This is a genomic window from Streptomyces sp. NPDC094032 (genome assembly GCF_040303965.1).
In the GTDB taxonomy this organism is placed as follows: Bacteria; Actinomycetota; Actinomycetes; order Streptomycetales; family Streptomycetaceae; genus Streptomyces.
Map to the genome: position 1 here is coordinate 114068 of NZ_JBEOUE010000004.1, position 57671 is coordinate 171738.

45 protein-coding genes (2 of these 45 running past the window's edge) are annotated in these 57671 nt (G+C 73.6%); 18 read left to right on the top strand and 27 right to left on the bottom strand.

Annotated elements, in window-relative coordinates; translation table 11 throughout:
- The 4 genes in view from ettA to ABTZ54_RS08700 are tightly spaced (at most 8 nt apart) and all read left to right on the top strand, a layout consistent with a single transcriptional unit that may run on beyond the window.
- On the top strand, positions 1-401 hold the 3' end of the coding sequence (gene ettA / locus ABTZ54_RS08685; RefSeq protein WP_351658760.1) for an energy-dependent translational throttle protein EttA. The gene continues 1264 nt to the left of window position 1, outside the view; 401 of the gene's 1665 nt are visible here — the last part of the coding sequence; the start codon falls outside the window, past its left edge; it ends in the stop codon at positions 399-401.
- Between the two features lie 8 nt (positions 402-409).
- Positions 410-835 carry an acyl-CoA thioesterase gene (locus ABTZ54_RS08690; RefSeq protein ID WP_351658761.1) on the top strand — a complete coding sequence of 142 codons (426 nt, stop codon included), beginning with the start codon at positions 410-412 and terminating at the stop codon, positions 833-835.
- Positions 832-1512: a DUF8010 domain-containing protein gene (locus tag ABTZ54_RS08695; protein WP_351658763.1), complete on the top strand. Its 681-nt coding sequence runs from the start codon at positions 832-834 to the stop codon at positions 1510-1512. The genes ABTZ54_RS08690 and ABTZ54_RS08695 overlap by 4 nt, the downstream gene beginning before the upstream one ends.
- On the top strand, positions 1509-2078 hold the full coding sequence (locus tag ABTZ54_RS08700) for a GNAT family N-acetyltransferase (RefSeq protein WP_351658764.1): 570 nt from the start codon (positions 1509-1511) through the stop codon (positions 2076-2078). Before ABTZ54_RS08695 ends, ABTZ54_RS08700 begins: the two co-directional genes overlap by 4 nt.
- Here ABTZ54_RS08700 and ABTZ54_RS08705 read toward each other — a convergent pair.
- The 5 genes from ABTZ54_RS08705 to ABTZ54_RS08725 form a co-directional block, all read right to left on the bottom strand.
- Positions 2050-2670 (bottom strand): hypothetical protein, encoded by a 621-nt coding sequence (locus ABTZ54_RS08705; protein WP_351658766.1) that lies wholly within the window; start codon positions 2668-2670, stop codon positions 2050-2052. The genes ABTZ54_RS08700 and ABTZ54_RS08705 overlap by 29 nt on opposite strands.
- Before the next feature lie 55 nt (positions 2671-2725).
- On the bottom strand, positions 2726-3673 hold the full coding sequence (locus ABTZ54_RS08710; RefSeq protein WP_351658768.1) for an ABC transporter ATP-binding protein: 948 nt from the start codon (positions 3671-3673) through the stop codon (positions 2726-2728).
- Positions 3670-6489: an FtsX-like permease family protein gene (locus tag ABTZ54_RS08715; protein ID WP_351658770.1), complete on the bottom strand. Its 2820-nt coding sequence runs from the start codon at positions 6487-6489 to the stop codon at positions 3670-3672. Before ABTZ54_RS08715 ends, ABTZ54_RS08710 begins: the two co-directional genes overlap by 4 nt.
- Positions 6489-9806, bottom strand: a complete 3318-nt coding sequence (locus ABTZ54_RS08720) for an ABC transporter permease (protein WP_351658772.1) — start codon at positions 9804-9806, stop codon at positions 6489-6491. Before ABTZ54_RS08720 ends, ABTZ54_RS08715 begins: the two co-directional genes overlap by 1 nt.
- Positions 9807-9946: 140 nt before the next feature.
- Positions 9947-10351 (bottom strand): globin, encoded by a 405-nt coding sequence (locus ABTZ54_RS08725; RefSeq protein ID WP_351658774.1) that lies wholly within the window; start codon positions 10349-10351, stop codon positions 9947-9949.
- 109 nt (positions 10352-10460) lie between these two features.
- Between ABTZ54_RS08725 and ABTZ54_RS08730 the strand changes: the two genes are divergently transcribed.
- Positions 10461-11426 carry a methyltransferase domain-containing protein gene (locus ABTZ54_RS08730; protein WP_351658776.1) on the top strand — a complete coding sequence of 322 codons (966 nt, stop codon included), beginning with the start codon at positions 10461-10463 and terminating at the stop codon, positions 11424-11426.
- 16 nt (positions 11427-11442) lie between these two features.
- Here the strand turns inward: ABTZ54_RS08730 and ABTZ54_RS08735 are convergent, their stop codons facing one another.
- From ABTZ54_RS08735 to ABTZ54_RS08800, 14 genes are all read right to left on the bottom strand, one after another.
- The gene (locus ABTZ54_RS08735) at positions 11443-12612 is read right to left on the bottom strand and encodes an FHA domain-containing protein (protein ID WP_351659168.1); all 1170 of its coding nucleotides are present in this window, start codon (positions 12610-12612) and stop codon (positions 11443-11445) included.
- Positions 12613-12646: 34 nt separating this feature from the next.
- Positions 12647-13972, bottom strand: a complete 1326-nt coding sequence (locus ABTZ54_RS08740; RefSeq protein WP_351658778.1) for a vWA domain-containing protein — start codon at positions 13970-13972, stop codon at positions 12647-12649.
- A 106-nt stretch (positions 13973-14078) separates the two neighbouring features.
- Complete coding sequence (locus tag ABTZ54_RS08745) at positions 14079-15377, bottom strand: PP2C family protein-serine/threonine phosphatase (RefSeq protein ID WP_351658780.1); 1299 nt, start codon at positions 15375-15377, stop codon at positions 14079-14081.
- A 2-nt stretch (positions 15378-15379) separates the two neighbouring features.
- Complete coding sequence (locus tag ABTZ54_RS08750; RefSeq protein ID WP_351659171.1) at positions 15380-17788, bottom strand: serine/threonine-protein kinase; 2409 nt, start codon at positions 17786-17788, stop codon at positions 15380-15382.
- A 59-nt stretch (positions 17789-17847) separates the two neighbouring features.
- Complete coding sequence (locus ABTZ54_RS08755; RefSeq protein ID WP_351658781.1) at positions 17848-19125, bottom strand: coiled-coil domain-containing protein; 1278 nt, start codon at positions 19123-19125, stop codon at positions 17848-17850.
- Positions 19126-19140: 15 nt separating this feature from the next.
- Positions 19141-20145 (bottom strand): glutamate ABC transporter substrate-binding protein, encoded by a 1005-nt coding sequence (locus tag ABTZ54_RS08760; protein ID WP_502997212.1) that lies wholly within the window; start codon positions 20143-20145, stop codon positions 19141-19143.
- Positions 20146-20288: 143 nt separating this feature from the next.
- Positions 20289-21725, bottom strand: coding sequence for a GlnX family signal transduction membrane protein (locus ABTZ54_RS08765; protein ID WP_502997206.1), 1437 nt, complete (start codon positions 21723-21725; stop codon positions 20289-20291).
- A 293-nt stretch (positions 21726-22018) separates the two neighbouring features.
- Positions 22019-22978, bottom strand: a complete 960-nt coding sequence (locus ABTZ54_RS08770; protein WP_351659177.1) for an N-acetylglucosamine kinase — start codon at positions 22976-22978, stop codon at positions 22019-22021.
- A gap of 5 nt (positions 22979-22983) precedes the next feature.
- Positions 22984-24249, bottom strand: a complete 1266-nt coding sequence (locus tag ABTZ54_RS08775; RefSeq protein ID WP_351658784.1) for a 6-phospho-beta-glucosidase — start codon at positions 24247-24249, stop codon at positions 22984-22986.
- Positions 24250-24256: 7 nt separating this feature from the next.
- Positions 24257-25159, bottom strand: a complete 903-nt coding sequence (locus tag ABTZ54_RS08780; RefSeq protein ID WP_351658786.1) for a carbohydrate ABC transporter permease — start codon at positions 25157-25159, stop codon at positions 24257-24259.
- 3 nt (positions 25160-25162) lie between these two features.
- Positions 25163-26104, bottom strand: coding sequence for a carbohydrate ABC transporter permease (locus tag ABTZ54_RS08785; RefSeq protein ID WP_351658788.1), 942 nt, complete (start codon positions 26102-26104; stop codon positions 25163-25165).
- A 7-nt stretch (positions 26105-26111) separates the two neighbouring features.
- Positions 26112-27455, bottom strand: a complete 1344-nt coding sequence (locus tag ABTZ54_RS08790) for an ABC transporter substrate-binding protein (RefSeq protein ID WP_351658789.1) — start codon at positions 27453-27455, stop codon at positions 26112-26114.
- A gap of 61 nt (positions 27456-27516) precedes the next feature.
- Positions 27517-28737, bottom strand: a complete 1221-nt coding sequence (locus ABTZ54_RS08795) for an ROK family transcriptional regulator (protein ID WP_351658791.1) — start codon at positions 28735-28737, stop codon at positions 27517-27519.
- Positions 28738-28927: 190 nt separating this feature from the next.
- Entirely contained in the window at positions 28928-29992 is a 1065-nt protein-coding gene (locus ABTZ54_RS08800; protein ID WP_502997213.1) for a mechanosensitive ion channel family protein, read from the bottom strand.
- A 259-nt stretch (positions 29993-30251) separates the two neighbouring features.
- Here ABTZ54_RS08800 and ABTZ54_RS08805 point away from each other — a divergent pair, with 259 nt between their 5' ends.
- Positions 30252-30815 carry an HNH endonuclease gene (locus ABTZ54_RS08805; RefSeq protein ID WP_132914145.1) on the top strand — a complete coding sequence of 188 codons (564 nt, stop codon included), beginning with the start codon at positions 30252-30254 and terminating at the stop codon, positions 30813-30815.
- Between the two features lie 24 nt (positions 30816-30839).
- Here ABTZ54_RS08805 and ABTZ54_RS08810 read toward each other — a convergent pair whose 3' ends face one another.
- Positions 30840-33926 (bottom strand): glycoside hydrolase family 84 protein, encoded by a 3087-nt coding sequence (locus tag ABTZ54_RS08810; protein WP_351658795.1) that lies wholly within the window; start codon positions 33924-33926, stop codon positions 30840-30842.
- 223 nt (positions 33927-34149) lie between these two features.
- Between ABTZ54_RS08810 and ABTZ54_RS08815 the strand changes: the two genes are divergently transcribed.
- From ABTZ54_RS08815 to ABTZ54_RS08825, 3 genes are read left to right on the top strand one after another with little or no spacing between them, the layout of a single operon-like run.
- Positions 34150-34359, top strand: coding sequence for a hypothetical protein (locus ABTZ54_RS08815; RefSeq protein WP_502997216.1), 210 nt, complete (start codon positions 34150-34152; stop codon positions 34357-34359).
- Between the two features lies 1 nt (position 34360).
- The gene (malQ, locus tag ABTZ54_RS08820) at positions 34361-36469 is read left to right on the top strand and encodes a 4-alpha-glucanotransferase (RefSeq protein WP_351658797.1); all 2109 of its coding nucleotides are present in this window, start codon (positions 34361-34363) and stop codon (positions 36467-36469) included.
- A 20-nt stretch (positions 36470-36489) separates the two neighbouring features.
- Positions 36490-36717 carry a hypothetical protein gene (locus tag ABTZ54_RS08825; RefSeq protein WP_351658799.1) on the top strand — a complete coding sequence of 76 codons (228 nt, stop codon included), beginning with the start codon at positions 36490-36492 and terminating at the stop codon, positions 36715-36717.
- 65 nt (positions 36718-36782) lie between these two features.
- Here ABTZ54_RS08825 and ABTZ54_RS08830 read toward each other — a convergent pair whose 3' ends face one another.
- A complete protein-coding gene (locus tag ABTZ54_RS08830; RefSeq protein ID WP_351658801.1) occupies positions 36783-37304 on the bottom strand; it encodes a MarR family winged helix-turn-helix transcriptional regulator in 522 nt (173 codons plus the stop codon).
- Positions 37305-37430: 126 nt separating this feature from the next.
- On the opposite strand from ABTZ54_RS08830, the gene ABTZ54_RS08835 reads away from it, so the two are divergent.
- Genes ABTZ54_RS08835 through ABTZ54_RS08850 form a run of 4 tightly spaced genes read left to right on the top strand, consistent with a single transcriptional unit; the run spans position 37431 to position 42012 of the window.
- Positions 37431-38399, top strand: coding sequence for an EamA family transporter (locus tag ABTZ54_RS08835; RefSeq protein WP_351658803.1), 969 nt, complete (start codon positions 37431-37433; stop codon positions 38397-38399).
- A gap of 5 nt (positions 38400-38404) precedes the next feature.
- The gene (locus tag ABTZ54_RS08840; RefSeq protein ID WP_351658805.1) at positions 38405-39334 is read left to right on the top strand and encodes a DMT family transporter; all 930 of its coding nucleotides are present in this window, start codon (positions 38405-38407) and stop codon (positions 39332-39334) included.
- A gap of 9 nt (positions 39335-39343) precedes the next feature.
- Positions 39344-40264 (top strand): LysR family transcriptional regulator, encoded by a 921-nt coding sequence (locus ABTZ54_RS08845; RefSeq protein WP_351658807.1) that lies wholly within the window; start codon positions 39344-39346, stop codon positions 40262-40264.
- Between the two features lie 56 nt (positions 40265-40320).
- Complete coding sequence (locus ABTZ54_RS08850) at positions 40321-42012, top strand: FG-GAP-like repeat-containing protein (protein WP_351658809.1); 1692 nt, start codon at positions 40321-40323, stop codon at positions 42010-42012.
- A gap of 94 nt (positions 42013-42106) precedes the next feature.
- Here ABTZ54_RS08850 and pepN (ABTZ54_RS08855) read toward each other — a convergent pair whose 3' ends face one another.
- From pepN (ABTZ54_RS08855) to ABTZ54_RS08870, 4 genes are all read right to left on the bottom strand, one after another.
- The gene (gene pepN / locus ABTZ54_RS08855) at positions 42107-44683 is read right to left on the bottom strand and encodes an aminopeptidase N (protein ID WP_351658811.1); all 2577 of its coding nucleotides are present in this window, start codon (positions 44681-44683) and stop codon (positions 42107-42109) included.
- Positions 44684-44824: 141 nt separating this feature from the next.
- Complete coding sequence (locus ABTZ54_RS08860) at positions 44825-45841, bottom strand: aspartate-semialdehyde dehydrogenase (protein ID WP_351658813.1); 1017 nt, start codon at positions 45839-45841, stop codon at positions 44825-44827.
- A 181-nt stretch (positions 45842-46022) separates the two neighbouring features.
- On the bottom strand, positions 46023-49343 hold the full coding sequence (locus ABTZ54_RS08865; protein WP_351658815.1) for a S8 family serine peptidase: 3321 nt from the start codon (positions 49341-49343) through the stop codon (positions 46023-46025).
- A gap of 199 nt (positions 49344-49542) precedes the next feature.
- Positions 49543-50085 carry a CGNR zinc finger domain-containing protein gene (locus tag ABTZ54_RS08870; protein ID WP_351658817.1) on the bottom strand — a complete coding sequence of 181 codons (543 nt, stop codon included), beginning with the start codon at positions 50083-50085 and terminating at the stop codon, positions 49543-49545.
- Positions 50086-50252: 167 nt separating this feature from the next.
- On the opposite strand from ABTZ54_RS08870, the gene ABTZ54_RS08875 reads away from it, so the two are divergent.
- The 4 genes from ABTZ54_RS08875 to ABTZ54_RS08890 all read left to right on the top strand — a co-directional run bounded on the left by ABTZ54_RS08875 (position 50253) and on the right by ABTZ54_RS08890 (position 53377).
- Positions 50253-51143 (top strand): pyridoxamine 5'-phosphate oxidase family protein, encoded by an 891-nt coding sequence (locus ABTZ54_RS08875; protein ID WP_351658819.1) that lies wholly within the window; start codon positions 50253-50255, stop codon positions 51141-51143.
- Positions 51140-51649 (top strand): HPP family protein, encoded by a 510-nt coding sequence (locus tag ABTZ54_RS08880; RefSeq protein ID WP_351658821.1) that lies wholly within the window; start codon positions 51140-51142, stop codon positions 51647-51649. Before ABTZ54_RS08875 ends, ABTZ54_RS08880 begins: the two co-directional genes overlap by 4 nt.
- Positions 51650-51668: 19 nt before the next feature.
- The gene (locus ABTZ54_RS08885; protein ID WP_351658823.1) at positions 51669-52136 is read left to right on the top strand and encodes an NUDIX hydrolase; all 468 of its coding nucleotides are present in this window, start codon (positions 51669-51671) and stop codon (positions 52134-52136) included.
- 107 nt (positions 52137-52243) lie between these two features.
- A complete protein-coding gene (locus tag ABTZ54_RS08890) occupies positions 52244-53377 on the top strand; it encodes a serine hydrolase domain-containing protein (RefSeq protein WP_351658825.1) in 1134 nt (377 codons plus the stop codon).
- Positions 53378-53424: 47 nt separating this feature from the next.
- Here the strand turns inward: ABTZ54_RS08890 and ABTZ54_RS08895 are convergent, their stop codons facing one another.
- Together ABTZ54_RS08895 and pepN (ABTZ54_RS08900) are read right to left on the bottom strand one after the other, a co-directional pair.
- Complete coding sequence (locus tag ABTZ54_RS08895; protein ID WP_351658827.1) at positions 53425-54255, bottom strand: hypothetical protein; 831 nt, start codon at positions 54253-54255, stop codon at positions 53425-53427.
- Between the two features lie 209 nt (positions 54256-54464).
- A complete protein-coding gene (pepN, locus tag ABTZ54_RS08900; protein ID WP_351658829.1) occupies positions 54465-57026 on the bottom strand; it encodes an aminopeptidase N in 2562 nt (853 codons plus the stop codon).
- A 133-nt stretch (positions 57027-57159) separates the two neighbouring features.
- Between pepN (ABTZ54_RS08900) and ABTZ54_RS08905 the strand changes: the two genes are divergently transcribed.
- On the top strand, positions 57160-57671 hold the 5' portion of the coding sequence (locus tag ABTZ54_RS08905) for a mycothiol-dependent nitroreductase Rv2466c family protein (protein WP_351658830.1). The gene runs 124 nt beyond the window's last position; the window shows 512 of its 636 coding nt (coding positions 1-512); the start codon lies at positions 57160-57162; its stop codon lies off the right edge, out of view.

Consider the following 57671-nt stretch of genomic DNA (forward strand, 5'->3'; position numbering starts at 1 on the left):
CCCGCGCGTACGTCTCCGCGTTCGGCTTCAAGGGTCCGGACCAGCAGAAGCCGGCCGGTGTGCTCTCCGGTGGTGAGCGCAACCGCCTGAACCTCGCGCTCACCCTCAAGCAGGGCGGCAACCTGCTGCTCCTCGACGAGCCCACCAACGACCTCGACGTCGAGACCCTGTCCTCGCTGGAGAACGCGCTCCTGGAGTTCCCGGGTGCCGCGGTGGTCGTCTCCCACGACCGCTGGTTCCTGGACCGGGTCGCCACGCACATCCTCGCGTACGAGGGTGAGTCCAAGTGGTTCTGGTTCGAGGGCAACTTCGAGTCGTACGAGAAGAACAAGGTCGAGCGGCTCGGCCCGGACGCCACCCGTCCGCACCGCGCCACCTACAAGAAGCTCACCCGGGGCTGACCGACGCCATGGCGAGACACCTCTACTCCTGCCCCCTGCGCTGGTCGGACATGGACGCCTTCGGGCACGTCAACAACGTCGTCTTCCTGCGGTATCTGGAAGAGGCGCGGATCGACTTCATGTTCCGCCTGGCGCCGGGGAACGGGAGCCCGTCCTTCTCCGGCGGGTCCGTCGTGGCCCGGCACGAGATCGACTACCTCCGGCCGCTCGTCCACCGGCACGAGCCGGTGACCGTCGAGTCCTGGGTCACGAAGATAGGCGCGGCGTCGCTGACGATCGCGTACGAGATCAAGGACCCGGACGTCACGTACGTACGGGCCTCGACGGTCGTCGTGCCCTTCGACCTGAAGGAGCAGCGACCGCGCCGGATCACCGAGGAGGAGCGTTCGTTCCTCCAGGAGTACGTCGACGACGGGATGACGTCCGCCGCATGACCGTGATCGCGCCTCTGCACTTCGCCGACGCCCGGGAGGCGGCGGGCCTCGCCGCCTTCCTGCGCCGGCTGCTGCACTACGACCGCGCCGCCGCCGTCCGCCTCCAGGCCGGCGCCGGCGCGCTCGCCGTGTTCGGGCGGCCGCCGTCGTTCGAGGTGCTCGCGATCCGTACGGCGCGCCTGGTCGACGCCGTCGATCTGGACGTGACCGTCTCCGCGGGTGAACTCCTCGAAGGCATCGAGGAGTCGGCGGGCAAGGCGGTCGTCCCCGACGCCGTCACCGGCCCGCCGTGGGCCGGCGTCCTGCCGCCCCGCGCCGGCTGGGAGCCGGTTGCCGGGGTGCCGTCCGTCGGCGAACTGCGGGGCGCGGTCGCGGCGGCCGTCGCCGAGTTCCGCTCCCGCGACGAGGCCCTCGACGCGGAGCGGCGCACCCGGGCCGAGCGCGACCGCATCGGCCGTGAGATCTGGTCCCGCACGCTGGCCCCGACCGGGCTCCCGCTGCGAGCCGTCCACGCGGCCCAGTCCCTGGGCTTCCTGCCCGACCTCCCCGACCGGGAACTCCCGGTCGCCCTGCTGGCCGCAGGCCCCTGGCTGCGGCTGCGCACCCCGTACGGCTCGGTCGCCCTGCGGAGCGTGCCGATGTCTCTGAGCGTCACGCCGGGGGCCGGGGGCCGGTGACGTCCGAGCTCGCCGGGCTCCCTGAGCGCTCTGAGCTCCCCGGGCTCTCCGAGCTCGCTGGGCTCCCTGAGTCCCCCGAGCGCCCTGAGAGCCCTGAGCTCTCCGGGCTCCCCGCGCTTCCCAAGCTCCCCGACCTCCCCGAGCGCCCTGAGCTTGAGCACCCCGCCCTCCCCGCCCTCCTCATCGACGCCGACCTCACCTCCCCCGAGCTCGACGCGCTCTTCCACGCCTCCTGGCCCGGTCACCGGGACACCGACTTCGGGCCCGTGTTCGCCCGGCGGCTGCTGCATGTCACCGCGCGTCGCGCGGGGCGGCTCGTCGGGTATGTGAACGTCGTCGGGGACGGCGGCGCGCATGCCTTCCTGCTCGACACCACCGTCCATCCCGACGAGCGCCGCAAGGGGCTGGGGGTGGCTCTCGTACGGGCCGCCGCCGACGCCGCTCGGGCGCGCGGCGCGCACTGGCTGCACGTGGACTTCGAGCCGCGCCTCGCCCGCTTCTACGAGGAGTGCGGCTTCCGGCCCACCGCCGCAAGTCTCATGGCGCTGACCGGCCCCGACGCCTGAGCAGCGGCTCCTCCCGGCCCTCCGCCGCGAGGGCCGTGCACGACAGGGCCGCGCTCAGCAGCAGCAGGACCGACGGGACCACCAGTGAGCCGTGTGCCACGTTCTCGCTCTCCAGGACCGGGTCCATCCGGTGCGCGGGGTCGTAGGCGATCCGTACCGTCTTGCCCGGTTCCGCGATCCTGCGTTCGGCCGTGAAATCCGACGGATAGCCGCCCGGGCAGCTCAGCGGATGGTGGTACAGCGTCTTGTCGCCGGGGGCGCCCTCGCCGAAGGTCGGGTGGAAGGTCACCGTGGTCTTGCCGGACACCAGGCACTCGACGACCTCGGAGCGGATCCGGGAGTCCCGCGCCTCCACCCACACCGACCCCAGGCCCGCCAGGAGCAGCAGCGCCGCGACGAGGCTGCCGCCCTCGCGGAAGAGGGCGTTGTGGGCGAACAGCGCGACGACGGCCAGGCCGAGTCCGGCGAGGAGCGCGAGGAGGGTCGGCAGGCGGACCGGGCTGTGCATGCTCCAGCCGGCCCACAGGTGCAGCAGGACGCCCGCGGCCGCCGGTACGAGCACGGCACCCGCGTAGGACAGGGCCTTCGCCATGTGTCACCCCCCGAGAGGGGGACGCGTGGCGCGGCGGCCCGGTTTCCCCGGACCGTCAGCGGTCCACGTCGTCCGGCCACACCCCGATGTGGTCCTGCTCCAGCTCCAGCGCCACCCGGTGCTCCATGCCCAGCGCCTCGGTGTACTCCGCGGGCAGCTGGAGCCGCCCGGCCCGGTCGAGCATCGCGTACTCGCGGGCCACCAGCGACTCCTGGCCCTCGGCGTCGATCTCCGTGTGCCGCAGCACCTCGGAGGAGGTGCGGCCGTCGCGGATGGCGACCGTACGGCGCACCTCGGTGGCCACCGCCTGGTCGTGGGTGACGATCACGATGGTGGTGCCCAGCTCCTCGTTGGCCCGCCGGAAGGCGGCGAAGACCTGCTCGCCGGTGGCCGAGTCCAGCTCACCGGTCGGCTCGTCGGCGAGCAGCACCGACGGGTCGTTGGCGAGGGCGACCGCGATGGCCACCCGCTGCTGCTGCCCGCCGGACAGCTGGTGCGGGCGCCGGTCGCGGATCTCCGAGATGCCGAGCATCGCGAGGAGTTCCTCCGCGCGCTCCGCCTTCCGCTTCGAGCGGCCCGCCAACTGCATGGGCAGGGAGATGTTCTGAGCGGCCGTCAGGTAGGGGAGGAGGTTGCGGGAGGTCTGCTGCCAGACGAAGCCGACGACCTCTCGGCGGTAGCGCAGCCGGGCCTTGCCGTCCATGGCGAGCAGATCGCAGCCCGCGACCTTCGCCGCGCCCGCGGTGGGCACGTCGAGGCCGGCCAGGATGTTCATCAGGGTCGACTTGCCCGAGCCGGAGGCCCCGACGAGGGCCATCAGCTCGCCCTCCTTCACCAGCAGGTCGAGGCCCTGGAGGGCCTGCACCTCCACTCCGTCGGTGGTGAAGATGCGGACCAGCCGGTCGCAGGCGATCAGCGCGTCATGACCGTACGAGGGCCGGTCGCGGTGCGCCGTGGCCCGCCGCTCCAGCTCCTCAAGCGAGGTCTCGGATGCCGTCGTCATCGTGCGTCTCCTGCCCTGAGTTCCTTGATCGAGCCCCTGCGCGAGGCCCACCAGGCCTGTACCGCCGCCGCCGCGCCCGCGAGCAGCACCACACCGGCCGCCGGGAGCCCGAGCGACCAGGCGTCGGCCCGCAGCGTCGCGCCGAGCGCCAGCGTCTCCGCCGGGGCGTCGGCCAGCGCGAGCCGGGCCAGGTCGATGCCCGGCCCGAGCAGCAGGACCGTCGCCCAGCCCACCAGGACGCCGCCGGCCGCGGCCAGCAGCGCCTGCGGGAGGGCCTCCAGGATCAGCAGGCGCCGGGCCTGGCCCCGGGTCAGGCCCATCGTGCGGAGCCTGGCCAGCAGCATGGTGCGCTCGGGGGCGACCTGGAGCAGCGACAGCAGCACGGCGAGGACCGCGTAACCGGCGCCCGCGCCGACGGCGGCGAGGTAGAGGCGCTCGGCGCCGGTCTGCATGGGCGAGTCGACGTACCGGGAGCGCTCCTCCGCGCTCAGCGCCACGTGCAGCTTCTGGCCCTTGGCGGCGAGCGAGCTCCGCAGCGCCTTGCCGTCGAGCGAGCCGCCGGTGACGAGCAGCGTGGTCGGGGCCCGGTTGACCAGGTCCGCCGCGTTGACGATCAGGAAGTCCTTGTCGGGCAGCGCGGGCGTGATGGTGCGCACGGCGACCACCTTCACCTGGAAGCGGCCGGCGGCGGCGAGCAGTTCGATGGGCCGGTCGCCGAGTCGCTCGGCGACCTCGGGCGAGGCGATGGCCGGGATGACCCGGGAGGTGTCGCCGACGCTGCCGGGACCGCCCTTGCCGGTGGACTTCAGCAGGCTCTCGGGGAAGGGGCCGAAGCCGGTACGGGCCGCGAGCCGGGCGTACGAGGAGGGCTCGACGCCGACCAGCGGGGAGCTCATGGCCTGGTCGTTGGTGCCCTTGTGGGACGGCAGCTCCAGGCCGTACTCGATCTGCACCGGCGCCACCTCGCGGACCCCGGGGAAGCCCCGTACGGTGTCGGCGAGTCCGGCGGGCAGCGGCGTCCAGCCCACGTCGTGGGTGATCCGGGCGTCGGCGCCGGTCGCCAGGTACGCGGCCCGGTCCCGGGCATCGGCGACGCCGGCGAGCACGGAGCCGCCGAACGCGGCCGTGGTCAGCGCCATCAGGAGGGCGAGCAGCGGGAGGGTGCCGGCGGCGGAGGCGCGGCCCGCGCGGGCGAGCGACAGGAAGCCGACGGCGCCCCGCAGCCGGCGGGCGGGCCGGGCGGCCCAGCGCAGCGGCACCGGGTAGACCCGGATGAGGACGAAGGCGGCGATCACGCTGACGAGCACGGGCGCGCAGCTGACCAGGTAGTCGCCGGTGCCGGTGCCGGTGCCCCGCTGGCGCAGCGCGGTGACCGCGCCCACCGCGAGGACCAGCAGGGTGAGTTCGGCGATGGTGCGGCGGCGGGAGGGGCGTGCGGAGACGACGTCCTCGCGCCCGCCGTGCAGCACGGGGCGGCGGTGCAGGACCATCGCGCGCACCGGCAGCACCAGGGAGGCGATCAGGGCGGCGGCCCCGGCGGCGATGGCGGCGGGCCCCATCCGGGCGCCGCCCGCGTCGCCGACGAGGGGGACGGCGAGCAGCAGGCCGAGCGCGGCGGCGGGCAGGCAGACGGCGGTGGTCTCGCCGAGCAGCCGCAGGCCGATGCCGGGCAGGGAGGCGCCGCGGGCGCGCAGCAGGGACAGTTCGGCGTACCGGCGGGCGGTGAACAGGCCGCCGGTCATGGCGAGGACGACGGCGGCGACGGCGGCGACGCCGACGGCGGCGACGGTCACGACGGAGGCGATGGCGTCGCGCATCCCGGCGTACTCGCCGAGGACCTCGTCGAGCGTGGTGTCGAACTGCCCGTTCGGGCCGAGGGCGGACCGCAGGGCGACGAGGTCGGGCCCGGCGGAGGCGGAGTCGAGCGCGGCGCGCAGGGTGTCGCTGTCCTGGGCGGTGAGGTGGCCGACGGACGGCGCGTAGCGCCAGTACTGCTCGGGCTCGCCGAGGGTGCGGGGCAGCGAGGGCCCGCTCTCGGGCGCCAGCAGCAGGGTGCCCACCCAGTACCACTTGACTTCCAGGCCGCTGCGGGCGGTGAAGAGCGGGGTGTGGGTGACCGGGTCGACGTTCCAGTACGGGCCGGAGGGCTCGCGCGGCTCGATGACGCCGGTGACCGTGATGGGGGTGGGGCTGCCGTTGCTGCCCGGCACGTGCACGACGGAACCGGGCTTCAGCCGCAGCTCCTTGGCGGTCTTCGCGGTGACCGCCGCCTCCATCGCTCCGTCCGGCCCCACCTTGGGCGCGCGGCCGGCCACCAGGGTGGAGTGGGCGGGCACGTCGGAGAGCGCGTCGAGGACGAACTCGGGCAGCAGCCCGTCGGGCTGCGGAAGCCAGCGGTCCAGGCCCTGGACCCGCTTGGTGGTGCGCGCGCCGTAGGCGGAGTTCGCCAGGTCGGGGCGGAGCGGCTTGGGCAGCAGCGGGGTGAGCTGGTCGCGGGTGGCCTTGAGCCGGTCGGGGCGGTACGCGGAGGGCTGCTGCTCCGGGGGCAGGCTGCTCGCGACGGAGTTGGTGAGCTTGACGACGGTGCGGTGCGCCGGGGCCGATTCGACCGCGTGCCGCATCCCCTCGGTCTCGTAGGTGTCGACCGCGCGGGGCAGCGCTGCCGCGAGGAAGGCGGTGACCAGGACGAGCAGTCCGTAGGCGAGGGCCGTGCCCGGGGCGGTCCGCAGCCGGGTGCGGACCCAGGGGGCCACGGCGCGGGCGGGCTTGCGGGGCATGACGTCCGCCTTTTCGCGGGTGGGTGCGGTGGTGGCCATCAGTGGTTCCCCTCGGTCCGCAGGGTCACGGCCGGGTCGGTGCGGCGCAGGGCGATGGCGGCGACCACGGCCAGCGGCAGCACGGCCACTCCGGCGAGCAGCAGCGCCACGTGGGTCACCGGGAGTTCGACCAGGACCGCCGGTACGGGGCGTTCCGCCTGGCCGGTGAGGACGATCAGGGGGACCACGGCCCGGGTGAGGACCGTGCCCAGGGCGACGCCGACGAGCAGGCCGATGCCGACGAGCAGGCCCTGTTCGGCGGCGACCAGCCGGGCGAGCTGGCGGCGGGGCGCGCCGAGCGCCCGCAGCAGGCCGAACTCGGCCTGCCGTTCCCGCAGGGAGCCGGCCGAGCCGACCGCGAAGCCGACCGCGGCGAGCGCCGCCGCGGCCACCGCCACGGCCATCAGGGCCGAGTTGGGGCCCGCGCCGAGCGGGTCGCCCAGCAGGTCGGCCGCGGCCTCGTCCCGTACGAGGACCAGCGAGGGGTCGGCGTCGGGGCGGGAGCGCAGCGTCTCGGCGACGTCGGCGGTCCGGCCGGGCAGGGTGGTCAGCCACCACTCGGTGGGCGGCAGGGTCGCGGCGGGCGTGAGGGAGAGCGCCCGGTTCGCGGTGGACAGGTCGACCAGGACCGCGCCGCCGTCCTCGGGGGTGGCGGCGGGGGCGGTCGCGGAGACCGCCCGGGCGCCGGGGCCGGTGGTCGGCAGCTCGCGGACGACGTCGACGATGGTCACGTTCACGGTGGAGCCGCTGAAGGTGACGTCGAGGCGGTCGCCCCGCTTGGCCTTGGCGGCGGTGAGGAAGGCGTCGGTGACGATCGCCGGGACGGTCTTGGGGGGTGCGGGGCGCGGCGCGGAGAACGTGAGGGTGAACGCCTTCGTGCCGTAGCCGTCGCCCTCGCCCGCCCCGTCGACGTGGAAGGCGACGGTGAGCAGCGCGTCCGCGGCGGGCCGGCCGCTCATCGGCACCGACTTCGTCTCGCCGTTGCCGAGCTCGGCCGCGTACTCGCCGGCCCAGCTGGTGAGCGCGGAGCCGGTGGCGATCGGCTGCTCGGTGCCGTCGGCCCGCTCGGCCGTCAGCCGCTCGACGGCGAACTGGTGGGAGCCGCCGCCCTCGCCCCACAGGGACCCTCCGCCGATCTCCAGGGAGGCCAGGCCGAAGTTCTCGGCGGCGCCGAGCTCGGCCAGGGGCAGGGTGAGCCGGTGGCTGCGCCCGTCGCCCGGCAGCATGCCGATCAGCCGCCGGTACGGGACGCCGTAGCGGTCCTCCAGGACGGCGGTGACCCGGCTGGGGGGCCCGCCGGGCGGTCCCGCGTCCCGGAGGTGGACGCCCAGGGCGCGGGCGCCCGCGGGCAGCGCGACCCCGGGCCGGGCTCCGGCCTTGGGCATGAGCGGGGCGAGCCGCTCGGCGGCGGGGCCGTCGCTGAGGTCGGCGCGGAACAGCATGCCGTCGGCGGCCTGCCGGGTGTCCACGGCGAGCACGGTGGCGAGGTGTCCGGCGATGTCGGTGCCGCCGCGGTGCACGGAGGCCGCCTTGCGGACACCGGGCACGGCGGCGATCCGCTGGGTCTGCGCCGGGTCGCCGGGGCCCGCGCTGAGCACCCGTACGGTCGCGCCCGTGCGGAAGTCGGCCTGGTCGCGCTGCGAGCGGTCCCAGGAGGCGCTCTGGCCGATGGCCAGCATGCCCATCGCGACGGCGAGCACCAGCAGCAGCACCGGGCCCGCGCCGCGCAGCGGGCGGCGGCTGAGCTGCCAGCCGGCGAGCGCGGCGGGCAGGCCGCGGCCACCGGCCGCGCGCCGTTCGGCCAGCTTGGCGGCGGGCGGCAGCAGCCGCAGGGTCAGGACGGTGCCGGCGAGCAGGGCGAGGGCGGGCGCGGCGACGAGCAGCGGGTCGATGCCGAGGCCGCCGGCGCGGTCGCCGGTGAGCGCGCCCCCGGTGCCCTCGCCGGTCTGCCGGTCGAGCTGCCAGTAGGCGACGCCCGCGATGAGCAGCAGGCCGAGGTCGGCCCCGGCGCGGACGGAGCCGGGCAGGGCGGCGGCGCGGCCCTTGCGCAGCGAGACGGCGGCGCCGTCGCCGGCGGCGAGCGCGGGCGCCACGACGGCGGCGGCGCAGCACAGGGCGACGAGGGCGGCGACCAGCCAGACCATGGGCGGGGCGGTGGCGTCGAGCCGGACGCCGAGCGCGTCGAGCGCGGACCGGTCGGCGAAGAGCCGGGTGAGCGGTCCGGAGAGCAGCGGGGCGACGACGGCGGCGGGGAGGGCCAGGAGCAGCGCCTCGACGGTGGCGAGCGCGGCGATCCGGCGCCGGGAGCCGCCGCGGGCGCGCAGCAGGTCGGTCTCGCCGGAGCGTTCGGTGCTCAGCAGCCGGGCGATCAGGAGGAGCGCGTAGGCGGCGAGCAGCACGAGCTGGACGGCGACGATGCTGAGGGTGGAGCGGGAGACGAGCAGGGCGCGGTCGGTCTGCTCCAGGACCCGGGACAGCGAGGTGTAGGCGTTGACGGTGGTGCCGAAGGGGGCGGGGTCGGCGATCATCCGGTCGGGGACCGTGGACGCGGCGGCGCGCAGCGAGTCCATCCGGTCGGTGGTGATGCCGGTGAAGTCGCCCGACGCCAGCCAGGAGGTGCCGCCGGTGGTGAGCCGCCCGGAGTCGAGGGTGGCCGGGTCGGCGACGAGGGGGCCGTACGTGGTGAAGACGACGGTCTTGACGCCGCGCCCGGCGGCCGGGTCGAGCTGCCAGTACAGGTCGGCGGTGTCGACGGGCCGGTAGAGGCCGGTGATCCGGGCCTTGAGGGGCTTGTCGCCGAGCCGGTCGGTGAGGTCGAGGACGGTCCCGGGGCCGATCTTGAGGATCTTGGCGGCCTCTTCGGGGAGGGCGGCCTCGACGGCGTCCCGGGCGCCGGTGGTCTTCGGCCAGGCGCCGCTGACCAGGGAGATCCTGGAGCGGTCGAGCGCGGCGAAGTGGGTGAGGTCCGGGTCGCCGGAGCGGGCGGCGGGGGCCTGGAGGGAGCGGGGCAGCGCGTACGGCCCGGAGCGCTCCAGCTTCCGTACGGTGACGGGGAGCCCGTCGAAGGTGGCGCGGGCCCCGGCGTGGACGGCCGCGTCGGCGCTCGCCCGCTTGTCGGCGGGGACCTGGCCGGTGACGACCAGCGCGGCGGCGGGGGCGGAGCGGCCCTGGAGGGTGCCCTGGAGCGCGGCGTCGCCGATGGAGCCGGAGAAGGCGGCGAGGGTGGCCAGGACCGAGGTCGTGAGCAGGACCCCGAGCAGGGCCGCCGCGAGCAGCAGCCGGTGTGCCCTGACGCGCAGAAGTACGAAGCCCGTCACCCATCCCCCTGAAAACACCGTGATCGTTCAGTTTCGAACGTTCATCGGATGCTTTCAGAGGGATATCGATCTGGAAACCGCTTGCGAAGGGACCTTGATCCGATCGTGACCGTTATTCGGGCCTCCGTCACCGGAATGTGTCACTCCGCGGTGTTGACCATCGAAGCGGCCGCGTAGGTCATGTACTTCCACAGCTGCGCCTCGTGCTCCGGCGCGAGCTCCAGCTCGTCCACCGCGTCCCGCATGTGCCGCAGCCACGCGTCGTGCGCCGCCCGGTCCACTGTGAACGGGGCGTGCCGCATCCGCAGCCGGGGGTGGCCGCGGTGGTCGCTGTAGGTGCGGGGGCCGCCCCAGTACTGCATGAGGAAGAGCACCAGCCGCTCCTCCGCGGGACCGAGGTCCTCCTCCGGGTACATCGGCCGCAGCAGCGGGTCCTCCGCGACCCCCTGGTAGAAGCGGCGGACCAGGCGCCGGAAGGTCTCCTCGCCACCCACCTGCTCGTAGAAGGTCTGCTCCTGAAGCGTGCCGCGCGGAATCTCGTTCACCGTTCCATCGTCTCAGATGGCCCGACGGAGGACCGGAGACTTAGGACCCGCCCGCCTCCCGACCGGCGACAGGTGGCCGGAACCACGCGCCGCGCAGCACAGTGGACCCATGCCCGAGATGTACGCCGAGGAGGCCGCACGGGCGCGGCGGGCGCTCGTCCGCGAGATCGAGGCGCGCGGCGACCTGCGCGACCCCGCCTGGCGGGCCGCGTTCGAGCGGGTCCCGCGCCACCTCTTCGTGCCCTTCTACTACGTGCCCGGCGCCGGCGGCTACGAGCGCCTCTGGTCCGGCGACCCCGACCCCGCCCGCCGCACCCGCTGGCTGCGCGGCGCCTACCGGGACGCCGCCCTCGCCACCCGGGTCAGGGACGGGGAGCTGGTCTCCTCCGCGAGCCAGCCCTCCCTCATGGCGCGGATGCTCGAAGCGCTCGACGTCCGGGCCGGCCACGACGTCCTGGAGATCGGCGCGGGCACCGGCTACCACGCCGCCCTGCTCTGCGACCGCCTCGGCGACCGGCACGTCACCACCGTCGACCTGGACGAGGAGATCGCCGAGTCCGCCCGCGCCCATCTCGCCGCCACCGGCCACCGGCCCGCCGTGCTCACCGGCGACGGCGCCCGCGGCTGCCCCGAGCGCGCCCCCTACGACCGGATCGTGGCCACCTGCGCGGTGCCCTCCGTCCCGTACTCCTGGCTCGACCAGTGCCGGCCGGACGCGCTCGTCCTCACCCCGCTGTCCACCGGGCTCCTCCTGCTGCGGGTGACCGACCCCGGGCACGCGGAAGGGCGCTTCCTGCCCACCGCCGCGTACTTCGTCGCCCTGCGCGGCGGCAGCGCCCGCGCCCCGGGCCCGCGGGTCGGCGGGGTGCCCCGGCGGCTGTACGAGGACGAGGGCTTCCGCTTCCTGGCGACCCTGGCCGCCGGGGGCCTGGACATACGCGAAGCGCTCTCGCTCTGGCAGCGCGAACGGCGGCCGGAGCGGGAGCGCTTCGGGGTGACGGTGAGCGGCGGGCGGCAGTGGGCCTGGCTGGACGACCCCGAGGGGGCGTACGCCTGGCCACTGCCGGACCTCTAGGGCCGGTCCGGCGGCCTCAGCCGCGCCGGACGGTGATCGTCGTCCAGGCGCCGACGTGCACCCGGTCGCCGTCCTGGAGCTGCACCGGCACATAGGGCTGGATCGGGTCGGCGGAGCCGTTGATCGTGGTGCCGTTGGTGGAGTTCTGGTCCACCACCGCCCACGAGCCGTCCGGCTGCTGCACGAGCACCGCGTGCTGGTGCGAGACGCCCGGGTCCTCCGGCGGCACCGACAGGTCGATGTCGGGCGACTCGCCGGTGGAGTGCCGGCGGCGGCCGATGCTGATCTGGTTGCCCTGGAGCCGGATGTGCTGCTCGGGGGAGTACGCGGGCAGGTTGAGCCCCGTGGCCTCCGGGCCGCTGCGCTGCATCATCGCCATGAAGTAGTCGCGGTCCGGGCCGATCAGCGCCGTCCACCCGGCGGGCGGCGCCGGCTGCCGGAACTGCGGCGGCGGGCCCTGCGGGACCTGGCCGGTGGGCGGCGGTACGGGGGCGGGCGCCAGGTGCGTGGGCGGCACGGGGGCCGGGGGCATGGGCGCCGGGGGCTGCGGCTGCGACGGCGGGGAGATCATCCAGTCGTCGTCCGCGCGCGGCGGCGGAGGCGCCTGGTGGAAGGCCTGCGGGGCCTGCGGCGGCTGCGGGGCCATCGGCGGACGCTGCGGGGGCGCCTGGTGGTGGGTCGGGTCGGCGCCCAGCGGCTCGGCCGGACGGTTCACCTGCGAGGGGCGCGAGCCCTGGTACTCGTAGGGGTCCGGGTGCTGGGGCTGCGGCGGGGGCGGCGGCGGAGGCGACTGGAAGCCCGGCGGCAGGTTGAGGCCGGGCGGCGGGCCCTGCTGCGGGTGCGGGGCGATCGGCGTGTACGAGGTCGCCGTGTTGGTGAGGAAGTTCCAGCGGCACTCCTCGCAGAACGGCGCCATGTGCTCGCGCGGCGTGCGGCACTGCGGGCAGAGCTCGGCCTGGGAGGTCGCGTTCGGGTCGTACCCCCCGGGGCCGCCGGGAGCTCCGGGCGGCGGGCCGTAGCCGGGCTGCGGCTCGTAACCCCCGGGCTGCGGGTATCCGTACGCGGGCGGCGGCGGGGGAGGCGGCGGTACGGCGCCGGTCGGCGCACCCGCTCCGGCCATGCGATGGCCGCAGACCTCGCACCAGTCGTCGGAGACCGACTGGTGTCCGTTCGGGCAGGTCGGCATGTCGGTGCTTCCCCCTCTCGTCATCCGTCGAGTGTCATTTCTTCACGCGAACGGTCTTGGTGGAGCGCGTCTCAAGAGTCATCTCGTCCGCTTCCGCGACTTTCGCCTTCAAGCGCACAGTACCCGTCGCCGCGTCGACCACGTCCACTACCTTCGAAAGGAGTTTCGCCGTATCGGCGTTGCCGGAGACCGCCGCGAGCTGCACCGCACGGCCCAGCTTGGCCGTCGCGCCGTCCCGATCGCCCGATTTGCGCGCGTCCAGGCCCTCCTGGATCGCGTCGGCGAGCTCGGCCTGCCCGGTGTAGTGGGCGACCTGCGGGTTGATGGAGGTGGACATCACCATGTCGTCCGTCCACACCGCCCGCACCAGCCCCTGGGAGAGCGTCGTCGGCGCGCCGCCCGCCGGGTCGGGGACGATGAGCGAGACCCGGGCGGCCAGCATCTCCTGGCCGATCGCGGCCTCCGGGACCCGGACGGAGACGTGGTAGTCGCGGGACTCGTCGCCCCACGAGCCGGTCGGGTAGTCCCCGGCGCGCGGCCCCGCCTCGGTGCGCCGGCCGGTCAGGTCGTCGACCGTCGGCGCCACCTGCTTGACGAAGCCGATCTCCACGCCGACCGGGGTCCACAGCCGCAGCGCGACGTCCGCGACCTCCTTGTCCATGACCTGCTCCATCATGGTCGTGAAGTCCTCGGCGAGCCCCGCCGGATCGGCGACGATGTCGGCCGTGCCGAGCAGCGCGGAGGCGATGCCGGTGACCTCCTTGACCTCCCAGTCGGTGCCCACCCCGCGCGCGTCGCAGGTGAAGCGGCCCGCGCAGGTGTCGAGCGCGTCCCGCAGGTCCTCCGGCGACTCGTGCTCGTTGCGCCCGTCGGTGAGCAGGATGCCGTGCCGGATCGACACGTCGGCCGAGTCCAGCAGCCCGGCGGCGAGCCGCAGCCAGGTGCCGATGGCCGTGCCGCCGCCCGCGCTCAGACCGCGCAGCGCGTCCTTGGCCTCGGCGCGGGTGCGGGCGTCGGCGACGGCGAGCCGCCGCCCGCCCGGATAGACCTCCCGGGCGAGGTGGGTACCGGCGACGACGGCGAAGGAGGTGCCGTCGCGCAGGGTGTCGATCGCGGCGGCGGCGGCCTCGCGGGCGCCGCGCATCTTGGTCGCCGGGTAGTCCATCGAGCCCGAGCAGTCGAGCATCAGCACGACGGCTGCGGAGCCGCCGCCGGGCAGGGCGGCACCGGCGGCGGTGCCGCCTCCGGTGGAGGTGACGGTGACGATCGCGTTGACGTCCCGGCCGCCCTCCGGCAGGTACTCGTTCTGGTAGACGTCCACCGAGAACTGGGGCCCGGTCGGCTTGGCGAAGTTGGCCATGGTGATGCGGCTCCTCGGCTCCTCTGCTCACGGGAACGTGAGGTGAAGGGGAAGTCGAAAGTCGAAGGTCGGAGTCGGATGCGATGGTCGGGGACAGAGCGCGGCCTCAGGCCGATCCTGCCCCCGGGGACGGGACGGTGAACGGCAGCAGCGCGACCGTGACGTTGTCGTGGCCGCCGCCGTCGAGGGCGTGGCCCACCAGGACCTGCGCGCCGTGCAGCGGGCGCGCGGCGGCGTCCGGGGGGAGGACCCGGGCCATGTCCTCGGCGCCCTCCGCGTAGTTCCACAGGCCGTCGGTGCAGACCACGACCACGCCCGGCCGGTCCGGCTTGAACGAGGCGGTGTGCGGCTCCAGTTCGTACGCGTCGGCGCCGAGCCAGCCGGTGATGGCGTGGGCGCGCTCGTCCGCGTACGCCTCCTGCTCGTTCATCAGGCCGGCGGCGACCATCTGCGCGGCCCACGAGTCGTCCTCGGTGAGCCGGGCGGGCGGTGTGGCGCGGTCGTCCGGCACCCAGTAGACCCGGCTGTCGCCGACCCAGCCGACGACGAGCAGCCCGCCCGCGACGATGGAGCCGACGAGGGTGCACGCCGGGGAGTTCTGGTGCTCGCGCTCCTTGACGGTCTCCTCCGCCAGGGCGTCGACGGCCTCGGCGGCGGCGACGATCGCCTCGTGCATGGCCTGCTGCGGGTGCGTCCCCTGGGGCAGCGCGGCGAGCAGCGCGGCGCCCGCGGCGGTCGCGGCGGCGCTGGACGCCTCGTCGGGGCGGGTCGCCGAGGACACCCCGTCGCAGACGATGGCGAACGTGGCGGGGGATCCGTCGGGCAGCGAGGCCGAGGAGACGGCGAAGGCGTCCTCGTTGCGGTGGTGGCGCAGTCCGCGGTCGCTGACGGCGGCGACCGAGGGCAGCTCCTCCTCCATGTGGTCGCGCTCGCGCGGCTGGGCGTGCCCGCAGTGCTCGCAGTACCCGTCGCGGTCCACCCGCCCGGTCCGGCACGCCACGCACAGCTTCCGGTCGTCGCCCTCGCCCTGGAGCGCGGCGCGCGGATCGGGCGCGGCGAGGGTGAAGTCGCCCTCGGCGGCGGGCGGTTGCGCGGCGGGCGCGGGAGGCCCCGCGGGCCCGTCGGTGCGGACCGGGACCGTCGGCAGGTCACGGCCGCCCGAGTCGGTGCCCGGCAGGTCGCCCGGGTGCTGGGTGGCCGTGGTCAGGGAGCCGGGGTCGCGGGGCGGCGGCTCGGGCCAGTCCACCGGCAGACCGATCGGGACCGTCGGGCGGTCCGGCGCGGGCTCCGGCACCGCCGACAGGTCGTATCCGCAGGCCCCGCAGAAGCGGTCGCCCGATTCGAGCGGCTCCGCGCAGCCGGGGCAGGTCCCCAGGGGATGCGGGGGCTTGGGCTTCAGGGACATACTCACACCCACGTCCTGGGGCGGAAACGGTTGGCCCGCTCCACCAGTTCGATCCTCTCCTCGCCCTGCTGGGCGAGCCGGGCGAGCACCCGGTACGAGCGTTCGAGGCCGAAGCGCAGTCCGCGCTCGTCCAGCGCGCTGCCGAGCAGCACCGTGCCGGCCGGACCCGCGCCGGGGCTCCCGGAGAGCACCCAGTCCAGGGCCGTGCCCAGCACCTCCGTGGAGAGGCGCTCGCGGCGCACCGCGTCCAGGCCGAAGCCCTGGAGCGCCGACACCTGCGCGGCGGCGGCCGTCAGGTCGGCGCCCAGCGGCTCGTTCGCGGGACGGCGGCGCAGCCGGGCCCGCACCGCGGCGACCCGGGCCGCCGTGTAGTGGATGGACGACTCCGGCACCGACTCCAGGGTGCGCACCGCGGCGGCCCGGTCGCCCGCCGCGAGCTGCACCCGGGCCAGGCCGAACGCGGCGCTGACATAGCTCGGGTCGGTCGTCCACACCAGGCGGTAGTACTCCGCCGCGTTGTCCAGCTGGCCCAGGAACTCGGCGCAGACGCCGAGCGCCAGCTTGGGCGCGGGCTCGCCGGGGAAGGCGTCGTATATCGCGTCGAAGGAGAGCGCGGCGCCCGCCTGGTCGCCGGTGACCAGCGCGGTGACGCCCCGGTACCAGACCACCCGCCAGTCGTCCGGGTGCTGCTCCTCCAGGGCGTCCGGCGTCCGGACCGCCGCCGTGACGTCGCCCATCTCCAGGCGGGCCCGCAGCTCGCGCAGCCGCAGTTCGAGCGAGGGGACGGGGGCGGCGTGCAGGGCGGTGAGCAGCTCGGCGGGCGCGGCGGCCAGCAGACCGGCGAGGAAACCGGCGTTGGGGTCGCCCGGGTCGACCCGGGGCACCGGCAGCGCCAGCGCGGTCGCGGGCACGTCCAGCGGGCGCAGGAAGCTGCCGCCCCGCCCGGCGACGGAGGTCGGCAGCGCCTTGCGCCCGCGCCGGGTCGCGCGCGCCCCGAGCACGGACACGTCGTCCGTGTGCTCCTCGAACAGCTCGGTGTCGGTGACCCGGGTCTCCGCGCCGAACAGCGTGGACAGGGCGGGGCGGGGGCGGCCCGACTGGAGGGCGACGACCTCCCGGAGCACGCCCGTCAGCTGCTCGGCCATCTCCTGGGCGGAGCCGAAGCGGCGCCCCGGGTCCGGGTCGGTGGCGCGCACGAGCAGCCGGTAGAACGACTCGTAGGTGCGCAGCACCTCGATGCCGTCGGGCTCGGGCAGCGAGTCCACGAACACGTTCGTGTAGCCCTGGAAGTCGAAGGTCAGCACGGCGAGCGTGCGGGCCACCGTGTACAGGTCGCTCGCCACCGACGGGCCGAGCTCGGCGACCTCGGGCGCCTGGTAGCCGACCGTGCCGTAGATCGCCGACTCGTCGTCGTCCATCCGCCGGACCGCGCCCATGTCGATCAGCTTCAGCTGGTCCTCGGTCTGGATCGCGTTGTCGACCTTGAAGTCGCAGTAGAGCAGATTGCGGCTGTGCAGATGCCCGAGGGCCTCCAGGGCCTCGATGCCGTACGCGCAGGCCTGCTCGACCGGCAGCGGGTCGCGGCGCCCGTCGGGGGTGCGCCGGTCGTTGGCGATCTCCTTGAGGGACTTGCCGCCGACGTACTCCATGACGATGTAGCCGTCCATGGAGCCGGTGCGCTGGTCGAGGTGCTCGACGAAGTTGTAGATGCGGACGATGTTGGCGTGCTCGATCTCGGCGAGGAAGCGGCGCTCGGAGATCGCCGCCGCCATGGCGTCCTGGTCGCCGGTGTCGAGCAGGCCCTTGAGGACCACCCAGCGGTCGGAGACCGCCTTGTCGACCGCGAGGTAGACCCAGCCGAGGCCGCCGTGCGCGAGACAGCCGGCCACCTCGTACTGCCCGTGCACCACGTCCCCGCCGCGCAGCTTCGGCACGAAGGAGTACGGGTGCCCGCACTTGGTGCAGAAGCCCTCGGTGCGGCCGGTCCGCTCGCCGCGCGAACGGCCCACCGGGGCGCCGCAGTCGGAGCGGGAGCAGAATCGCTTCCGCTCGGGCACCTCGGGGTTCGCCATCACGGCGGCCCGGGGGTCGGGGCGGGGCACCTCGGGGACCGTCACCAGACCGGCGCCGAGCCGGCCCCGCCCGGACTGGCCGCCGGTCGAGCCGGAGCTGCGCACCGACACCGAGGGGGCGGTGCTCTGCCCGGACAGGGAGCGCGAGAGGCGCCCGGACACCGAGCGCCGCGAGGTCGAGGAGCGCGACGAACGCGAGGAGCGGGCGGAGGCGGACCGGGCCGAGTCGGAGCCCTTCCCGGCCACCGCCATCCCCGTCGGGGTGGAGGCGAGCATGCCGCCGGGAGCGACGACGGGGGCCAGACCGCAGGTGTCGCAGTACAGCTCGCCGCCGCCCATGTCCTCGTACGCGCCCTCGCACGACGGGCGCTGGCAGCCGCCCACTCCGGTCTCCCCGCTCACCACTGGTTCCCCTTGTCGTCCCTCGGCCCGGAGAGCGCCTCCGTGGCCGCCTGCTGATAGCGCAGGACCGCCTGCTCGGCCGCCCGCAGATCGCACGGGGCGCTCCACAGCATCCGGCGGGCGGCGTCGTACCGCTCGATCAGCAGCGGGTCCTCCGCCGCGCCGAGCCGGGCCACCTTGGCCTTGTACGCGTCGAGCCGGCCGCGCAGCTCGGCGCGGACGGCCAGCGGCGCGGTCACCGCGGTCAACGACTCGCGGGCGCGCAGCAGTTCGTCCTCGGCCTCCCGTTCGAGGGAGTCCAGGAGCGGGGAGAGCCGGTGCCATCGGGCGTGCCTGCGGTGCTCGGCGGCGGCGGCCAGCCGCTCGTGCAGGGCCGTCGGCGGTCCGCTGACGGCCGGCACCTCCGAGGCGGCGATCTTCGCGAGGACCTCGCCGCGGGCGGACCGGGCCTCCGCGAGGGTGCGGTCCGCCCGGGACAGCACGTCCCGCAGCCGCAGCAGCCGGTCCTCCGAGTCCTGACGGACCTGGAGCACGGCCTCGATCTCCCGCCGGATGTCCTCCAGGGCGAGGGCCGCGCGGTCGTACCGCCCGGTGTCGGGGCGGCCGCCGCCCGGGGCCGAACTGCCCGCCGCGGGCTGCCAGAAGGCGAGCGGGTCGGACACCACCTGGGAGCGCAGCGCCGTCAGCTCGGCGGTGATCGCCTCCAGCTCGTCCCCGGCCGGGTGCTCGCCGGGCCGCACCCCGACCGAGTGCGCCAGGGAGCGGGTGCGGCCCAGCTCGGCGGCGAGCAGGTCTATCCGCGCGGGCAGCGCGGACCAGACGGCGTCGGCCGTGACGACCACGTCGAGGGAGGCCGCGTACAGCTCGTTCATCCGCCGCACGAGCTGTTCCAGGGTGAATCGCTCGGCCAGCGCGGCCTGTTCCAGCGCGCCGCCCGCGACGTGCACGCTCTCGCCGCGCAGCCGGTCGGTCAGCTCGGCCAGCTCCTCCCGGCCGGGCCAGCGGCGCCGGGCGCGCACCTCACGGGCGTCGCGCAGGGCGTCGGTGTACGCGTCGAAGTACGCCCAGAGCAGGGTGATCGTCCGCTCGGTGGACTGCCAGCGGTCCCGGGTCGTGCCGGTGAGACCGGCGCCTTCGAGCAGCCTGCGGCCCGCGTGGTCCTGGAGCGCGAGGAGCGAGTCCTCGACCGCCTTGTGCTCCGCGCCGAGCCGCGCCAGCGCACGGTCCACCTCGTCCCGGTCCATCACCGGCCCAGGGGGTCCCGTGACGCCCATCGATCACCTCTCGCTCTACTTGTACTTGGGTGCGGGCGGCCCGGATATCCCGGGCAGGTCCGCCTTCAGCCAGGTCTCGTACGCCTTCTGCCAGGGGCCCTGCCGGTAGTCCACGAGGACCTTGTTGACCCGGCGGACCAGGTCGTCGTCGCCCAGCTTGGCCGCCACTCCGTAGTACTCGGTGGTGAACGGCTTTCCCTTGAGCTCGACGGCCGGGTCCTGGGCGGCCTGTCCCGCGGCCAGCGCGTTGTCCGTGAGGACCGCGTCGACCTCGCCCATCTGGAGGCGGGCCAGGCAGTCCAGCTGGTTGGGGACGGTCAGCAGGTCCGGGTCGTCCCTGGTGCCGTCGCCGACGTCCTTGAAGACCGCGCCGAACGACTTCTCCTCCAGGGCCTCGTAGGCCGTGGAGCCCTCGGCGGTGCAGACCCGCTTGCCGCTGAGGGAGGCGTCGTAGCCGGTGATCTCCGAGTCCTTGGGGGCCAGGATCTGCTGGCCGACCTGGAAGTAGGCGGTGGAGAACGCGACTTGCTGGATGCGCTTGCAGTTGATCGTCATCGTGCGGACCACGAGGTCGACCTTGCGGCTCTCCAGGGCGGCGATCCGCTGGTTGGTCGGGATGGTCCGGAAGACGATGGCGTCCTCGTCGCCGAGGATGTCCTTGGCGATGGCCCGGGCCAGGTCGATGTCGAAGCCCACCAGGCGGCCCGGGGTGGTCTCCTTGCGCCCGTCGGGCAGCACCTCGGTCGTCGCGGGCGTGCGGTAGCCCCAGCGGTAGCTGTTCTGGTCGACGCCCACGATCAGCTTGCCGCGCCGCTTGACGGCGGCCACGGCGGGGCCGTCGGCGCCGGACGGGGTGAGCGAGGCCTCGGGGCTCTCGCACGTCGCCGCGTCCTCGGCCCGGACCTGCACGCCGGTGCCCACCCCGGGGCCGGTGACCAGGGCCGACGGGGTGCTGCCGGGGGAGGTGGCGGGCAGCGTCAGGAGGGCCAGTGAGGCGGTCAGCGCGCAGGCCGCGGCCATGGCGGCGACCCCGCCCCAGCCGCGCAGCCGTCCGGCGACCGGGCGCGCGGCCGGCCGGACCGCCGCCCAGCCCGCGTCGGGTGCGGTGGGCACCCGGCCCGACGGGCTCGTGTGCTCGACGCCGTCCGGCATTCCGCCCCCTCTCACCGGTACTCCGACAGTCTGCGGTTGACACCCGTCACGGCGCACGCCGCGCCGATCACCCCGAGCACGGCCGCGCCCAGCGGCAGCCCGGTCAGCGCGTCCCGGCCGCCCTCGGCGGCCCGGGTGAACTCGTCCTGCTCGTGGGCGAGGGCCCGGCCGAGGGCTGCGTCGACCTGGTCGAAGGACTGGCCGGTCGACTCCGTCGGGCCGATGATCCGCCGCATCGCGCCGTCGAAGTCGCCCGCGTCGTCCTTCTCCCGTGCCTGGGCGTGCCGTTCGCGCCACTCGGCGGCCCGGGCGGCGGCCTCGGTGAGCGGGCCGCGGCCCTCCTCGTCGTCGGCGAGCCGGGTCGCCTCGTCGAGGGCGGCGGTCAGCGCGGTCACACTCGCCGTGTAGTCCGCCTCGTACTTGTCGCGCTTGCCGTCCTCGGTGATCACGGCGCCGCGCGCGACGACGGTCAGATTCTCGCTGGCTCGGGCCTTCAGGGAGCTGATCCGGGCCTCGTTGAGCACCTGGAGGGAGTCCTGGCCGTGCGTCCGGGCGTCGTCGAGACCCGCGCGGGCCAGGCCGTGCCCGGCGAGCAGCCACAGCAGCCCGACCAGACAGGCGGCGGTCCCGCCGAGCAGCCCCCGGTTGAACACCCGGTGGGTGCGCGCGTAGTCGCGGCGCTGGGCCCAGACCAGGACGGCGAGCGCCAGGACGCCGAGGGCGAGCGAGAGGAACGGCAGGACGCGGGCCTCGTCGTCGTCCTCGTGCAGCCGCCGGGTCTCCGCCGCGTACAGCCGCTCGGCGGCGGGCAGCAGCTGCTGGGCCATCGTCTGGTTCGCGTAGCGCAGATAGGCGCCGCCGAGCGGCAGGCCCTGCCGGTTGGCGGCGCGGGCCCGCTCCACCAGGCCGGTGTAGCGGGGCAGATGCTCGCTGAGCGTGGCCAGCTCGCGGGCCGAGTCGCCGGAGGCGTCGGTGCTGGCGGCGGCCTTCACGAGGAGCCGGGAGGCGGTGGTGACGTCGTCCGTGTACCGCTCGCGGATCTGCTGGGACTCCTGCGGGCCGGCCAGGAAGCCGCTCGCGGCGGTGGCGTCGGCGTCGGCGAGCGAGCGGTAGATGTCGGCGGCGTCCGCGCTCAGCGGCTGGCTGCGGCCCACCACGTCGTCCGCGTACGAGGCGCGGTCGGCGACCTCGAAGGCCGTGACGGCCCCGAAGGCGACGACGAGCAGGGCCAGGACGGCACCCAGGACGCGCAGCCGGCCGGGCTCGGTCGTGGCGGCGCGGCGCAGCAGCTCACGGCCCTGCGCCCAGGCGCCGGGCGCCGAGGGCGGCGGCAGCTCGGCCGGGGCCCCCGCCCCTACCTGCGCGGGCACGCCGGAACCCGGTCGCGCGGGCGCGCTGCCGGCGCCCTGCGCCGCCGAGGCGGCGGGCGCGTTCGGCGGGTGTGTCACGTGACCTCCCCCTCGGTCTGAGACGACGACCTGTCCTTCCGGCGGAGCGGACGGACGCCTCCCGGCCAGCAGTATGGCCGCAGCGACTCGCCCGTACACCGGGATTGACCCGATCTTGTTCCTATCGTGCCGCATGCCTCCGGAGCCTCCGCAGGCGAACCCCCCTTCACACATCCCTCACTTTGAATACGTCGCCCGGCCGGATTCGGTTCCTTCTCGAACGTCGCTCGTACGAGTGAACGCGCGTGCGGGGCGCCCCGTGAAGGAACGCCCCGCACCCGTACGCCCGCCGGTCAGGCCTCGTACCGCTCCCGCAGCCTGGCCGCCGCCTCGGGGCCCGCGCCCCAGGCGTCCAGCGCCAGCAGCCCCGCGCCCAGCACCGGCGGGGCGGTCACCACGCCGATCACCGCCTTCGGGGCCTTCGCCGCGAGGAGTTCGGCGATCGTGGCGTCGAGCCGCGGATGCCGGGCGGCCAGCACACTGCCGCCCAGCACCACCGGAGCCGCCTCGTCCAGCAGCCCGAGCCGCCCGAGGGCGACCGAGGCCAGCGCCACGACCTCGTCGGCGAGCCGGTCCACCAGGGCCTCGGCCACCGGGTCGCCCGCCGCGCTCGTACGGAACAGCACCGGCGTCAGCTCGTGCTTCCGCTCCGGCGCGATCCGCCCCAGGTGCAGCGCCTCGATCAGCGCGTACATCGTCGGCAGACCGAAGTGCCCCGGCAGGGTGCGCATGAGCTCCGTGGGCTCGCCCCGCCCGTCCTCGGCGCGCGCCGCGAACCACAGCGCCTCGTCGGCGAGTCCGCCGCCGCCGCCCCAGTCGCCGGATATCTTCCCGATCGCGGGGAACCGCGCGGTCCGCCCGTCCGGCAGCATGCCGACGCAGTTGATCCCCGCCCCGCACACCACGGCCACCCCGCGCGGCTCGTCTATCCCGGCGCGCAGGAGGGCGAAGGTGTCGTTGTGGACATGGACCGAACGGCTCCAGCCGCGCGCCTCCAGGGCCGCCTTCAGCTCGGCCTCCTCCACCGGCAGGTCGGCGTTGGCGAGACAGGCCGCGACCACCTCGAACTCCGCCGGCGCCCCGGCCTCGGCGCAGGCCCGGCCGACGATCTCGGCGAGCGAGTCGACGGCCGTCTCCACCCCCACCACGGGCGGCTGGAACCCTCCGCCGCGCGCCGTGCCGAGGACCGTGCCGTCCTCGGCGACGACGGCGACGTCGGTCTTGCTGTTGCCGGCGTCGACGGCCAGGGCCATCCTTCTCACGCCCACGCCAGATGCTCCCGGTTGTGGGCGATCAGCCGGTCGGTGAGCGCCTCGGCGTACTCGAACTGCCCCACCAGCGGGTGCGCGAGCAGCGCCTTGAACACCCGGTCGCGGCCGCCCTTCAGGGCCGCGTCGAGGGCCAGGTCCTCGTACGCGGTGACGTGGGCGATCAGCCCCGCGAACAGCGGGTCGAGCCGGGGCACCGCGAGCGGCGTGGCACCGGCGGCCCCCACGGCCGCCTGTACCTCGATCACGGCGTCGTCCGGCAGGAACGGCAGCGTGCCGTTGTTGTACGTGTTCACCACCTGGTACGGCGAACCGCCGCCGCCCAGCAGCGCGGCAGCCAGGTCCACGGCGGCCTCCGAGTAGAAGGCGCCGCCGCGCTTGCCGAGCAGCGCCGGCTTCTCGTCGAGCGCGGGGTCCCCGTACATCTCCAGGAGTTCCTTCTCCATCGCGGCGACCTCGGCCGCCCGCGAGGGCTTGGAGCCGAGCTCCCGCACGACGGCGTCGTGCGCGTAGAAGTACCGCAGGTAGTACGAGGGGACGACGCCGAGCCGGTCCACGAGCTCCCGGTCCATGCGCAGGTCGGCCGCGACGGCCTCGCCGTGCTCGGCGAGCAGCCGGGGCAGCACGTCCTCGCCCTCGGGGCCGCCGAGCCGTACCCCGGTCTCCCAGGTCAGATGGTTGAGGCCGACGTGGTCGAGGTGCACCTCGGACGGGGCGACGTCGAGCAGCGCGGCGAACTTGCGCTGGAAGCCGATCGCCACGTTGCACAGGCCGACCGCCTTGTGCCCGGCCTGGAGCAGCGCCCGGGTGACGATGCCGACCGGGTTGGTGAAGTCGATGATCCAGGCGTCCGGGTTGGCGCGGCGCACCCGCTCGGCGATGTCCAGGACCACCGGGACCGTGCGCAGCGCCTTGGCGAGGCCGCCGGCGCCGGTGGTCTCCTGGCCGACGCAGCCGCACTCCAGCGGCCAGGTCTCGTCCTGCTCACGGGCGGCCTGCCCGCCGACGCGCAGCTGGAGCAGCACGGCGTCCGCGCCCTCGACTCCCGCGTCGAGGTCCGAGGTGGTGACGATCCGCCCCTCGTGGCCCTGCTTGGCGAAGATCCGCCGGGCGAGGCCGCCGACCAGGTCGAGCCGGTCGGCGGCCGGGTCGACGAGGACGAGTTCGGTGATGGGAAGGGTGTCGCGCAAGCGCGCGAACCCGTCGATGAGTTCGGGGGTGTAGGTGGAGCCGCCCCCCACGACAGCGAGCTTCATATGTCGGCTAGCCCTTCACTCCGGTCAGCGTGACACCCTCGACGAACGCCTTCTGGGCGAAGAAGAAGACGAGGATCACGGGGGCCATGACCAGCACGGTCGCGGCCATGGTCAGATTCCAGTCGGTGTGGTGCGCGCCCTTGAAGGACTCCAGCGCGTAGCTCAGGGTCCACGCGTCGGGGTTCTCCGAGGCGTAGATCTGGGGTCCGAAGTAGTCGTTCCACGCGGCGAAGAACTGGAAGAGCGCGACGGCCGCGATCCCCGGCTTCGCCATCGGCAGGACGATCCTGACGAGGGTGCGCAGTTCGCCGCAGCCGTCCACACGGGCCGCGTCGAGGTATTCGTTCGGGATGGTCAGCAGGAACTGGCGCAGCAGGAAGATGGAGAACGCGTCGCCGAAGGCCATCGGGATGATCAGCGGCCACAGGGTGCCCGACAGGTCCAGCTGCTTGGCCCAGAACAGGTACATGGGGATGATCACGACCTGCGGCGGCAGCATCATCATCGAGATCACCAGGATCAGCGAGAGATTGCGCCCGCGGAAGCGGAACTTGGCGAGCGCGTACGCCACCGGGATCGAGGACACCACGGTCAGGACGGTGCCGAGCCCCGCGTACAGCAGGGTGTTGCGCCACCAGGTGAGGAAGCCGGGGGTCTCGAAGACGCGGACGTAGTTGCCCCACTCCCAGGTGTTCGGGGTGAGGTCGCGGGTGAGCGCCTGCTGGTCGCTCATCAGCGAGGTGAAGAGCACGAAGACGAACGGCAGCACGAAGAACAGCGCGGCGGCGACGCCGAGCGAGTGCACCGCGATCCAGTGCAGCAGCGCCTTGCGGCGGGCGGTCCTGGCGGCGGGGGTGGCCCCGTCGGCCGGGCGGGCCGGCGCCTTGGGGGAGTCGAGTACCTGGCTCACGGGTCAGTCACCTGCCTGGATCAGACCGCCGCGGCGGCGCATGAGCAGTCCGGTGAAGACCATGGCCAGGGCGAAGAGGATGAGGGCGATGGCGCAGGCCGCTCCGTAGTCGAAGCGCTGGAAGCCGAGGTTGTAGACGAGCTGGGGCAGGGTCAGCGTGGACTTGTCCGGGTAGCCGGGCTCGAACGGCTGGCCGGAGCCGCCGATGACGCCGGAGGCGACCTTCCCGGCCACCAGCGGCTGGGTGTAGTACTGCATCGCCTGGATGACGCCGGTGACCACGGCGAACATCACGATCGGCGAGATGTTCGGCAGGGTCACGAAGCGGAACCGCTGGAGGGGCGAGGCCCCGTCCAGCTCGGCCGCCTCGTACTGCTCCTTCGGTACGTCGAGCAGCGCGGCCATGAAGATGACCATGAGGTCGCCGACGCCCCACACCGCGAGCATGGTGAGCGCGGGCTTGGACCAGGCGGCGTCGGTGAACCAGCCGGGGGCGGCGATGCCGACCCCGTCGAGCAGCGAGTTGACCGGTCCCGTGCCGGGGTTGAGCAGGAAGACGAAGGCGAGCGTGGCCGCGACCGGCGGGGCCAGGTAGGGCAGGTAGAACAGGGTGCGGAAGACCCCGGCGCCGGTCTTGATCTTCGTGATGAGCAGGCCGACGCCGAGTCCGAAGACGACCCGGCAGGCGACCATGACCACGACCAGCCACAGGGTGTTGCGCAGGGCGGGCCAGAACATGGGGTAGTCCCGCAGGACGTACGTCCAGTTGTCCAGGCCGTTGAAGGACGGCGGGGTGAAGCCGTCGTACTGGGTGAAGGAGAAGTAGACGGTGGAGACCATCGGGTAGGCGAAGAAGACGCCGAACCCGATCAGCCACGGCGACATGAAGGCCGTCGTCCGGAGCGCCGATCTGCGGCGCTTCGCGCGGAGGGTGTTGGTGCTCATGACGCGGCTACTTCGCCTTGGCGATGTCGGTGTCGATCTGCGCGGCGGTCTTCGCCAGACCGGCCTTGAGGTCGGTCACCGAGCCCTTCTCGTACTGGAGGGCGAAGTCCTGGAGGGTGTTCATGTAGGCCGCGCCGTTGATCGCGCCGGCCGGGGTGTTGGACTTCGGGTGCGCGGCGATGTCCAGGAAGGTCTTGAAGCGCGGGTCCAGCTTCAGGTTCGGGGACTTCAGGGCCTCGAAGGTGGAGGGCACGTTGCGGATGTCGTTGGCGAAGCCCACGACGGCGTCGGTGTCCGTGGTCATGAACTTGATCAGTTCCCAGGCGGCGTTCTGCTTCTTGCTCTGGGGGGCGATGCCCATGACCGTGCCGGAGAGGAAGCCCTTGCCGTAGTCGGCCGCCTGGCTGTCCGGGACCGGCATCGGGGCGACGCCGATCTCGAAGGGCACCTTGTAGTCGGTGGCCATGCCGAGCCGCCACTCGCCGTCCATCTGCATGGCGACCTGGCCGGTGTGGAAGGGGTGCTTGGCGTTCCACTCGTCGCCGAAGGTGTTGCGGTACTTCTCCAGCTTCTCGTAGCCGCCGAGCTCGTCGACCATCTTCTTCTGGACGGTCATCATCTCGGCGATGCCGGGGTCGGTGCCGACCGTCGACTTGCCGTTCGCGTCGAAGTACTCGGGGCCCCAACTGCCCAGGTAGTGCTCGCTGGTGGTCTCGTAGCCGTGGTAGTTCGGCATGAAGCCGAGCTGCTCGTACGAGTCGCCCTTGGTCTTGGTCAGCGCCTTGGCGGTGGTCAGCAGCTCGGAGTAGGTGCGCGGCGGCTTCTCGGGGTCCAGGCCGGCCTTCTTGAAGGCGTCCTTGTTGTAGTAGAGGCCGTACGCGTCGGTGAGCAGCGGCATCGCGCACCGCTTGCCCTCGAACTGCGTGTACTGGAGCAGCGTCTTCGGGATGATCTTGTCGAGGTCCAGCTTGGACTTCTCGATGAACGGCTTCAGGTCGGCGAAGGCGCCCGAGGAGCAGAACTTGCCGACGTTGGAGGTCGTGAAGGAGGAGACCACGTCCGGGCCCTTGGAACCGCCGGTGCGCAGCGCCTGGTTGAGCTTGTCGTCGTTGATGTTGCCGACGACGTCGACCTTGATGTTCGGGTGGGCCTTCATGAAGCGGGCGATGTTGTCGTTGATCGCCTTCACCTCGGAGGGGTTGTTCCACCCGTGCCAGAACGTGATCGTCGTCTTGGCGTTGGGGTCGTCCTTGGCGTCGTTGTTCGCCGATCCCGTACAGGCGGAGGCGAAGAGCGCTATGGAGGCGGTGGCGGCGAGCGTGGCGGCGAACCGGCGCTGACGTGCGGGCATGGCGGGTCTCCCTGGAACGGGCGGGGGGCGGGTGTGGAGGCGGTTCGGGGGGCTGCGGGGGCTACCGGGAGGTGTCGAAGATCTCGTCCCGGGTGGTGGCCAGGGCGCATTCGAGGGCGCCGCGGAGCACGGGGTTCGGTTCCACGGTGGCGAGGACGAGCCGTGGCCGGGAGGCGGCCAGGTCGGCGAGCTGGGCCTGGACGCGGGCGCGCAGCGGCTCGCCGCCCGGGGTGATGGCGTCGCCGGACAGCACGAGGAGCTCGGGGTCGAGCACGGCGACGAGGGCGGCGAGTCCGGTGGCGAGCCGCTCGGCGTAGGCGTCGAGGAGACCGGCGTACCGTTCGTCCTCGGCGTGCCGCTCGGCGGCCTCGGCCAGCAGCCGGGCGGCGGTCTCCACGTACGGCTGCTCGCGGGTCTCGATCCCGAGCGACTTGGCGATCCTGGGGATGGCCTGGACCCCGGCCAGCTCCTGGAAGCCGCCGGAGTTGGCCTTGGTGACCTGCCGGACCAGCGGGGTGCCGGGCACGGGCAGGAAGCCGACCTCGCCGGCGCCGCCGGTGAAGCCGCGGTGCAGCCGGCCGCCGAGCACCACGGCCGCGCCGATGCCGGTCTCGCTCCACAGCAGTACGAAGTCCTCGTGGCCCTGGGCGGCGCCCACGCTCTGCTCGGCGATGGCGACGAGGTTGACGTCGTTCTCGTACTCGAAGGGCATGGGCAGGGCGACGGCCAGCTCCTCCAGGAGGGTGGGGGAGTGCCAGCCGGGCAGGTGGGCGGCGTACCGCAGACGGCCGGTGGCCGGGTCGAAGGCGCCGGGGGTGCCGATGACGAGCCGGTGCACGTCCGCGAGGCCGCCGAGCCCGGCGTCCGCGACCGCTCCGGAGAGCGCCTCGACGACCTGCCGGACCACGCCGCCCTCCGCCGTACGGCCGGGGGTCGGCAGCTCGAAGGAGCCGACCACCTCGCCGGTGACGTCGGCGACGGCGGCGCGGATCCGGCGCGGGGTGACGTCGAGCCCCGCCGCGTGCGCGGCCCGCGGGTTCACCGCGTACAACTGCGCGTTGGGTCCCGGGCGCCCCGCGGTGGTCCCGGTCTCGACCACCAGGCCGGCGGCTTCGAGGCGCGCGAGCAGTTGCGAGGCGGTCGGCTTGGAGAGCCCGGTCAGCTTGCCGATCCGGGTCCGCGAGAGGGGCCCGTGCTCCAGGAGCAGTTCGAGCGCGGCGCGGTCGTTCATGGCGCGCAGGACGCGCGGGGTTCCGGGGGTTCCCGGGGTCGTACCTGCCATGTCGGAGCCGCCTTGTCCCGCCGCACTGTTAGGAAAGTTTCCTATTGGGTTGGGAGGAAGGTAAGACCCACGTCACCGGGGCGTCAAGAGGGCGTCACGGAAGGCGGGGTCACGGCGGCCGGAGCCAGGACGCGCGAAGGGGCGCCCCGCCATCATCGGCGGAACGCCCCTTCACCCGTACCGGAATCGCCTATTTGGTCAGGTCCGTCTTCGGCAGCGGGGTGGCCGCGGCCGACTGCGGGGAGGTCGGGGAGGCGAAGGCCGAAGGCGCCGCCATCCCCGCCGACGGGTCGGCGGGGGAGTCCTCGGCCTGCGCCGGGAGCACGCCGCCGACGATACGGATGCCCGCCGCGTCCAGCTCGCGCTTGATGCGCCAGCGCAGCTCGCGCTCCACACCCAGCTTCTTGCCCGGCATCGTCTTCGCCGAGACGCGGACCGTCATCGAGTCGAGCAGGACCTCGTTCAGGCCCAGGATCTCCACCGGACCCCACAGGCGCTCGTTCCAGGGCTCCTCCTTGGACATGGCCTCGCCCGCCTGCGTGATCGCCGCCTGCACCCGGTCCAGGTCCTCCGTCGGGCGGACCGTCACGTCGACGCCGGCCGTCGCCCAGCCCTGGCTGAGGTTGCCGATCCGCTTGATCTCGCCGTTGCGGACGTACCAGATCTCGCCGTCGACCCCGCGCAGCTTCGTCACCCGCAGGCCCACCTCGACCACCTCGCCGGAGGCGACCCCCGCGTCGACCGAGTCGCCCACGCCGTACTGGTCCTCCAGGATCATGAAGACGCCGGAGAGGAAGTCCGTCACCAGGTTGCGCGCGCCGAAACCGATCGCCACACCGGCCACACCGGCCGAGGCCAGCAGCGGCGCCAAGTCGATCTTGAAGGCGCCCAGGATCATCAGCCCGGCCGTGCCGAGGATGAGGAAGGACGCGACCGAGCGCAGCACCGAGCCGATGGCCTCCGAGCGCTGGCGGCGCCGCTCGGCGTTGACCAGGAGACCGCCGAGGGCCGTGCCCTCCACCGCCTGGGCCGAGCGGTTCATCCGGTCTATCAGCTTCGTCAGGGCCCGGCGGATCAGCATCCGGAGCGTGAGCGCCACGACCAGGATCAACACGATCCGCAGGCCCGTGTTCAGCCAGGTGGCCCAGTTCTGCTCCACCCACCCCGCGGCGTTCGTCGCCGTCTCGGCGGCCTCGTCCAGCGTCACCGGGACGGTGTTCGGGGCGTCGGCGGTCGGCAGGGCGGACCAGAGCACGGGGGGCACGGGGGGACCTCCAGGGCGGGGGCGGGCAATCCGTCCACACTAACGGGGGACACGGTGTGCCCCGATCGGCGTGTGCACAGGGGAAGACGGGCCACGGCGGGGGAAGACTCCCGGATGCCCGCCGATGTGGTCGAGAACACCTCGGGCCCGTTACCCGTACGTGGTGGCGCGGCGACCAGGCATGAGGAGAGACTGAGAGCAGTTTCGTCCCGGCGCGAGCCACGCGCCGCCGGCGTCATAGGAGGCATCCGTGCCGCATGTCCTGGTCCTCAACGCGTCGTACGAGCCACTCGGCGTCGTACCGCTCCGCCGCGCGCTCGTCCTCGTCCTGGAGAACAAGGCACTCTGCCTCGAGGAGTCCGGCGCCTTCCTGCACAGCGAGAGCCGTGTCATGGCCGCACCCAGCGTGGTGCGCCTCAAGCGGTTCGTGCGGGTCCCCTACCGGGGGCCCGTTCCCTTGACCCGCAGAGCGCTCTTCGCCCGCGACGGCGGGCGCTGCATGTACTGCGGTGGCGTCGCAACCAGCGTCGACCACGTCATTCCGCGCAGCCGCGGGGGGACGCACGCCTGGGAGAACGTCGTGGCGGCCTGCCGCCGCTGCAACCACGTCAAAGCCGACCGGCACCTGCGCGAGCTGGGCTGGCGGCTGCGGCACCAACCCGCCCCGCCGACCGGACTGGCCTGGCGGATCATCGGGACCGGCCATCGCGACCCGCGATGGCTGCCCTACCTCCAGCCGTACGGCGCGGACGACGCGCTGGCCCGGATCGACTCGGCCGTCACCACCCCGCAGGGGGTCGTGACGACGAGTTGAGCCGGGCCTTTCGCGTTCCGGGGGTCAGGGGGAGCCGGGCGGCACGCCCTGCTCCCCTTCCGGCGCGTCCGGTGCGCCCGCCGCCGGACCCTCCGGCCCCGGGGCGTCGGGCTTCGGGACGTCGGCTCCCGGCGGCTCCGCCACCGCGTAGGCCTCCACGGACCACAGCGAGTACCCGTACTCCGTCGCCCGCGCCTCGCCCTGAACCCGTATGAACCGGGTGTCCGCCGCGTCCATCCGCACCGGCTCGCGCCCGCCCCGCCCGTCGCGGACCGTGGCGGCCGTACGCCAGGTGCGCCCGTCCGGGGAGACCTGCACCCGGTAGCGGCTCGCGTAGGCGTCCTGCCAGTGCAGCACCACCTGGCCGACCCGGGCGGGCTCCGCCAGCTCCAGCTGCCACCAGGCGCCGTCCTCGGCGGGCGAGGACCAGCGCGTCGCCGGATCGCCGTCCACCGCCAGGGCGGCGGGGAAGTCGGGCGTCTCGTCGCCGGAGGACGAGGCCGTGCCGCCCGCCGCCAGATCCGGGCCCGCCGTCCTCGGGAACGCCCGCACCGTCAGGACCCGCTCCTCGCCCGCGAACGACACCGGCACGGCGTACGAGCCGGCCGGCGTGCCCGGGGCGACCGACACCTCCAGCGGCACCGTGGTCCGGGTCCCGCGCGGCACCAGCGCCTCCTTCGGCAGCCGTACCGTGATCCCCTTCGGCGCCCGCGTGCCCAGGGCCCCGCGCACCTCCTGCGCCCGCCGCCCCTCCAGCGTCGCGTCCACGCGGACCGCCGGGCCGCCGATCTCGGCGTCGGTCTCCGTACGGGCCAGCTCCAGGGCGGCCCGCGGCTCGTCGGCGAACCACGGCACCAGCGACCGCACCTGCCCCGGGGGACCGCTCCACGCGATCCGCACCGCGTCCGCCCGCAGCCCCTTCAGGTCCGCCTGCGTCCATCCCGAGGCCGCCAGCGGGCCCAGCGCCCGCCAGCCCTCGCCGGGCACGTACGCCTCCAGGGTGCCGCCGGAGCCGGTGCCGGGCTCGGTCATCACGGTGACGGTCTCCACGGGCCGCGCACGGTCGATCCGGACCGTGTACGCGTCGTCCGCCGCGTCCGACCGCAGCCCCGGGCCGCGCTCCCGGTCGGCGCCCGTCCAGGCCGCCGACTCCGCCACCGCGCGCGCGAGGAACGGGTCGAGCACGCCCTTGCCGACGGTCACCGGGCTCGCCCCCAGCGCCTCCCGTCGCTGCTCCAGGTCCAGCTGGGCCCGCCAGGCCCCGGCGCCGTCGCCGCGCGCCTGGGCCAGCAGCATGTCGACGGCCGTCTCGCCCGCCGCCCCGTACCGGGCCAGCTGCTCGAGCCAGGGGCCCGCCTCCGCGCCCAGGGCGCCGCCCGCCGTCCCGGCCAGCCGCCCGGGCGCCTCGCGCATCACGGTGAACGCGGCCCGCAGCTCGCGCGCCGCCTTCTCCCGGGCGCCCTTGGCGGGGCTGGTGCGGCTCGCCCAGAAGGCGTCCGCCAGCGGCTTCAGATAGGCCGACTCGGCGTCCGGGGCGAGCAGCGAGGAGGCGCCGTTCCCGGCGAGCGCCCCCAGTGCCGCACGCGCGGCCGGGTCCGGTCCCGCCAGGTCGTCCACGGCGGCCCGCCAGGACTCCTGCGGCCGGTAGCCCTTCGGGTTCCAGGCGAAGTCCGCCGCCGTGAACAGCGGCACCCGCGAGGCCGTGGCCTGCTCCATGGCGTTGGCCAGGTATGCGGCGCTGCCGGCGGCGACGGCCGGCTCGCGGCCCGTGGAGGGGCCGAGGAAGAGCCGGTCCTGGGCGTAGTCGTTGACCGGGTAGGCGTCCATGGTGACCAGCGGGTGGCGCAGCGCCTCGCGGGCCCCGGCCAGTTCGCGCCCGGTGATGGTGCGCGGCACCGCCCCGACGCCCGTCCACGCCACCTGCACGCGCGGGTCGAGCGCCTCGGCCAGCGCCTTGCGGTACTCCGTCGGGCCGTCCTGGTAGTACTCCGTCGGCAGCAGCGACAGCGGCTCCGCTCCCGGATACCGCTCGGCCAGGTGCCGGGCGAGGATCCCCGCCACCCGCGCGTGCGCGCGGGCGGCGGCCTCGGGACCGCGCCCGAAGGCGTCGGCGTCCGCCGAGCAGTGCCACTCGCTGTAGCTGACGTCCTGGAACTGCAGCTGGAAGGCGCGCACCCCCAGCGCCCACATGGCGTCGGCCTTCGCCGTGAGCGCCTTCAGGTCCCGGTCCGAGGACAGGCACATGGACTGGGCGGGGGCCACCGCCCAGGCGAGCGTCACATGCCGCTCCCGGGCCCGGGCGGCGAGCTCGCGGAAGGCGGCCCGCTCGGCGGCCGGGTAGGCCTCGCGCCACAGCGTCTGGCGGTACGGGTCGTCCCCGGGCGCGTACAGATAGCGGTTCTGCTTGGTGCGGCCCAGGAAGTCGATCTGCGCCAGGCGCTGCTCCCGGCTCCAGGGGCGCCCGTAGAAGCCCTCGGTGAGCCCGCGCACGGCGGTGCCGGGCCAGTCGCGCACCCGGACGCCGGGCAGGCTGCCGTCGGCGCGGACCAGCTGACGCAGCGTCTGGACTGCGTGGAAGAGGCCGTCCTCGCCGACCCCGTCCAGGACGACCGTGTCCCGGCCCTGGAAGCGGCCCGTGGCGAGCCGGTAGCCGCCGTCCGGCAGATCGCCCCGCCCGGCCACCCGCAGCGCGCCCAGCGCCTCCCGCGCGCCCGGGGCGTCCTCGCCCGCCCGGATCACCGGACCCCGCCCGGGCAGCGCCTCGTGGACCGTGCGCACTCCGGCCGCCCGCAGCACCTCGCGCAGCGCGGCCAGGGCGTACGGGTCGGCGTCCGGCGCGGCGAGCAGCGTCACCTCGGAGCCGAGCGCCAGGGCGTCGCCCTCGGCGGTGAGCGACTGGGGCCGAGGCCACACGGAGACCGGCGAGACGGGTGAGGCCGGTGAGACCGGTGAGACGGCCGATAGCGGCGCGACCGGCGCGACCGGTGAGACGCGCGTGGTGGGCGCGTCGGGCGCCGCCTGGGCCGCCCCCGGCACTCCCGCCCCCAGCAGTCCGCCGATGACCGCGACGGCCACCGCGGTCGCCGTCCGCCTCCTGTGTCCGAGGTGCACGAGGGCTCCCTTCGGTCCCGTGGGTCACGATCGGACCACGAGCCCATCATCCGGGCCGACGGAGTGTCAATGCGGGGGGTGAACCGCCCCGTTTGCCCGCCGGGTTTTCGGCGAGGTGGCAGCCATTCGTCAACTTCCGCCGGTAAAACGGGGAGCGTTGGGTAAGGCTTCCCGTGCTGTCCCGCCCGTCTTACCTGTCGAGACCACGAAACCGGGAGATCCCGTGAACGCGACCGACCACCCCGCCCCCCGGATACGCGAGCAGACCCCCGCGCCGATCCGGATCCCGAGGCAGGGCCCGCTGACCAGCGAACCGCCCCTCGCCGACGCCGCGCCCCTCACCAGCGAGCCGCCGCTGATCGAGGCGGCCCCCCTGACCAGCGAACCCACCGCCCGGGGCACCGCGGGCGGTACGGAGTCACCCGGAGTGTGAAGTGACCCTGGCCCGTCTCGCCGAACTGCACGGAGTCGCCACCGAGTACGCCCCCTCCGAGGGCGTCACGGTCACCGTGCCCGAGGCCACGGTGGTGGCCGTCCTGCGCGCCCTGGACGTCGACGCGTCCACGCCCGAGGCGGTGGCCGCCGCGCTCGACGCGGCGGACCGGGCCGCCCGCGCGCGGCTCCTGCCGCCCACCGTCGTCCACTGGCAGGACGGCCCGCCGCGCCCGGCCCTCGGACTGCCGCCCGGCACCCGGCTCACCGTGACCACCGAGGACGGCACGACCGTCACAGGACCCGCGGGGGCCGCCGGGAAGGGCCCCGACTGGAGCGGCCTCCCGCCCGGCGTGCACCGGCTCGCCGCCGACGCCCCCGACGGGCGCCGGGGCGCCGCCACCCTGATCGTCGCGCCCGCGCACGCGCCGGGGCCCGAAGGGCGCTCCCACGGACTCCTCGTCCAGCTCTACTCGCTGCTCTCCACCCGCTCCTGGGGCATGGGCGACCTCGGCGACCTGCGGGAGCTCGCCGCCTGGGCGGGCCGTACGCACGGCGCCGGCTTCGTCCAGGTCAACCCGCTGCACGCGGCCGTCCCCGGGGCGCCGAGCGACCCCTCCCCGTACCGCCCCTCCTCGCGCCGCTTCCCCGACCCGGTGCATCTGCGGATCGAGGACGTCCCCGAGTACGCGCACCTCGGCCCGGACCGCCGCGAGGAGCTCGACCGGATCCTCGCCGACGCCGCCGAGCTGCGCGAACGGGTCGTCGGCAAGGGTGCGTTGATCGACCGGGACGCCGTCTGGGAGGCCAAGCGGCGGGCCCTGGAGCTGATCCACACCGTGGAGCTCGGCCCCGGCCGCCGCGCCGCGTACCACGACTTCCTCGCCGAGCGGGGGCGCGCCCTGGAGGACCACGCCACCTACCAGGCGCTCGCCGAGCGCCACGGGCACCACTGGCGGCGCTGGCCCGAGGAGCTGCGCGACCCCAGGACGGCCGAGGCGGTGGTCAGGGCCGACGCCGAGCTCGCCGCCCGGGTCGACTTCCACTGCCGGCTCGCCTGGCTGACGGACGGCCAGCTCGCCGCCGCCGCGCACACCGCCCGGGAGGCCGGGATGGCGGTCGGCATCGTCCACGACCTGGCCGTCGGCGTCCACCCGGACGGCTCCGACGCCTGGGCCCAGCGGCATGTCTTCGCCGCCGGCATGTCGGTGGGCGCCCCGCCCGACGCCTTCAACGCGCGCGGCCAGGACTGGGGCCTGCCGCCCTGGCGCCCCGACGTGCTGGCCGCCGAGGGCTACGCCCCGTACCGAGGTCTGCTGCGCGAACTGCTGCGGCACGCGGGCGCGCTGCGGATCGACCACGTCATGGGCCTGTTCCGGCTCTGGTGGGTGCCCGAGGGCGGCGAGCCGACCGAGGGGACGTACGTCCGCCACGACGCCGAGGCGATGCTCGCCGTCCTCGTCCTGGAGGCCCACCGCGCCGGGGCCTCGGTCATCGGCGAGGACCTGGGCACGGTCGAGCCGGGGGTACGGGAGGCGCTCGCGCGGCGCGGGGTGCTCGGCACCTCCGTGCTCTGGTTCGAGCGGGACTGGGCGGGCACCGGGCGCCCGCTGGCCCCGGAGGCGTGGCGGGCCGACTGCGTGGCCACCGCCACCACCCACGACCTGCCCTCCACCGCCGCCCGGCTCTCCGGCGCCCATGTGACGCTGCGCCACCGGCTCGGGCTGCTCACCGGCGACCTGGAGCGCGAACGGACCAGGGACGCGGCCGAGGCCGCCGAGTGGCTGGGGCTGCTCACGCGGCTCGGGCTGCTGCCGGAGGGTCCTGGCGACGAGGCGGCGGAGATCAGGGCCTTCCACCGCTTCCTGGCCGCCACCCCGGCGCGGCTGGTCGGGGTGTGGCTGCCCGACGCGGTGGGGGACCGGCGGCCGCAGAACCTGCCGGGCACCTGGGACCAGTACCCCAACTGGCGGCTGCCGGTCGCGGGCCCCGACGGACAGCCGCTGACCCTGGAGAAACTGGCCGCCTCGCCCCGCGCGCACGACCTGTTCAGAGTGCTCGCCGAGGAGGTCGGGGCCCGTACGGCACCCCCGGGCGCGCGGTCCGTTTAGGTGTTCGCTACTTTTGCACCGTGGACAAGAAGAACGCCCTGCGCGCCGGCGCCGTCGCGGCCGGTACGACGCTGATGATGCTGCTCATGTCGTCCCCCGCGCTCGCGCTCACCCGCGACGACGGTGACGACCCGGCCCCGAAGCTGAGTGTCGCCGAGACCCTCGGCCTGTACGTCGCGGCACCGCTGGTGCTGTTCCTGGTGATCGTCGGCCTGGTGATGGTCCTCGACAAGTCCAAGAAGGCGTAAGCCCCACCCGTTCCTCATGAGGGCGCCGCACGGTACGAGCTACCGTGCGGCGCCCTTCTGCGTCCTCAGGCGGTGGTGGCGAGCAGCTTGCGCAGCAGCGCCGACAGCTGCTCCGACTCCTCCTGGGTGAGCGCCGCCTCAAGGGCGGCGCGCTGCTGGGCGAGCCCGGCGCCGACGGCCTGGTCCACGAGGCTGCGGCCCTCCTCGGTGAGGGTGACCCGCAGTCCGCGCCGGTCGTGCGGGTCGGGGCTGCGGGTGATGAGCCCGGCCCGCTCCAGCTTGTCGAGCCGGCCGGTCATCCCGCCGGTCGTGATCATCAGCGTGGCGGTCAGCTGACGCGGTGACAGGGTGTACGGCTCCCCGGACCGCCGCAGCGTCGCGAGGACGTCGAACTCGCCCAGCGACATCCCCCCGTACGGCGCGTACGCCTTGTCCACCTTGCCGCGCATGGCGCCGGCCAGCCGGTAGATCCGCCCGAAGACGGCCATCGGCAACGTGTCCAGGTCGGGGCGGACGGCGGCCCACTGGTCGGTGATGGCGTCGACGGCGTCGTGGGCGGTCCCTGCGGCGGGCGTGTGCTTCTCCATGACCTCAGTCTCCTCTCTCCGCTGACTCGGTGGCAAGAAAGCCACTTGCAAGTAAGTAGCTTAGTGGTAAGTTAATTACCAGCAAGCCACCCGGCGAGCCGACCGACACCTCAGGGGGAACCTGCCATGTCCCGCAAGGCCGCAACCGTCGCACTGACCGCGCTCGCCCCGATCTCCTGGGGCTCCACCTACTTCGTGACGACCGAGTTCCTGCCGCCCGACCGGCCGCTCCTCACCGGTCTGCTGCGCGCCCTGCCCGCCGGACTGCTCCTCCTGGCCCTCACCCGGAAGCTGCCGCAGGGGGCCTGGTGGTGGAAGTCGGCGGTGCTCGGCGCCCTCAACATCGGAGCCTTCTTCCCGCTGCTCTTCCTCGCCGCCTACCGGCTGCCCGGTGGTGTGGCCGCCGTCGTCGGCTCGGTCGGCCCGCTCTTCGTCGTCGGCCTCGCCGCCCTCCTCCTGGGCGACAAGCCCACCGTGAAGGCCCTGCTCACCGCCATCGCCGCCGCCTTCGGCGTCAGCCTCGTGGTCCTCAAGGCCGGGGCCGCGCTCGACACGATCGGCGTCGTCGCCGGACTCCTCTCCTCGCTCTCGATGTCCGCGGGCACCGTCTTCACCAAGCGCTGGGGCCGCCCCGAGGGGGTCGGCGCGCTCGCCCTGACCGGCTGGCAGCTCACCGCCGGCGGCCTGATCATCCTGCCCGTCGCCTTCCTGATCGAGGGCGCCCCGCCCGCCCTGACCGGCACCAACCTGGCCGGCTACGCCTACCTCGCCTTCGGCAACACCGCGATCTCCTACTTCCTCTGGTTCCGTGGCATCGAGCGGCTGAGCGCCTCCTCGGTCACCCTGCTCGGCCCGCTCTCGCCGATCACCGCCGCCGTCATCGGCTGGGCCGCCCTCGGCCAGGCCCTCGGCCCGGTGCAGCTGGCCGGCATGGTCCTCGCCTTCGGCGCCACCCTCTTCGCCCAGATGGGGCCGCGCACCCCGAAGAAGGCCAAGGGGGAGTCCCCCAAGGTCGAGGTCGAATCGTTCAGCTCTGCTGAAAAGAACGGTCAGGAAGTTTCGATGGACCTTGAGGGTTCGGCGGTGCGACGGTAAGCCGCATGACCCAGACCCAGATCACCGTTCGTCACCCGACCGAGAGGCCGGCGCCCGCGAGGAAGCTCGCGAAGGGCGCCGGTCTCGGTGTGCTGTCCGCCCTGCTCGCCACCGTCGTCTGGTCCGGCAGCTTCGTCGCCACCCGGGACATGGCCGACAGCGTGCCGCCCGTCCAGGCCGTCTTCTGGCGCTGGCTCATCGCGCTCGCCGCCGTCGCGCCCTTCGCCGCCCGGGTGTTCTGGCGGCAGCGCGCGCTCCTCCGCCGGCACCTCGGCTACGTGACCCTCGCCGCGCTCTTCGGCGTCACCCTCTACAACACCCTCGTGCACCAGGCCGGACTGACCACCTCCGCCTCCAACATGGGCATGATCATGGCCGCCTCGCCGGTGCTCATGGCGGTCTACGCCCGGCTCGGCGGCGAGCGCCTCGGGGCCCGCCGCGTCGCCGGGATGCTGATCGCCGCGGTGGGCGTGCTCCTGCTCGTCGGCAAGGGCTCCCTCGCCGTCGACCTCACCGCCGGCGACCTGTGGATGTTCGCCGCCGCCCTCTCCTTCGCCTCGTACAGCGCCCTGCTCAAGCGCAAGCCCGCCGCGATCGACCCGCTCGCCTTCCTCTTCACCACCTTCCTGCTCGGCGCCCTGATGCTCGCCCCGGCGTACGCGGTCTCCCTCGCCGTCCAGGGCGGCTTCACCGTCCGCGCCGGGACCGTCGGCCCGCTCCTCTACGTCGGCGTCCTCTCCTCCGCCGTCGCCTTCTTCGCCTGGAACAAGGCGGTCTCCCTCATCGGCGCGGCCCGCGCGGGCGTCGTCTACTACCTCCAGCCCGTCTGCGTCGCCCTCCTCTCGTACGCGCTCCTCGGCGAGCGGCTCGGCCTGCTCGGCGTCGCGTGCATGGCGCTCATCCTCGGCGGGGTGGCACTGAGTTCGGCCCGGTAGGTTGCGCCCATGACCGAGTGGGACATCAAGAAGCTGCGGATCCTCCGTACCCTGCGCGACCGCGGCACCGTCACCGCGAGCGCGGAGGCGCTGCTCATGACCCCCTCGGCCGTCTCGCAGCAGCTCACCAACCTGTCGAAGCAGCTCGGCGTGCGGCTCCTGGAGGCGCACGGCCGCCGGGTCCGGCTCACCGAGGCCGCGCACCTGGTGCTGCGGCACGCCGAGGCGGTCTTCGCCCAGCTGGAGCGGGCCGAGGCCGAACTCGACGCCCATCTGCGGGGCGAGGCGGGCCGGGTCCGGGTCGCCGCCTTCTCCACCGCCGTGCCCGCCCTCCTCGTCCCCGCCGTGCGGGCGCTGCGCACCGCCCACCCCGGGCTCGACGTCCGCGTCCGCGAGGCCGAGGCCGCCGAGGCGTACGAACTGCTCACCGTGGGCGAGGTCGACCTGGCCCTCTCGCTCGCCGCCCACGCGCCCACCGCCCGCGACCCCCAGTACAGCCGCGTCCCGCTGCTCGCCGACCCGCTCGACGTGGCCCTGCCCGCCGGGCACCCGCTCGCCGAGGAGCCCGGACTGCGGCTCGCCGACCTGTCCGCCGAGCCCTGGATCTACGGCGGCTCCGGCCCCTGGTCGGAGATCACCACCGCCGCCTGCGAGGCGGCCGGCTTCGTCCCCGAGCAGGCGCACAGCGCCTCCGGCTGGACCACGATCCTCGCCCTGGTCGAGGCCGGCATGGGGGTGGCCCTGATCCCCCGGATGGCCGCCCCCGAACGCCGCACCGGGGTCGTCATGCGGGTGCTCTCGGCCGACCAGCCACGCCGGCACGTCGTCGCCGCGGTGCGCCGAGGGGCCGAGGAGGGGCCCGCCGTGGCCCGGGTCCTGACGGCGCTTCGGCAGGTCGCGGCCGAGCGGGAACGGGCCCGGACCCCATAACCGGTGGGCGGACCGCCTGGCAGGTCCACGGCAAATGATCATTAGGCTCTCCCGTCATGAGACTTCTCCAGAGAGCGCTGGTCGCCCTCACCCTGCTGGTCTCCGCGGTCCTCACGACCGCGGGGCCCGCCACCGCCGAAGACCTGGTCGAGCCCGCCACCGCGCCACCGGCGCGCGTCATCTCGTACAACGTCTGCGGGAACTCGCTGCCCTGCCGCAGCCAGCTGGACCTGCCCACCTGGACCGCCAAGGTCAAGGAACAGGCCCTCTCCTGGGACGCCGACGCCCTGATGCTCCAGGAGCTCTGCTTCGGGCAGTGGACCTCGCTGCGCACCGCGCTCGCCGACGCGGGTTACGTCGGCGTCTGGGGCTTCACGACCAAGGTCTCCGGCTGCGCGCAGTGGGGCACCGACACCGGCTTCGGCCTCGGCGTCTTCGTCAAGGCGCCCGCCGTCGACCGCTACACGGCGAGCCTGACCACCGCCTACGAGCCCCGCTCGGTGCTCTGCGCCCGGGGCCCGCTCGACGGGCGCACCACGCTCCTGTGCACCACCCACCTCGACCAGAAGATCACGCCCGACAACGGCTCCTCCCAGGTCATGGCCCAGATCGACGGCTGGGCCGCCGGGATCCCGGTCGTCCTCGGCGGTGACTTCAACGCTGCGCCCTCGTACCCGGCGCTCGACCCGATCCGCACCGGACTGCCCGGCACTGGCCCCTTCGTGGAGGCCGACGGGACCGACCGCGACTTCTTCACCAAGGAGTGCGTGGACGGCGGCGCCGCCGAGTGCCGTTCGGGCGAGCCCACCACGTACGACGGCAAGAAGTTCGACCACGTCTTCTACAGCGCCCGCGACTTCCACACCGTCCGCGCCGACGCCCTCGACGTCCCCGAGGGCACCGTCCCGCTCTCCGACCACAAGGTGCTGCGCGCCGCCGCCGCCCCGAAGTCCCAGCCCGGCGACCTCACCGGCGACGCCCGTCCCGACCTCCTCGCCGTCAAGGACGACGGCACCCTGCGCCTCTACCCCGGCACGGGCACCGGCGCCGTCTCCGGCGCGCGCCAGATCGGCACCGGCTGGACCGGCGCCGCCGTCAGCCACCGCGGCGACTGGACCGGCGACGGCTACGAGGACGTCGTCGCCCGTATCGGCGACGAGCTGTGGGTCTACCCGAACACCGGCAACGGCGAGCTCGGCACCCGGATCGCCATGGGCGGCCGCCCCACCGGCTGGTCCAACGGCGGCGCCCTGCCGCTGGCCGCGGGCGACGTGGACGGCGACGGCCTGCCCGACGTCGTCGCCCGCAGCACCACCGGCCTCTGGCTGCACCGGGGCGGCCCCGCCGTCGACGGGAAGCCCACCTTCGCGCCCCGCGCCGCCGTCAAGATCGGCGAGGCCGAATGGGCGGGCTACGACGTGATCCTGCCCGGCGACGTCACCGGCGACGGCAAGGCCGACGTCTGGGGCCGCGACCGCGCCACCGGCGAGATCAAGCGGTACGCGAGCCAGGGCGCCGCCCCGCTCGCCGCCCCCGTCGCCCTCACCGGCGGCCCCTGGACCACCGCCGACCGGCGCCTGGCCGTCTCGGCGGGCGACGTGACCGGCGACGGCCTGCCGGACCTGTGGACCACCCGTACCGCGGGCACGGCCGAGAACCTGGAGCTCCTGCCGGGCACCGCCACCGGCCTCGGCGCCCCGACGACCGTCGGCACCGGCGGCTGGCAGTGGCTCACCGCCCTGGGCTGACCCGCCCCCGAAACGGGAGGGGCCCCGGACCGTCGACCGGTCCGGGGCCCCTCTGCCGTCATACGGGCCGTCATACGGGCCGTCGTACGACCCGTCAGGCGGCGGCCGTGTCCGCGGCCTGCGCCTTCAGCGCGCGCTCGATGCCCGCGCGGGACTCCGTCACCATGCGGCGGAGCGCCGGCGCCGGGTCGTTCGCGGCGATCCACGCGTCCGTGGCGTCCAGGGTCTCCTGCGAGACCTGGAGCGACGGGTAGAGACCGACCACGATCTGCTGCACGATCTCGTGGCTGCGGGTCTCCGAGATGCCCTTGATCGCGGCGAAGTACTTCGCCGTGTACGGGGCGATCAGCTCGCGCTGGTCGGCCTGCACGAAGCCGCCGATCACGGCCTCCTGCACCGCGTTGGCCAGCGTGTCGCCCTCGACGACCTGCGCCCACGCCTCGGCCTTCGCCGCCTCCGTCGGACGGGCCGCGCGGGCCGTCGCCGCGTGACGCTCGCCCGCCGCGGTGCGGTCGCGCTCCAGCTCCGCCGCGATCTCCGGCTCGTCGAACCGGCCGGTCGCCGCGAGCCGCTGCACGAACGCCCAGCGCAGCTCCGTGTCGACGGCCAGGCCGTCGATCGTCACGTCACCGGAGAGCAGACCGGCGAGCACGTCGAGCTCCGCGTCCTCGCGGGCGGTGGCCGCGAACGCCCGCGCCCACGCCAGCTGGTGGTCGCCGCCCGGGGCCGCCGCGCGCAGCTGCTCCTGGGCGAAGGCGCCCCAGCGGGCCAGGCCCTCGGCGCGCCACTCCGGCGCCGCGTACAGGTCCAGGGCCGCCTTGACCTGGCCCTGGAGCGACTGGACCACGCCGATGTCGGTCTCCTTGGCGATGCCGGAGAGCACCAGGTCCAGGTAGTCGCGGGTGGCCAGCTCGGCGTCCCGGGTCATGTCCCAGGCAGAGGCCCAGCACAGCGCGCGCGGCAGCGACTCGGTGAAGTCGCCCAGGTGCGCGGTGACGTTCTTCAGGGACACCTCGTCGAGGCGGACCTTCGCGTACGACAGGTCGTCGTCGTTGAGCAGCACGACCGCCGGACGGGACTTGCCCGCGAGCTGCGGCACCGCGGTCAGCTCGGCCGCCTCGATGTCCAGCTCGACCCGCTCGGTGCGGACCAGCTTGCCGGCCGCGTCCAGGTCGTAGAAGCCGATCGCGATCCGGTGCGGGCGGAGCACGGCCTCGCCCTTGGCGCCGGCCGGCAGCGCCGGGGCGGTCTGGCGGACGGCGAAGGAGGTGATCGAGCCGTTCTCGTCGGTCTCGATCTCGGGCCGCAGCACGTTGATGCCGGCGGTCTCCAGCCACGCCTTCGACCAGGCCTTCAGGTCACGCCCGGAGGTCTCCTCCAGGGCGCCCAGCAGGTCCGTCAGACGGGTGTTGCCGAAGGCGTGGGCCTTGAAGTAGGCCTGCACGCCCTTGAAGAACTCGTCCTGGCCGACGTAGGCGACGAGCTGCTTCAGGACGGAGGCGCCCTTGGCGTACGTGATCCCGTCGAAGTTGACGAGCACGTCCTCCAGGTCGTTGATCTCCGCCATGATCGGGTGCGTCGACGGCAGCTGGTCCTGGCGGTACGCCCAGGTCTTCTCCGCGTTGGCGAAGGTCGTCCAGGCGTTGGGCCAGCGGGTGCCCTCGACGGACGCCTGGCAGGCGACCGAGGTGTAGGTGGCGAACGACTCGTTCAGCCACAGGTCGTTCCACCACTCCATGGTGACGAGGTCGCCGAACCACATGTGGGCGAGCTCGTGCAGGATGGTCTCGGCGCGCCGCTCGTACGCCGCGTCCGTGACCTTCGAGCGGAAGACGTACTGGTCGCGGATGGTGACCGCGCCCGCGTTCTCCATCGCGCCCGCGTTGAACTCCGGCACGAAGAGCTGGTCGTACTTGGCGAACGGGTAGTCGTACGCGAACTTCTCCTGGAACCAGCCGAAGCCCTGGCGGGTCACGTCGAAGATGTGGTCCGCGTCCAGGAACTCCGCCAGCGACGGACGGCAGTAGATGCCCAGCGGCACGACCTGGCCGTCGGGGCCCTCGTACGTCGAGTGCACCGAGTGGTACGGGCCGACGATCAGCGCGGTGATGTACGTGGAGATCCGCGGCGTCGGCTCGAAGACCCAGGTGTCGTCCTTGGGCTCCGGCGTGGGCGAGTTGGAGATGACCGACCAGCCGGCCGGGGCCTTCACGGTGAACTGGAAGGTCGCCTTGAGGTCGGGCTGCTCGAACGAGGCGAAGACGCGGCGGGCGTCCGGCACCTCGAACTGCGTGTAGAGATAGGCCTGGCCGTCGACGGGGTCGACGAACCGGTGCAGGCCCTCACCGGTGTTGGTGTACGCGCAGTCGGCGACGACCTTCAGCTCGTTGCGCCCCTCGGCGAGGTGCGCAAGCGCGATCCGGGAGTCCCGGAAGACGGCCGCGACGTCGAGGCTGCGCCCGTTGAGCACGACCTCGTGGACGGCGGGGGCGACGAGATCGATGAAGGTCTCGGCCCCGGCCTCGGCGGAATCGAAGCGGACGGTGGTGACGGACCGGTAGGTGCCGCCCTCCTGCGCACCGGTGAGGTCGAGGTCGACCTCGTACGCGTCCACGGACAGCAGCTTCGCCCGCTGCGCCGCCTCTTCACGGGTCAGGTTTGTGCCAGGCACCCGGTCAACTCCTCGGTTTCGTGACGTTTGGGCCATCCTTCCACGGGGTGCGTCGGCAGCGCACGGCGCATTTCCCAGGGCGAACAAGGGAAGGGCGACCATCCCACGGATGGCCGCCCTTTGATGCCTTTGGTGGCGTTTTCAGCCCTTGAGTTCGGCCGCCACCAGCTCCGCGATCTGCACCGCGTTCAGGGCGGCGCCCTTGCGCAGGTTGTCGTTGGAGAGGAAGAGCGCGAGGCCGTGGTCGACGGTCTCGTCGACGCGGATCCGGCCCACGAAGGAGGCGTCCTTGCCGGCCGCCTGGAGCGGGGTGGGGATCTCGGAGAGCTCGACGCCCTCGGCGTCCTTCAGCAGCTCGTAGGCGCGCTCGACGCCGATCGGGCGCTCGAAGCGGGCGTTGACCTGGATCGAGTGGCCGGAGAAGACCGGGACGCGCACACAGGTGCCGGAGACCTTGAGCTCCGGGATCTCCAGGATCTTGCGGGACTCGTTGCGGAGCTTCTGCTCCTCGTCGGTCTCGAAGGAGCCGTCGTCGACGATGGCGCCGGCCAGCGGCAGCACGTTGAAGGCGATCGGACGCTTGTAGACGCCCGGCTCGGGGAAGGCGACGGCCCCGCCGTCGTGGGTCAGCGCGGTGGCGCCCTCGGCGACGGCCTTGACCTGGCCGTCGAGCTCGGCGACACCGGCCAGACCGGAGCCGGACACGGCCTGGTACGTGGTGGCGACCAGCGCGACCAGACCGGCCTCCTGGTGGAGCGGCTTGAGGACCGGCATGGCGGCCATCGTGGTGCAGTTCGGGTTGGCGATGATCCCCTTGGGGCGGTCCTTGATCGCGTGCGGGTTGACCTCGGACACGACCAGCGGGACCTCGGGGTCCTTGCGCCAGGCGGAGGAGTTGTCGATCACGACGGCGCCCTGGGAGGCGACCTTCTCGGCGAGCGCCTTGGAGGTGGCGCCGCCCGCGGAGAAGAGCACGATGTCCAGGCCGGTGTAGTCGGCGGTGGAGGCGTCCTCGACGGTGACGCCGTCCAGGACGCTGCCGGCGGAGCGGGCGGAGGCGAAGAGTCGCAGCTCGTCCACCGGGAAGTTCCGCTCGGCCAGGATCCTGCGCATGACTGTGCCGACCTGACCGGTGGCTCCGACGATTCCGACCTTCACGGGGGTCCTCCGTACGTTTGTGCAGGGTGCTGGCGGTTCCATCATGCGGGTGTCCCGGCCCGCCTTGTCCAATCCATTGTCCAAGGGTCGGGACGGCCCCTGGACGGACGGCGGACGCCCGGGGAGACGGCGAAGGGGCGGGCGCCGGTTCCGGCACCCGCCCCTCACTGTTCACACGGCGCTACGGGAGGACGTTCCCGATCACGACGCTGCCGGTGCCGGCGGCGGTGCCGCGGGCGTTCAGCAGCTGGACCTCGCCGAAGAACTGGCGGCCCTCGGGCGCCGCGGCGTTGACCAGGACCTCGGCGGCGACCTGGGCGGTGCCACCGTTGGCCAGCTGGACCGGCTTCGACTCGTCGACCTTCACGGAGCCGAGCGCGGACGAGTAGTACACGTCCTTGTAGTCGTAGCTGGTGCCGCCGGCCGCCTGCACCGAGTAGCCGTCGATGATGACGGTGTACGTGCCGGGGGCGGGCTTGACCAGGCTGACGGACTCCTCGGAGTCGCCGTCGGCGGACTGGCCGACCTGGGTGTCGCCCAGCTTGACCGTGAGGTCGAGGTCGGCCGACAGGTCGGAGGTGTTGCCGATGGCGATGTCGAGACGCTCGACGCCCTCACCGATGGTGACGGTCTTGATCTGCTGCTCGTGGTGCTGGATGGTCGCCTTCTCGGACTTCTGCGAGCCGAGCGAGCCGCCCTTCAGACGCCCGTCGAGGGCCGCGAACTCGTTGGAGACCTTCCAGGAGACGGCGGCGGGGGTGCCGACCTTCGCCTCGGGGACCGTCTGGACGGCCGGGTCGAAGGACGCGCCGAGCACCGAGACGTCCAGCTTGAACGGGTTGTCCAGGTCCGGCGACGTACGGCGGGACTCGACGATGATCTCCCACACGCCCGGGATCGGGTTGGCGTAGGAGCGCAGGTCCGGACGGCAGGTGTTCGCCGGGTTGTAGTGCGGGTAGCACTGGTTCGTCGCGTTGTCCTCAAGGGCCACGCCGTACGGGTGCTGGGTGATGAACCGGGTCTGGCTCTTCTCCTTCAGCCCGCTGAGGTTGACCTCAAGGGTCTTGGCGCCCTTCGGCACGGTGACGAAGTACGACTTGCTGCTGTTGCGCTGGGTCGTCGAGGTGGCGGAGAAGCCGTAGCCCGGGCCGACCAGGTCGTTGGAGACGATCGAGGTGGCGAGGATCTGCTTGTCGACGCCCTCGGTGCGCTCGTCGTCGGCCTCCAGGATGACGCTGTGCACGCCGGCGGAGGTCGGACGGGCCTGCAGCTTGACGGTGACCGGCTTGTTCAGCGGCAGGTCGATCTCGTCGTCGCCGAGGATGCGGAAGGTGCCGTCGTTGTACTTCAGGTCCAGCTCGTGCTCGATCGCCCCGTCCGGGCCGCTCGTGCGCGTGATGGTGACGTCGTAGACCTTCTTCTGGCCGACCTTGAGGCCGCCCTGGCGGTCGTACACGCCGGTGCCGGTGTGCGGGGCCGGGAAGATCGCGGTGTCGACCGGGGCCTCGACCTTGTAGTCGTGGGCGGTCGCGCCGTCCTTGATCGACTCCCAGGCGTCCTCGATGTCGATGAGGCCGGCGCCCTGCTCGTGGGCCGCGACACCCGGGATCCGCTTCGCGGTCGAGGTGAGCGCGGTGCGCAGGGTGAGCGGGGAGAGCGCGATCTTCTTCTGCTTGGCCGCGGAGATCAGCAGCGCGCTCGCGCCCGCCGCCTGCGGCGAGGACATCGAGGTGCCGTTGAGCATGCCGTAGCCGGCGGGCAGCGCGTAGCCGGACTCGGCGACGCCCGCGCCGGGCTGCCAGGTCGGGATGGTGTTCACGGCCGAGCCGGGGGCGGTGATGGTCGGGGTGAAGCCGCCGTCCTCACGCGGGCCGCGCGAGGAGAAGGGGAACATGGCGTACTTCTTCTCGACCGCGGAGCCGTAGTTGGCGGCCCAGGTCTCCTTGGAGACGGCCGCGCCGACCGACAGGACCTTGTCGGCCAGGCCGGGGTCGCCGATCGTGTTGATGCCGGGGCCCTCGTTGCCGGCCGAGATGACCAGCTGCACGCCGTACGTGTCGATGAGACGCGTGTAGAGGCGGGCGCGCACGTTGTCGCCGTCGTTCTGCAGCGGCAGGCCGCCGATCGACATGTTGACGATGTCGACGCCGCGGTTGGCGACGAGGTCGATCATGCCCTCGGTCAGCGCGGTGTTGGTGCAGCCGCCGGTCCAGGTGCAGGCACGGGCGGAGACGATCTTCGCGCCGGGGGCGGCGCCGTTCATCTTGCCGCCGAACAGGCCGTTGGCCGCGGTGATACCGGCGACGTGGGTGCCGTGCGAGGACTCGACGAGACCGACGTTGACGAAGTCGGCCTTCTTGCCGACCCAGGTGCCGCCCAGCGGGTCCATCGGCACGTCCTTGCGGATCTGCACGACGAACGGGGTCTTCTCGACGACCTCGGTGGCCGGGTTGTCGGTGCCGAAGTAGCCGATCTGGTTGCCGTCCTTGTACGGCTTCATCGGCTCGTTGTTCGTGAAGTCACCGTCCTGGTCGGTGTCCACACGGACGGTGCCGGCGACCGGGTCGTACAGCAGACCGAAGCGGTCGGTGGTGTCGCCGTCCCGGTTGATGTCGCCCTTGGGGTCGCCGCCCGCGGTGACCGACTCGCTGAAGCGGCTCCACTGGTACGAGCCCTCGGGGGCCTTCCAGCTCTGGCCGCCGGCGGTGAAGGCGGAGCCCGTGACCGGGGTGATCTGGGCGCGCCAGGTGCCGTCGCTCTCGGTGAGCGGGTCGGTGGCGGTGACCCAGTCGACGATCTTGCGCTCGCCGGTGGTGGTCTTCTGCAGGGCCGGGTGGCCGAGGTCGACACCGGAGTCGAGGATGCCGATGGTCACGCCGCGGCCGTCGGCCTTGGGGTGCTCCTTGACGAAGTCCACCGCACCGGTCTCGTGGGACGGGTTGTACGGGTTCTTCGCCGGGGTGTCCTTGCCGGGGGCCGGGTAGACGCGCGTGACGGTCGTGCCGTCGACGGCGCCCGTGGTGCCCGCGTCCGGGGTCGGGTCGTCCTGCTTGATCTCCGCCTGGAGGTCCACCGACTGCACGGAGGAGAGCTTGGTGGCGGCCTTGATGGCGGCGTCGGCCTTGCCGGTCGGCAGGGTGGCGCGGACGTAGCCCAGCTTGTCGTCCTGCTTGCCCACGGAGGCACCGGGGACGGCGTCGAGCTGGCCCGCGACCTGCTCGGTGGCGCCGGGGGCGGTGGCGACGAGGACGGTGACGTGGGACTGGCCGGAGGCCTCGGCCTCGGAGAGGCGCTGCGCGTCGGTGGCGCCCAGCTTGTCGGCCGGGTCGGCGATCTTCACCGGAGTGGTGCCGGTCGCCGGGTCGTCGGCGGCCAGGACCGGGGCGGCGCCGGCCGCGACCAGCGCGGTCACGAGGCCCGCGGCGGCCGCGATGCGGGCCGCTCGCCTGGTCCCGGAGGTGGAGCGTCCGGATATGGAGCTCTGGGTTTCGGGGGTGGTCATTTACATCCCTGATTGTGAAAGAAGAGGGTCCGGATTTCGGTACCGGATGACCGCTCAGCCTTTCGCAAATGACAGGGGTTTGGGGAGAGTTACCGGCGGGCGGAATGCGCGCGTGGCACACATCCGCCACTGCGGAAGATGCGCCACAGGGGACGAAAGGTGTCCAACGGGGACGAGGTGAAGGCCCTGCCGTGGGTGACTAGTTGTCCTTTGTACGGGCATAGTGGCGCGAGGCCTTGGCCCGGTTGCCGCAGGCCGCCATCGAGCACCAGCGGCGGGTGCCGTTCCGCGAGGTGTCGAAGAAGTGCAGGATGCACGCCTCGTGCGCGCACTTGCGGATGCGTTCCGGATTCGCGCGCAGCAGGTCGAGGTAGTCGCGCGCGGCGGTCCATCCCGGGCCCCAGGCGAGATCCGCGAACTCAGCCTCCTCGCCCGGCCCTTGGGCGGTGAGCGTGGCCCGGATCCGGCCGTGTCCGAGCACCGCGTCGACCCGGGCGGTGGCGTCCGGGTCGCCGGGCCGGTCGACCAGGCTCCCGAGGGCGTCGCGCGCGGCCAGGGTGTGCCGCAGGGTGACGTCGTCGGCGCGGAAGCGCCCGTCGAGCCCGTTCGAGCGGAGCCAGACGCCGAGCCCCTCGACTCCGGTGAGCAGGTCCTGGCGCACGCCGTCCGCCATCCAGCGGGTGTTGAGCAGGTCGAGGGAGACGGGCTCGCCGACGAGCGGCCGCGGATCGGAGACGGTCATGGCGGACGCCCTCCTCGGCGACGGATTCCGGACTGATCCCGGACCGATCCCGGACTGATCCCGGACTAACCCCTCAAGGTTACGTGACTGGTTGCGCGCGGTGCGCTCTAACCTCTAAAGTCGAAGTCAATGGTTAGTTCGCTCGTATCCGAGGAGGTCCGCCCACCATGCGCGCCTACCACCCCGGCTCCCTCGCCGTTCAGCACCGCGTCGGAGTCCGTGACCTCGCCGAGCACGTCGGCAGATCCATCAGCCCCGGCATCCGCCCCGTCGCCGCCGCCTTCCTGGCGGCCCAGCCGATGCTCGTGCTCGGCGCCGCCGCCCCGGACGGCCGGGTCTGGGCGAGCCTGCTCACCGGCCGCCCCGGCTTCACCCGCGCGACCGGCCCGCACACCGTCTCCGTCGCCGGCGGCGTCCCCGCCCGCGACCCCCTCGCGACCGCCGTCACCGACGCCGGCACCCCCGTCGGGACCATCGCCCTCGACCCCCGCACCCGCCGCAGACTGCGCCTCAACGGCACCGCGCGCCCCAGCGCCCGCGGGGTGCTCGTCGAGACGGAGCGGGTCTTCTCGAACTGCCCGAAGTACCTCCAGAGACGCGACCTGTACGGCTACGAGCGGGAGTCCCGCCCCGCGGCGACCCGCCACGCCCGCGCCCTCACCCCCGACCAGGAACACCTGATCCGCACCGCCGACACCTTCTTCGTCGCCACCGCCGCACCCGACGGCGTCGAGGCGAGTCACCGCGGCGGCGGCCCCGGCTTCGTCGAGCTCGTCTCGCCCACCGAACTGCGCTGGGCCGACTACCCGGGCAACGCCATGTTCCTCACCCTCGGCAACCTGGAGGAGGACGGCCGCGCCGGGCTGCTCTTCCTCGACTGGCGCACCGGCACCACCCTCCAGCTCTCCGGCTTCGCCCACACCGAGTACGGCCCCGAGGGCCGCGCGGTCCGCTTCCGTCTGGACGCGGTGGCGGAGACCAGGGACGCCAGCCCCCTGCGCTGGTCGGCCCCCGAGTACTCCCCGTCGAACCCACCCGTCCCGAAGGACCGCCCATGACCACCACCGCAGCCGTCCCCACCCCTGCTCCCGCCACCGCCCCCGCCCGCCCGCGCCCCCGCGTGCTGCTCGCCTCCACCGCCGTCAGCGTCACCGCGCTGCTGCTGCTCGTCGCGATCGGCACCGTGCTCCACGAGCCGCTGCTCATCCCGCCGCTCGCCGCGAGCATGGCCCTCGTCGCGGGCGCGCCCGACCTGCCGCTCGCCCAGCCCCGTTCGGTCGTCGGCGGCCAGCTCCTCTCCGCCCTCACCGGCTTCGCCGTCCTCGCGCTCACCGGCCCCGGCCTGTGGGGCGCCGCCGTCGCGGGCGGCCTCGCCCTCGGTGTGATGTCCGCCGCCCGCACCCCGCACTCCCCGGCCGCGGCGACCGCGGTGATCGTCACCCTCCAGAATCCGCCGTTCTGGACCTTCCTCGCCCTCCTCGCCCTCGCCACCCTGGTCCTCGTCGCCACCGGCCTCGCGGGCGCGCGGCTGACGGGGCGGCGCTATCCCGCGTACTGGCTCTGAAAGCCTCTAACCTCGCTCCATGCAGACCGAGTTGCGCGTGGCGGCCTACGCCGTATGTGTCAGTGACGGGCGGATACTCCTGGCCCGCTGGGTGGACCGGGCCGGAGTGAAGCGGTGGACTCTGCCGGGAGGCGGGGTGGATCACGGGGAGCTGCCCGTGGAGGCGGTCGTGCGGGAGGTCGACGAGGAGACGGGGTACGCCGCCGAGGCGACCGCGCTGCTCGGGATCGACTCCATCCGGCGGCAGCGGACCCGGCCGCTCGGCGGGTCCTACGACTGGCAGGGGCTGCGGATCCTCTACGAGGTGCGGATCACCGGCGGCGAGCTGCGGAACGAGGAGGACGGCTCCACCGACCTCGCCGCCTGGCACCCGCTGGAGTCCGTGGCCTCGCTCGCCCGGGTCGAGCTCGTCGACATCGGCCTCCAGCTCTGGCGCGACCGGCCGCCCCTCGGGCACTCGCCGCTCCATGATCCGGCGAACGGCTGAAAACGGCTCAACCGTCACGGAGGTGCTCAACCCGCCGCCCGTGCCCCGTGGTCCCCTCCCCTGACCGAAGCAGTACGCAGTCGTACGTACGTCAGGGGAGCCCGTAGATGTCAGCCGCACGCACCGCCCGTACCGTCCTGGCCGCCACCCTCGTGGCCGGCCTCGCCGCCACCGCGCTCGCCGCGCCCGCCGTCGCCGCCGCGCCGCCGAAGCCCTCGCACGCCGCCACCCAGCAGGCGCTGGACGCGGCGGTGGCCGCGGGCGTGCCCGGCGCCGTCGCCCAGGCCCGCGACGGCAAGGGCCGCTGGACCGGCACCGCGGGCGAGCGCAAGGGGAACGACCGCTTCAGGGTCGGCTCCATCACCAAGACCTTCACCTCGACCGTCCTGCTCCAGCTCCAGGCCGAGGGCCGCATCGACCTCGACGACCCGGTCGAGAAGTGGCTGCCCGGCGTCGTCACCGGCAACGGGCACGACGGGAGCAAGATCAGCGTCCGCCAGCTGCTCAACCACACCAGCGGCATCTACAGCTACACCAGCGACCCGGCCTTCCAGACGCGGGTGTTCGGCACCGACTTCCTCCAGCACCGCTACGACACCTGGACCCCGCAGCAGCTCGTCGCCGTCGCGATGGCCCACCAGCCGGACTTCGCGCCCGGCACCTCCTGGAACTACTCCAACACCAACTTCGTCCTGGCCGGGATGGTGATCGAGAAGGTCACCGGCCGCCCGTACGCCAAGGAGGTCGAGAAGCGCATCATCAAGCCGCTCAAGCTGCGCGCCACCTCCGTCCCCGGCACCGACTCCCGGATGCCGAGGCCGCACTCCGGCGCGTACTCCAAGCTCTCCCGCGACACGACGGGCCCGACCTACGACGTGACCGCGCTCAACCCGAGCATCGCGGGCGCGGCGGGGGAGATGATCTCCGACTCCAACGATCTGCAGACCTTCTACCGGGCCCTGCTCAAGGGCCGGCTGCTGCCCGCCGCCGAGCTGAGGGAGATGACGGACACCGTCCAGGTCACGCCCGAGCTGGGCTACGGCCTCGGGCTCATGCGGCAGAAGCTCAGCTGCGGCAAGGAGGTGTGGGGCCACGGCGGCGGCATCCACGGCTCCAGCTCCGAGGCAGTCGCCACCCGGGACGGCGAGCACTCCCTGGCCGGGAACCTCAACGCCGACTGGACCGGCGACGGCGGGACGCTGATCGAGGCCGAGTTCTGCGGGACGGTCCCGAAGAAGTAGCCCCCTGCGGCGGCGGCCTCGCCGGTACGGGGGTCCAGCGGGGCCGCTCAGCGGGGCAGGACGACGACGTAGGCGGCCGGCTGCCGGTCGGACGCGGCCATCAGGGCCGTACGGACCACGGCCGCCTGCTGGTCCATCGCCTCGCGCAGCTTGCGCGGGGTGAGGTGGACGACGGTGATGCCGAGCCGCTCCAGGTGCTCACGCTTGCGCGTGTACTCGGACCAGAGCGCGTCGTCGTCCTGGCGCGGCGCCCGGGTGTCCAGCTCCACGGCGACCGCCTGGTCCGGCCAGTAGGCGTCCAGGCCGCCGAGGTGCGGGCCGCCCGGCAGCCGCAGGTCCACGTTCCACAGCGGGTCCGGCAGCGCGAACTCGCGCACCATCGCGTACAGCCGCTCCTCGGCCAGCGAGCGCCCCTCGGCGAGCAGGGCGTCCACCGCGTCCACCACATGCGGCCGGTTGAGCAGCCGGGCGCGGTTCAACTCGCGTACCACCGCGGCCGGTTCGCAGTGGCCGCCGCTCACGGCCTCGGTGAGCAGCCGGCGTACCGTGCCCGGGTCGGTCAGCGCCGCGACGGCGTCGGCCAGGGCCCGGGGGACCGGGGCGACGGGGAAGCCGTCGAGCTCGTCAGGGCGCGGCGGCTCGGCGGCGCGCACCACCCGGAGCCGTCCGGTGGACCGCAGCCGCCGGGTGCGCGGGACCAGGACGTCGATCCGGTTCACCGTCCCGGCCGGCGGGGCGGAGACGAAACCGTGCAGGGCGAGCGCGGCGAGCCCGGTGAGCATCGCGTCGGCACCGGCGAGCCGCAGCGCCTCCCGGAACCGGTCGTCGCCGGTGCGGGGGAGCGGGGAGAGGGGGGCCTTGGGGGTGTTGTGGTTCATGTCGACGGTCTTCCGCCGGACGGACCGCCCCTAACCGCTGTTACGAACCAGTCGCTCAATCCGGACAACTCCGCACTAAAGTACGCGCGTTCGAGTGCCGATACGTGACGGCCGGCCGGGAGCGACCCCTGGGGCCCCGGGAGCGGCCCCGGCGCACGACGGCCCCCGGCGGGCGCACCGCCGGGGGCCGTCGCGTACCGGATCCGCTGCTACGAAGCGCGCCCGTCGCACTCCTGCGCCCGCAGCGCCCGCGCCAGGTCGTCGCGCGACTCCAGGACGAGCCGGCGCAGCGCCGGGGCGGCCGAGGCGTGCGCGGCGAGCCACGCGTCCGTCGCCGCCAGGGTCTCCGGGCGGTCCTGGAGCGCCGGGAACAGGCCCCGCACGACGTCCATGCCGATCTGGATGGAGCGCTCCGCCCAGATCCGCTCGATCGCCGCGAAGTACTTCTCCGCGTACGGCGCGATCAGCTCGCGCTGCGAGGGCTGCGCGAAGCCCGAGATCGTCGCCTCCACCAGCGCGTTGGACAGCGCGTCCGACTCGACGACCTGCGCCCAGGCCTGCGCCTTGACCGCGGCCGAGGGGCGCCCGGCCAGGCACCGCACCTGGTGGCGCTTGCCGGTCGCCGTGTCGTCCCGGGCCAGCTCCTCGCCGATCCGGGCCTCGTCGGCGCGGCCGTGCACGGTGAGCGGGCCCAGCAGGCTCCAGCGCAGCTCCTGGTCGACGTCGAGACCGTCGATCACCGCGCTGCCGTCGAGCAGGCCCTCCAGGAGCTGGAGGTCCGCGTCCGAGGAGGCCACCGCGGCGAAGAAGCGCGCCCAGGTCAGCTGGTGCTCGCTGCCCGGCTCGGCCTGCCGCAGCTCGCGCAGCCCGCCCTCGGCGAGCAGCCGCCCGCCCTCGGGCCGCCAGTCCTGCGCGGCGTACTCGGTGACGCAGGTCCGCGCCCAGACGTGCACCATCTGGAGCACGCCGATGTCGGTCTCGCGGCCCGCGAACTCCAGCGCGATCCGCACGAAGTCCCGGGCCGGCATCAGACCGTCACGGGTCAGGTTCCACAGCGCCGACCAGCACAGGGCGCGGGCCAGCGGGTCGGTGATGTCGCCGAGGTGCGCGCGCAGGGTGGCCAGCGACTCCTCGTCGAAGCGGACCTTGCAGTAGGTGAGGTCGTCGTCGTTGACCAGCACCAGGTCCGGCTTCTCGGCACCGGCCAGCTCCGCCACGACGGTGGAGACGCCCGTGATGTCGGCCTCGGCCCGCGCGTACCGGACGAGCTCCCCGCCGGAGAGGCGGTAGAGGCCGACGGCGGCGCGGTGCGGGCGCAGCTCGTCGCCCTCCTGGAGGACGGCGAGCTCGGTGATCCGGCCCTCGGCGTCGTAGGTGACGGCCGGGGTGAGGGTGTTGACGCCGGAGGTCTGGAGCCAGGACTTGGCCCAGCCCTTCATGTCCCGGCCGGAGGTCTCCTCCAGGACGGTCAGCAGGTCCACGAGGCGCGTGTTGCCGTAGGCGTGGCGCTTGAAGTAGCGGCGCGCGCCCTCCAGGAACGCGTCCCGGCCCGCGTACGCGACGAGCTGCTTCAGGACGGAGGCGCCCTTGGCGTAGGTGATGCCGTCGAAGTTCAGCTTGGCGTCCTCCAGGTCACGGATGTCGGCCGTGATCGGGTGGGTGGACGGCAGCTGGTCGGCGCGGTACGCCCAGGCCTTGCGGTTGTTGGCGAAGGTCACCCAGCTGTTGGTGAAGCGGGTCGCCTCGGCCAGCGAGAACGCGCCCATGAAGTCCGCGAAGGACTCCTTCAGCCACAGGTCGTCCCACCACACCATGGTGACCAGGTCGCCGAACCACATGTGGGCCATCTCGTGCAGGGTCACGTTGGCCCGGCGCTCGTACGCCGCCTGCGTCACCTTGCCGCGGTAGATGTACTCCTCGCGGAAGGTCACCATGCCCGGGTTCTCCATCGCGCCGAGGTTGTACTCGGGGACGAAGGCCTGGTCGTACTTCCCGAAGGGGTACGGGAAGTCGAAGTTGTCGTGGAAGAAGTCGAGGCCCTGCTTGGTGATCAGGAAGACGTCGTCCGTGTCGAAGTGCTTCGCGAGGCCCTTGCGGCACATCGCGCCGAGCGGGATCTCCAGCTCGGTGCCGTCGTCGAACACGCGCGTGTAGCTGTCCGTGACGTAGTGGTACGGGCCGGCCACGACACAGGTGATGTACGTGGAGATGGACGCGGTCTCGGCGAACCGCCACACCCCGTCGGCGTCCTGCCGCCCGGCCCCGTTGGACCACACGGTCCAGCCCTCGGGCGCGGACACCTCGAAGCGGAACGGCGCCTTGAGGTCCGGCTGCTCGAAGGTGGCGAAGACCCGGCGGGCGTCGGCCGGCTCGTACTGCGTGTAGAGGTAGACCTCGCCGTCCTCGGGGTCGACGAAGCGGTGCATGCCCTCGCCGCTGCGGCTGTAGGCGCACTGGGCGTCGACCACGAGCTCGTTCTCGTCGGCCAGGCCGTCCAGCGCGATCCGGGTCCCGTCGAAGACGACCGCCGGGTCGAGCGCGCGCCCGTTGAGGGTGACCGCGTTCACCGAGGGGGCGATCAGGTCGACGAACGTGGCGTCGCCCGCGCCCGTACGGCGGAAGCGGAGCGTGGTCACGGAGCGGAAGGTGCGCACGTCCTCCGTGGACTCGCCGACCGCCGAGCGCAGGTCGAGGCTGACCTCGTACCCGTCGACGGACAGCAGCTCCGCCCGCTCATGGGCCTCGTCGCGGGACAGGTTCTCACCGGGCACGGTCACTCCTTCGTGGCTCGTTCGAAACAGCACCGATCCTCCCATGTGCCACTGACCGGGAGCACCACGGGAATGCGGCGGCGGTCCGAGGCGTTGCCACACCTCGCACCGCCGCGCCCTTCCGAGGAGAGACATGTCCCAGAGCAGGACCACCGCAGACTTCTTCTTCGACCCGCTGTGCCCGTGGGCCTGGATGACCTCCCGCTGGATGCTGGAGGTGGAGAAGGTGCGCCCGGTCGACGTGCGCTGGAAGGTCATGAGCCTGGCCGTCCTCAACGAGGACCGGCTCGACGAGGTGCCGCCGGAGTACCGCGAGATGCTGGAGACGCAGGCCTGGGGCCCGGTGCGCGTGGTGATCGCCGCGCAGCGGCTGCACGGCGACGAGGTCGTCGGCAAGCTCTACACGGCGCTCGGCACCCGTTTCCACAACAACGGCGAGGGCCCGACCCGCGAGGCGATCGTCGGCGCCCTGACCGACGTCGGCCTGCCGGAGGACCTCGCGGACTACGCCGACCAGGACACCTACGACACCGAGCTGCGCGCCTCCCACAAGGAGGGCATAGAGAAGGTCGGCCAGGACGTCGGCACCCCGGTGATCGCGGTCCCCGGCCCGGACGGCGACGAGGTGGCCTTCTTCGGCCCGGT

Excerpts from the sequence above, each read along its gene's own strand:
- ABTZ54_RS08875 (WP_351658819.1), top strand. The coding sequence starts at position 50,253 with ATGCGCGCCTACCACCCCGGCTCCCTCGCCGTTCAGCACCGCGTCGGA.
- ABTZ54_RS08830 (WP_351658801.1), bottom strand. The coding sequence starts at position 37,304 with ATGGAGAAGCACACGCCCGCCGCAGGGACCGCCCACGACGCCGTCGAC.
- ABTZ54_RS08775 (WP_351658784.1), bottom strand. The coding sequence starts at position 24,249 with ATGAAGCTCGCTGTCGTGGGGGGCGGCTCCACCTACACCCCCGAACTC.
- ABTZ54_RS08880 (WP_351658821.1), top strand. The coding sequence starts at position 51,140 with ATGACCACCACCGCAGCCGTCCCCACCCCTGCTCCCGCCACCGCCCCC.
- ABTZ54_RS08835 (WP_351658803.1), top strand. The coding sequence starts at position 37,431 with ATGTCCCGCAAGGCCGCAACCGTCGCACTGACCGCGCTCGCCCCGATC.
- ABTZ54_RS08760 (WP_502997212.1), bottom strand. The coding sequence starts at position 20,145 with ATGGCCGCGGCCTGCGCGCTGACCGCCTCACTGGCCCTCCTGACGCTG.
- ABTZ54_RS08735 (WP_351659168.1), bottom strand. The coding sequence starts at position 12,612 with ATGCCGACCTGCCCGAACGGACACCAGTCGGTCTCCGACGACTGGTGC.
- ABTZ54_RS08755 (WP_351658781.1), bottom strand. The coding sequence starts at position 19,125 with ATGGGCGTCACGGGACCCCCTGGGCCGGTGATGGACCGGGACGAGGTG.
- ABTZ54_RS08865 (WP_351658815.1), bottom strand. The coding sequence starts at position 49,343 with ATGACCACCCCCGAAACCCAGAGCTCCATATCCGGACGCTCCACCTCC.
- ABTZ54_RS08740 (WP_351658778.1), bottom strand. The coding sequence starts at position 13,972 with ATGGCCAACTTCGCCAAGCCGACCGGGCCCCAGTTCTCGGTGGACGTC.
- ABTZ54_RS08715 (WP_351658770.1), bottom strand. The coding sequence starts at position 6,489 with ATGGCCACCACCGCACCCACCCGCGAAAAGGCGGACGTCATGCCCCGC.
- ABTZ54_RS08750 (WP_351659171.1), bottom strand. The coding sequence starts at position 17,788 with ATGGGCGGCGGCGAGCTGTACTGCGACACCTGCGGTCTGGCCCCCGTC.
- ABTZ54_RS08795 (WP_351658791.1), bottom strand. The coding sequence starts at position 28,737 with ATGGCAGGTACGACCCCGGGAACCCCCGGAACCCCGCGCGTCCTGCGC.
- ABTZ54_RS08730 (WP_351658776.1), top strand. The coding sequence starts at position 10,461 with ATGCCCGAGATGTACGCCGAGGAGGCCGCACGGGCGCGGCGGGCGCTC.
- ABTZ54_RS08790 (WP_351658789.1), bottom strand. The coding sequence starts at position 27,455 with ATGCCCGCACGTCAGCGCCGGTTCGCCGCCACGCTCGCCGCCACCGCC.
- ABTZ54_RS08890 (WP_351658825.1), top strand. The coding sequence starts at position 52,244 with ATGTCAGCCGCACGCACCGCCCGTACCGTCCTGGCCGCCACCCTCGTG.
- ABTZ54_RS08695 (WP_351658763.1), top strand. The coding sequence starts at position 832 with ATGACCGTGATCGCGCCTCTGCACTTCGCCGACGCCCGGGAGGCGGCG.
- ABTZ54_RS08745 (WP_351658780.1), bottom strand. The coding sequence starts at position 15,377 with ATGTCCCTGAAGCCCAAGCCCCCGCATCCCCTGGGGACCTGCCCCGGC.
- ABTZ54_RS08870 (WP_351658817.1), bottom strand. The coding sequence starts at position 50,085 with ATGACCGTCTCCGATCCGCGGCCGCTCGTCGGCGAGCCCGTCTCCCTC.
- ABTZ54_RS08885 (WP_351658823.1), top strand. The coding sequence starts at position 51,669 with ATGCAGACCGAGTTGCGCGTGGCGGCCTACGCCGTATGTGTCAGTGAC.
- ABTZ54_RS08770 (WP_351659177.1), bottom strand. The coding sequence starts at position 22,978 with ATGGCCCTGGCCGTCGACGCCGGCAACAGCAAGACCGACGTCGCCGTC.
- ABTZ54_RS08690 (WP_351658761.1), top strand. The coding sequence starts at position 410 with ATGGCGAGACACCTCTACTCCTGCCCCCTGCGCTGGTCGGACATGGAC.
- ABTZ54_RS08705 (WP_351658766.1), bottom strand. The coding sequence starts at position 2,670 with ATGGCGAAGGCCCTGTCCTACGCGGGTGCCGTGCTCGTACCGGCGGCC.
- ABTZ54_RS08840 (WP_351658805.1), top strand. The coding sequence starts at position 38,405 with ATGACCCAGACCCAGATCACCGTTCGTCACCCGACCGAGAGGCCGGCG.
- ABTZ54_RS08850 (WP_351658809.1), top strand. The coding sequence starts at position 40,321 with ATGAGACTTCTCCAGAGAGCGCTGGTCGCCCTCACCCTGCTGGTCTCC.
- ABTZ54_RS08895 (WP_351658827.1), bottom strand. The coding sequence starts at position 54,255 with ATGAACCACAACACCCCCAAGGCCCCCCTCTCCCCGCTCCCCCGCACC.
- ABTZ54_RS08710 (WP_351658768.1), bottom strand. The coding sequence starts at position 3,673 with ATGACGACGGCATCCGAGACCTCGCTTGAGGAGCTGGAGCGGCGGGCC.
- ABTZ54_RS08785 (WP_351658788.1), bottom strand. The coding sequence starts at position 26,104 with ATGAGCACCAACACCCTCCGCGCGAAGCGCCGCAGATCGGCGCTCCGG.
- ABTZ54_RS08845 (WP_351658807.1), top strand. The coding sequence starts at position 39,344 with ATGACCGAGTGGGACATCAAGAAGCTGCGGATCCTCCGTACCCTGCGC.